The organism is Mycobacterium sp. C31M (assembly GCF_053345865.1).
Genome location: NZ_JBKFAX010000006.1, coordinates 114735 through 170650, shown reverse-complemented (window position 1 = coordinate 170650; position 55916 = coordinate 114735). Strand labels below are relative to the sequence as shown.

At 66.0% G+C, this 55916-nt stretch carries 58 protein-coding genes, 1 other RNA gene, 1 pseudogene and 1 riboswitch (1 of these 61 only partly in view); of the genes and pseudogenes, 34 read left to right on the top strand and 26 right to left on the bottom strand.

The annotated features are described in order from the left end of the window. On the bottom strand, positions 1-1463 hold the 5' portion of the coding sequence (locus ACLBYA_RS11630; RefSeq protein WP_447709554.1) for a DUF6398 domain-containing protein. Its footprint begins 229 nt before the window's first position; 1463 of the gene's 1692 nt are visible here — the first part of the coding sequence; its start codon is at positions 1461-1463; the stop codon falls past the left edge of the window. A gap of 42 nt (positions 1464-1505) precedes the next feature. Further along, on the bottom strand, positions 1506-2306 hold the full coding sequence (locus ACLBYA_RS11625; RefSeq protein ID WP_447709553.1) for a hypothetical protein: 801 nt from the start codon (positions 2304-2306) through the stop codon (positions 1506-1508). Positions 2307-2473: 167 nt separating this feature from the next. Between ACLBYA_RS11625 and ACLBYA_RS11620 the strand changes: the two genes are divergently transcribed. The 3 genes from ACLBYA_RS11620 (at position 2474) to ACLBYA_RS11610 (ending at position 6371) form a co-directional block, all read left to right on the top strand. Next, positions 2474-3328 (top strand): hypothetical protein, encoded by an 855-nt coding sequence (locus tag ACLBYA_RS11620; protein ID WP_447709552.1) that lies wholly within the window; start codon positions 2474-2476, stop codon positions 3326-3328. Positions 3329-3428: 100 nt separating this feature from the next. Next, positions 3429-4394: an HNH endonuclease gene (locus ACLBYA_RS11615; protein WP_447709551.1), complete on the top strand. Its 966-nt coding sequence runs from the start codon at positions 3429-3431 to the stop codon at positions 4392-4394. 393 nt (positions 4395-4787) lie between these two features. After that, a complete protein-coding gene (locus ACLBYA_RS11610) occupies positions 4788-6371 on the top strand; it encodes an outer membrane protein assembly factor BamB family protein (protein WP_447709550.1) in 1584 nt (527 codons plus the stop codon). 2 nt (positions 6372-6373) lie between these two features. Here the strand turns inward: ACLBYA_RS11610 and ACLBYA_RS11605 are convergent, their stop codons facing one another. Next, the gene (locus ACLBYA_RS11605; protein WP_447709549.1) at positions 6374-8095 is read right to left on the bottom strand and encodes a hypothetical protein; all 1722 of its coding nucleotides are present in this window, start codon (positions 8093-8095) and stop codon (positions 6374-6376) included. Between the two features lie 205 nt (positions 8096-8300). Further along, positions 8301-9146, bottom strand: coding sequence for a hypothetical protein (locus ACLBYA_RS11600; RefSeq protein WP_447709548.1), 846 nt, complete (start codon positions 9144-9146; stop codon positions 8301-8303). 196 nt (positions 9147-9342) lie between these two features. Between ACLBYA_RS11600 and ACLBYA_RS11595 the strand changes: the two genes are divergently transcribed. The 3 genes from ACLBYA_RS11595 to ACLBYA_RS11585 are packed head-to-tail and all read left to right on the top strand — an operon-like array spanning position 9343 to position 11147. Next, positions 9343-10044, top strand: coding sequence for an endonuclease/exonuclease/phosphatase family protein (locus tag ACLBYA_RS11595; protein WP_447709547.1), 702 nt, complete (start codon positions 9343-9345; stop codon positions 10042-10044). Between the two features lie 53 nt (positions 10045-10097). Beyond that, a complete protein-coding gene (locus ACLBYA_RS11590; protein ID WP_447709546.1) occupies positions 10098-10478 on the top strand; it encodes a hypothetical protein in 381 nt (126 codons plus the stop codon). 24 nt (positions 10479-10502) lie between these two features. Next, positions 10503-11147, top strand: coding sequence for a VWA domain-containing protein (locus ACLBYA_RS11585; protein WP_447709545.1), 645 nt, complete (start codon positions 10503-10505; stop codon positions 11145-11147). 54 nt (positions 11148-11201) lie between these two features. Here ACLBYA_RS11585 and ACLBYA_RS11580 read toward each other — a convergent pair whose 3' ends face one another. The 4 genes from ACLBYA_RS11580 to ACLBYA_RS11565 all read right to left on the bottom strand — a co-directional run bounded on the left by ACLBYA_RS11580 (position 11202) and on the right by ACLBYA_RS11565 (position 13817). Beyond that, the gene (locus ACLBYA_RS11580) at positions 11202-11864 is read right to left on the bottom strand and encodes a hypothetical protein (protein ID WP_447709544.1); all 663 of its coding nucleotides are present in this window, start codon (positions 11862-11864) and stop codon (positions 11202-11204) included. Between the two features lie 271 nt (positions 11865-12135). Continuing rightward, positions 12136-12813 (bottom strand): hypothetical protein, encoded by a 678-nt coding sequence (locus ACLBYA_RS11575; RefSeq protein ID WP_447709543.1) that lies wholly within the window; start codon positions 12811-12813, stop codon positions 12136-12138. Between the two features lie 124 nt (positions 12814-12937). After that, positions 12938-13138 (bottom strand): type VII secretion target, encoded by a 201-nt coding sequence (locus ACLBYA_RS11570; RefSeq protein WP_447709542.1) that lies wholly within the window; start codon positions 13136-13138, stop codon positions 12938-12940. A gap of 106 nt (positions 13139-13244) precedes the next feature. After that, positions 13245-13817, bottom strand: a complete 573-nt coding sequence (locus ACLBYA_RS11565) for an LppA family lipoprotein (RefSeq protein ID WP_447709541.1) — start codon at positions 13815-13817, stop codon at positions 13245-13247. A gap of 726 nt (positions 13818-14543) precedes the next feature. Here ACLBYA_RS11565 and ACLBYA_RS11560 point away from each other — a divergent pair. Together ACLBYA_RS11560 and ACLBYA_RS11555 are read left to right on the top strand one after the other, a co-directional pair. Then, the gene (locus tag ACLBYA_RS11560; protein ID WP_447709540.1) at positions 14544-15878 is read left to right on the top strand and encodes a hypothetical protein; all 1335 of its coding nucleotides are present in this window, start codon (positions 14544-14546) and stop codon (positions 15876-15878) included. Between the two features lie 164 nt (positions 15879-16042). Beyond that, a complete protein-coding gene (locus ACLBYA_RS11555) occupies positions 16043-16372 on the top strand; it encodes a hypothetical protein (RefSeq protein WP_447709539.1) in 330 nt (109 codons plus the stop codon). A gap of 730 nt (positions 16373-17102) precedes the next feature. Here the strand turns inward: ACLBYA_RS11555 and ACLBYA_RS11550 are convergent. Both ACLBYA_RS11550 and ACLBYA_RS11545 read right to left on the bottom strand, forming a co-directional pair. Then, on the bottom strand, positions 17103-17465 hold the full coding sequence (locus ACLBYA_RS11550) for a hypothetical protein (protein WP_447709538.1): 363 nt from the start codon (positions 17463-17465) through the stop codon (positions 17103-17105). Then, complete coding sequence (locus ACLBYA_RS11545) at positions 17462-17914, bottom strand: DUF3320 domain-containing protein (RefSeq protein WP_447709537.1); 453 nt, start codon at positions 17912-17914, stop codon at positions 17462-17464. Before ACLBYA_RS11545 ends, ACLBYA_RS11550 begins: the two co-directional genes overlap by 4 nt. Before the next feature lie 140 nt (positions 17915-18054). Here ACLBYA_RS11545 and ACLBYA_RS11540 point away from each other — a divergent pair. After that, positions 18055-18326, top strand: a pseudogene (locus ACLBYA_RS11540) (integrase core domain-containing protein); the annotation flags it as partial. A gap of 342 nt (positions 18327-18668) precedes the next feature. On the opposite strand, the gene ACLBYA_RS11535 reads toward ACLBYA_RS11540, so the two are convergent. Next, positions 18669-18959, bottom strand: a complete 291-nt coding sequence (locus ACLBYA_RS11535) for a hypothetical protein (protein WP_447709536.1) — start codon at positions 18957-18959, stop codon at positions 18669-18671. 85 nt (positions 18960-19044) lie between these two features. Here ACLBYA_RS11535 and ACLBYA_RS11530 point away from each other — a divergent pair, with 85 nt between their 5' ends. Genes ACLBYA_RS11530 through ACLBYA_RS11515 form a run of 4 tightly spaced genes read left to right on the top strand, consistent with a single transcriptional unit; the run spans position 19045 to position 21630 of the window. Beyond that, the gene (locus tag ACLBYA_RS11530) at positions 19045-19989 is read left to right on the top strand and encodes an SIR2 family NAD-dependent protein deacylase (RefSeq protein ID WP_447709535.1); all 945 of its coding nucleotides are present in this window, start codon (positions 19045-19047) and stop codon (positions 19987-19989) included. 58 nt (positions 19990-20047) lie between these two features. After that, positions 20048-20278, top strand: a complete 231-nt coding sequence (locus ACLBYA_RS11525) for an antitoxin (RefSeq protein WP_447709534.1) — start codon at positions 20048-20050, stop codon at positions 20276-20278. Further along, a complete protein-coding gene (locus tag ACLBYA_RS11520; RefSeq protein ID WP_447709533.1) occupies positions 20265-20609 on the top strand; it encodes a type II toxin-antitoxin system PemK/MazF family toxin in 345 nt (114 codons plus the stop codon). The genes ACLBYA_RS11525 and ACLBYA_RS11520 overlap by 14 nt, the downstream gene beginning before the upstream one ends. A gap of 49 nt (positions 20610-20658) precedes the next feature. Beyond that, positions 20659-21630: an ERCC4 domain-containing protein gene (locus ACLBYA_RS11515; protein WP_447709532.1), complete on the top strand. Its 972-nt coding sequence runs from the start codon at positions 20659-20661 to the stop codon at positions 21628-21630. Between the two features lie 32 nt (positions 21631-21662). Here the strand turns inward: ACLBYA_RS11515 and ACLBYA_RS11510 are convergent, their stop codons facing one another. Continuing rightward, entirely contained in the window at positions 21663-22826 is a 1164-nt protein-coding gene (locus tag ACLBYA_RS11510; protein WP_447709531.1) for a hypothetical protein, read from the bottom strand. A gap of 128 nt (positions 22827-22954) precedes the next feature. Then, on the bottom strand, positions 22955-23923 hold the full coding sequence (locus tag ACLBYA_RS11505; protein ID WP_447709530.1) for a metallophosphoesterase: 969 nt from the start codon (positions 23921-23923) through the stop codon (positions 22955-22957). A gap of 129 nt (positions 23924-24052) precedes the next feature. Beyond that, a riboswitch (SAM riboswitch) is annotated at positions 24053-24159 on the top strand. A gap of 34 nt (positions 24160-24193) precedes the next feature. Between ACLBYA_RS11505 and ACLBYA_RS11500 the strand changes: the two genes are divergently transcribed. After that, positions 24194-24685 (top strand): hypothetical protein, encoded by a 492-nt coding sequence (locus tag ACLBYA_RS11500; protein ID WP_447709529.1) that lies wholly within the window; start codon positions 24194-24196, stop codon positions 24683-24685. On the opposite strand, the gene ACLBYA_RS11495 is transcribed toward ACLBYA_RS11500, so the two are convergent. Together ACLBYA_RS11495 and ACLBYA_RS11490 are read right to left on the bottom strand one after the other, a co-directional pair. Next, the gene (locus ACLBYA_RS11495) at positions 24682-25758 is read right to left on the bottom strand and encodes a fatty acid desaturase family protein (RefSeq protein ID WP_447709528.1); all 1077 of its coding nucleotides are present in this window, start codon (positions 25756-25758) and stop codon (positions 24682-24684) included. The genes ACLBYA_RS11500 and ACLBYA_RS11495 overlap by 4 nt on opposite strands. Before the next feature lie 215 nt (positions 25759-25973). Next, positions 25974-26243, bottom strand: a complete 270-nt coding sequence (locus ACLBYA_RS11490) for a hypothetical protein (protein WP_447709527.1) — start codon at positions 26241-26243, stop codon at positions 25974-25976. 273 nt (positions 26244-26516) lie between these two features. On the opposite strand from ACLBYA_RS11490, the gene ACLBYA_RS11485 reads away from it, so the two are divergent. Next, positions 26517-26915, top strand: a complete 399-nt coding sequence (locus tag ACLBYA_RS11485) for a TetR/AcrR family transcriptional regulator (protein ID WP_447709526.1) — start codon at positions 26517-26519, stop codon at positions 26913-26915. 111 nt (positions 26916-27026) lie between these two features. On the opposite strand, the gene ACLBYA_RS11480 is transcribed toward ACLBYA_RS11485, so the two are convergent. Next, complete coding sequence (locus ACLBYA_RS11480) at positions 27027-27659, bottom strand: TetR/AcrR family transcriptional regulator (RefSeq protein WP_447709525.1); 633 nt, start codon at positions 27657-27659, stop codon at positions 27027-27029. Positions 27660-28421: 762 nt separating this feature from the next. On the opposite strand from ACLBYA_RS11480, the gene ACLBYA_RS11475 reads away from it, so the two are divergent. After that, positions 28422-28682 (top strand): hypothetical protein, encoded by a 261-nt coding sequence (locus tag ACLBYA_RS11475; RefSeq protein ID WP_447709524.1) that lies wholly within the window; start codon positions 28422-28424, stop codon positions 28680-28682. A gap of 71 nt (positions 28683-28753) precedes the next feature. On the opposite strand, the gene ACLBYA_RS11470 is transcribed toward ACLBYA_RS11475, so the two are convergent. Then, on the bottom strand, positions 28754-30226 hold the full coding sequence (locus tag ACLBYA_RS11470; protein WP_447709523.1) for an APC family permease: 1473 nt from the start codon (positions 30224-30226) through the stop codon (positions 28754-28756). Positions 30227-30377: 151 nt separating this feature from the next. On the opposite strand from ACLBYA_RS11470, the gene ACLBYA_RS11465 reads away from it, so the two are divergent. The 7 genes from ACLBYA_RS11465 (at position 30378) to ACLBYA_RS11435 (ending at position 36720) form a co-directional block, all read left to right on the top strand. Next, positions 30378-31097 (top strand): FadR/GntR family transcriptional regulator, encoded by a 720-nt coding sequence (locus tag ACLBYA_RS11465; RefSeq protein ID WP_447709522.1) that lies wholly within the window; start codon positions 30378-30380, stop codon positions 31095-31097. Beyond that, positions 31094-31783: a cache domain-containing protein gene (locus tag ACLBYA_RS11460; protein WP_447709521.1), complete on the top strand. Its 690-nt coding sequence runs from the start codon at positions 31094-31096 to the stop codon at positions 31781-31783. Before ACLBYA_RS11465 ends, ACLBYA_RS11460 begins: the two co-directional genes overlap by 4 nt. A 112-nt stretch (positions 31784-31895) precedes the next feature. Beyond that, complete coding sequence (locus ACLBYA_RS11455) at positions 31896-33113, top strand: cytochrome P450 (RefSeq protein ID WP_447709520.1); 1218 nt, start codon at positions 31896-31898, stop codon at positions 33111-33113. Between the two features lie 13 nt (positions 33114-33126). Continuing rightward, positions 33127-34512, top strand: a complete 1386-nt coding sequence (locus ACLBYA_RS11450) for a glutamine synthetase family protein (protein ID WP_447709519.1) — start codon at positions 33127-33129, stop codon at positions 34510-34512. Then, on the top strand, positions 34509-35210 hold the full coding sequence (locus ACLBYA_RS11445; protein WP_447709518.1) for an ABC transporter substrate-binding protein: 702 nt from the start codon (positions 34509-34511) through the stop codon (positions 35208-35210). Before ACLBYA_RS11450 ends, ACLBYA_RS11445 begins: the two co-directional genes overlap by 4 nt. Continuing rightward, a complete protein-coding gene (locus tag ACLBYA_RS11440; RefSeq protein ID WP_447709517.1) occupies positions 35207-35914 on the top strand; it encodes a gamma-glutamyl-gamma-aminobutyrate hydrolase family protein in 708 nt (235 codons plus the stop codon). The genes ACLBYA_RS11445 and ACLBYA_RS11440 overlap by 4 nt, the downstream gene beginning before the upstream one ends. Beyond that, the gene (locus ACLBYA_RS11435; protein WP_447709516.1) at positions 35911-36720 is read left to right on the top strand and encodes a gamma-glutamyl-gamma-aminobutyrate hydrolase family protein; all 810 of its coding nucleotides are present in this window, start codon (positions 35911-35913) and stop codon (positions 36718-36720) included. Before ACLBYA_RS11440 ends, ACLBYA_RS11435 begins: the two co-directional genes overlap by 4 nt. On the opposite strand, the gene ACLBYA_RS11430 is transcribed toward ACLBYA_RS11435, so the two are convergent. Both ACLBYA_RS11430 and ACLBYA_RS11425 read right to left on the bottom strand, forming a co-directional pair. Next, positions 36704-37813 (bottom strand): PDR/VanB family oxidoreductase, encoded by a 1110-nt coding sequence (locus tag ACLBYA_RS11430; protein WP_447709515.1) that lies wholly within the window; start codon positions 37811-37813, stop codon positions 36704-36706. The genes ACLBYA_RS11435 and ACLBYA_RS11430 overlap by 17 nt on opposite strands. Beyond that, positions 37810-38715, bottom strand: coding sequence for a metal-dependent hydrolase (locus ACLBYA_RS11425; protein ID WP_447709514.1), 906 nt, complete (start codon positions 38713-38715; stop codon positions 37810-37812). Before ACLBYA_RS11425 ends, ACLBYA_RS11430 begins: the two co-directional genes overlap by 4 nt. A 184-nt stretch (positions 38716-38899) precedes the next feature. Between ACLBYA_RS11425 and ACLBYA_RS11420 the strand changes: the two genes are divergently transcribed. From ACLBYA_RS11420 to ACLBYA_RS11400, 5 genes are all read left to right on the top strand, one after another. Continuing rightward, complete coding sequence (locus ACLBYA_RS11420; RefSeq protein ID WP_447709657.1) at positions 38900-39328, top strand: MarR family winged helix-turn-helix transcriptional regulator; 429 nt, start codon at positions 38900-38902, stop codon at positions 39326-39328. Between the two features lie 36 nt (positions 39329-39364). Beyond that, positions 39365-39736 (top strand): nuclear transport factor 2 family protein, encoded by a 372-nt coding sequence (locus ACLBYA_RS11415; protein WP_447709513.1) that lies wholly within the window; start codon positions 39365-39367, stop codon positions 39734-39736. Positions 39737-39790: 54 nt separating this feature from the next. After that, a complete protein-coding gene (locus tag ACLBYA_RS11410; RefSeq protein ID WP_447709512.1) occupies positions 39791-40540 on the top strand; it encodes an SDR family oxidoreductase in 750 nt (249 codons plus the stop codon). Positions 40541-40631: 91 nt separating this feature from the next. Then, complete coding sequence (locus ACLBYA_RS11405) at positions 40632-41147, top strand: hypothetical protein (protein WP_447709511.1); 516 nt, start codon at positions 40632-40634, stop codon at positions 41145-41147. Next, the gene (locus tag ACLBYA_RS11400) at positions 41144-42307 is read left to right on the top strand and encodes a type III PLP-dependent enzyme (protein ID WP_447709510.1); all 1164 of its coding nucleotides are present in this window, start codon (positions 41144-41146) and stop codon (positions 42305-42307) included. Before ACLBYA_RS11405 ends, ACLBYA_RS11400 begins: the two co-directional genes overlap by 4 nt. Before the next feature lies 1 nt (position 42308). Here the strand turns inward: ACLBYA_RS11400 and ACLBYA_RS11395 are convergent, their stop codons facing one another. The 3 genes from ACLBYA_RS11395 to ACLBYA_RS11385 form a co-directional block, all read right to left on the bottom strand. Next, the gene (locus ACLBYA_RS11395; RefSeq protein ID WP_447709509.1) at positions 42309-43736 is read right to left on the bottom strand and encodes an SDR family NAD(P)-dependent oxidoreductase; all 1428 of its coding nucleotides are present in this window, start codon (positions 43734-43736) and stop codon (positions 42309-42311) included. 41 nt (positions 43737-43777) lie between these two features. Then, entirely contained in the window at positions 43778-46621 is a 2844-nt protein-coding gene (locus ACLBYA_RS11390; protein WP_447709508.1) for an MMPL/RND family transporter, read from the bottom strand. Positions 46622-46724: 103 nt separating this feature from the next. Further along, positions 46725-47423, bottom strand: coding sequence for a proteasome protein (locus tag ACLBYA_RS11385; RefSeq protein ID WP_447709507.1), 699 nt, complete (start codon positions 47421-47423; stop codon positions 46725-46727). Positions 47424-47445: 22 nt separating this feature from the next. On the opposite strand from ACLBYA_RS11385, the gene ACLBYA_RS11380 reads away from it, so the two are divergent. Then, complete coding sequence (locus ACLBYA_RS11380; protein ID WP_447709656.1) at positions 47446-48408, top strand: DNA polymerase domain-containing protein; 963 nt, start codon at positions 47446-47448, stop codon at positions 48406-48408. Here ACLBYA_RS11380 and ACLBYA_RS11375 read toward each other — a convergent pair. Next, positions 48393-49169 (bottom strand): IclR family transcriptional regulator, encoded by a 777-nt coding sequence (locus tag ACLBYA_RS11375; RefSeq protein ID WP_447709506.1) that lies wholly within the window; start codon positions 49167-49169, stop codon positions 48393-48395. The genes ACLBYA_RS11380 and ACLBYA_RS11375 overlap by 16 nt on opposite strands. 24 nt (positions 49170-49193) lie before the next feature. On the opposite strand from ACLBYA_RS11375, the gene ACLBYA_RS11370 reads away from it, so the two are divergent. The 4 genes from ACLBYA_RS11370 to ACLBYA_RS11355 are packed head-to-tail and all read left to right on the top strand — an operon-like array spanning position 49194 to position 53365. Continuing rightward, positions 49194-50222 (top strand): 2-dehydro-3-deoxygalactonokinase, encoded by a 1029-nt coding sequence (locus tag ACLBYA_RS11370; protein ID WP_447709505.1) that lies wholly within the window; start codon positions 49194-49196, stop codon positions 50220-50222. Beyond that, positions 50219-50845 carry a 2-dehydro-3-deoxy-6-phosphogalactonate aldolase gene (locus ACLBYA_RS11365; protein ID WP_447709504.1) on the top strand — a complete coding sequence of 209 codons (627 nt, stop codon included), beginning with the start codon at positions 50219-50221 and terminating at the stop codon, positions 50843-50845. The genes ACLBYA_RS11370 and ACLBYA_RS11365 overlap by 4 nt, the downstream gene beginning before the upstream one ends. 39 nt (positions 50846-50884) lie before the next feature. Beyond that, the gene (dgoD, locus tag ACLBYA_RS11360) at positions 50885-52033 is read left to right on the top strand and encodes a galactonate dehydratase (RefSeq protein ID WP_447709503.1); all 1149 of its coding nucleotides are present in this window, start codon (positions 50885-50887) and stop codon (positions 52031-52033) included. A gap of 6 nt (positions 52034-52039) precedes the next feature. Continuing rightward, complete coding sequence (locus ACLBYA_RS11355; RefSeq protein WP_447709502.1) at positions 52040-53365, top strand: MFS transporter; 1326 nt, start codon at positions 52040-52042, stop codon at positions 53363-53365. Between the two features lie 302 nt (positions 53366-53667). Here ACLBYA_RS11355 and ACLBYA_RS11350 read toward each other — a convergent pair whose 3' ends face one another. Further along, a complete protein-coding gene (locus ACLBYA_RS11350; RefSeq protein ID WP_447709501.1) occupies positions 53668-53925 on the bottom strand; it encodes a hypothetical protein in 258 nt (85 codons plus the stop codon). A 36-nt stretch (positions 53926-53961) separates the two neighbouring features. After that, the gene (locus tag ACLBYA_RS11345) at positions 53962-54870 is read right to left on the bottom strand and encodes an alpha/beta fold hydrolase (RefSeq protein WP_447709500.1); all 909 of its coding nucleotides are present in this window, start codon (positions 54868-54870) and stop codon (positions 53962-53964) included. A 139-nt stretch (positions 54871-55009) separates the two neighbouring features. Here ACLBYA_RS11345 and ACLBYA_RS11340 point away from each other — a divergent pair, with 139 nt between their 5' ends. Beyond that, positions 55010-55408: a hypothetical protein gene (locus ACLBYA_RS11340; RefSeq protein WP_447709499.1), complete on the top strand. Its 399-nt coding sequence runs from the start codon at positions 55010-55012 to the stop codon at positions 55406-55408. A gap of 110 nt (positions 55409-55518) precedes the next feature. Here ACLBYA_RS11340 and ssrA read toward each other — a convergent pair. Beyond that, positions 55519-55887, bottom strand: a transfer-messenger RNA (tmRNA) gene (ssrA, locus tag ACLBYA_RS11335). Positions 55888-55916 lie beyond the last annotated feature (29 nt).

Genomic DNA, 55916 nt, shown 5'->3' with positions numbered 1-55916 from the left:
GCAATCCATACCACCGCCGCCGCGGCAGTGGCCAGACTTCCCTTGCGGCGGAACACTTCCGGGGAGTACGTGGCGACGCGCGCCAACACCCGTCGGCATACCGTGCGGTATTCGACGTCGAGCAGTTCATCGCAGCACCGGTCGGCCAACGCCAGCACCTCGGCGACCCGCGATTCGATGTCGTCGGCGATGCCGGACCAGTCGAAGGGCTCATCCGGCAGCGGCTCGGTGTCGAGTGCGTTCAGCTGCTCGGGGCAGCCGACTTCCTCGGCCAGACTGTCAAGCCGCATCTCCTCGGCCCAGTTCGGCCCCAGCATTGCCGCCTGGAACTCGCCCGGAGCGAGTCGGCCGAGTGGGTTCGGTCCCGGTTCCCGGATCGCCTGCAGGAACACCGGTGACCACGCATCGATCGCATTCAGCGTCTGGTCGGTGAGGTCGGTACGCACCCCGGCCTCGCGATGGGCGAAACCGATGAAGGCCCGCAGCAACTCGGGTGCCAGTTCGAGATACTCGAATGGGGCGATCACCTTGCGGGGCAGCCAATCCGCCAACAGGATCTCGACGCGCACATCGCTCCAGCGCATGGGATCGCCCGGCCCATAATCGGTCGCGAACCGCAGAATGGCGTCCAACAGGTCGCGATGATCGTCGTCGTCGAAGGCTCGGCCCGGAACCGAGCTGAAGAACTGGTCGGCCAGAAACTTGAGCTGCTCGGTGTTCCATTGCGGGCGTTGATAACCACTCCCGCCGGGCGGCAGTGTCCGGGTGATCCACTCGACCAGCGGGCGGCAGGCCGGCCAGGACTCGGATTCCACCGGCGGAAAGGTACGTGCGGCCATATCGATCGCGGGGTCGATCCAGGCGCGGGCGTCGGCCAGACTCAGTTCCTCCCATGTCGAGTCGGGATCGTCGGAGAGGCGCTGGTACTGCTCGACAATGGTCTCGATGGGTTCGGGAATCACGAACGCGTCCTTGACCAGTTGGCCCATGTTGTGGTCGACATAGACCACGCAGGAGGCCTCGAAAGTGCCGGCGAGGCGGACACCCACGATGATGTTGTCGCCGTCGTTGAGGATGTGCGTCATCCGCACCGCTCGATGAGCCGAGGTCTGATTCAGTCGGCCCAGCCAATCCGGGAGTGCGTGTTCCCGGGTCGCGAGTTCCCGTTTGATCCGTGCGCGCAGGATCTCGTCGTCGGTGAGTGCGGCGATGACGGTGAGCAGCGCACTGGTTTCCGTTTCGGCCACGTCGATGAACATCGCCGCGAGCTCCTCGCGGCTGGGCCGGCTCGGGTCGGGCGGGGCGAACGGGTGGTCTCGGCCGCGGGGGTCCAGCGCGGTCCACATCATGCTCACGTAGCTGAGCAGATGCAGCGGATCCGGATCAGCCACCGCCGTCCGCACCTCGCTCATCAGGTCGGGTTCCTCCGAACGCCTGCCGTCGTGTCGCCTCGATTTCGACATGGGATAACCGTACGACGCCGGCCGGCGGTGCCACGGCACCAGTCACTCGCCGAGGGCGCGGGACTTGTCGATCTGCTGCTTGATGTCCCGGTAGGCCTGCACCCGGGCCATCACCGCGTCGGCGGCCGAGTCGGTCGGTGTGGTGTCGGGGGCGGCCTCGATGCCGTAGAGCATGGCGCTGAGCTTGCCGTGCAGTTCGGCGCGCTGTTCGGCGATCCTGGCGTCCTCGCGTTCGGTGCGCAAAGAGGCGTCGATGTGCCGGGCTTCGACGGCGCAACGGCTGATCAGCGCCACCCGTTGCTTGGCGGCGTCCTCCAGTTGCGCGATGGTGGCCTTGGCCTCGGCCAGGATCCGGCGGTCGTCGGCGCTGGGCTTGCTCAGCGCCGACAACTTGCCGGTCACACCCTGCAAAGAGTGGGTCTTGGCGAAAGTGCGGGTGATCCAACCGATGTCGGCGCTGAAGTCGATGTCACCCAGCCAGCCGGCGCGGGCGGCTTCGGAGCCGGCGACCTGGGTGACCGCTTTGAGCGCGTCCTCGACGAGTGAAGCGTTGTTCTTGCCAAGGGTGTCGATCCGCCGTTGCTTCTCCTTGCGCGCCTGCGCCTCTGCTTCGCGTTTGGCCGCCGCGGCTTGCGCGGCCCGTTGCGCCCGTGCCTGCTTCTCAGACTCGACGCGGCCTTCCTGGACGCCCTTGACGATGGCGTAGACCAACCACGTCACCAGGGCGATAGCCGCGGCGACACCGAGGGTGATCCACACCGCCTTCGGGACCATCGCGATCAGCACGACGATGCCGACGAAGATGGCACCGAACACATTCGAGCCGTCGGACGGTTTACTCATCGCCATTCCCCCATCGCCAGTGGCCGCACCGGATGTGCTTGTGGCCAGCCGATCAGGATGACAGGGGGTACCGACAAGTGCGGGCGCCAAGCGCGCCTGGCACATCCGCACATACAAAATGTCTCAAGCAATGCCGGATCCTCTCACCACCGGGATACCGTCACCTTGTGAAGCAAAATGCGCACACCGCCGAGCCCGGTTTCGAGTTGGCCTCCCGGCGTGAGATGTTCAGCCGCTTCGTGCCGATGTTGCGCAAGATGACGGACGCCGAACTCGAGCGGGAGATCGAGAAGCCGAAGCGTCTTCTGTTACTCAGCGAAAGCGTAGGGACTAGAAGGCTGGACATCGCTTACGCTCCGTTCGATGACGCGGACGCCGATGCCCGCCTCGTCCTGATCGGGCTCACGCCCGGCAGACAGCAGATGCGTAACGCCCTGTTAGAGGCACGGCGCTGTCTGCTGGCGGGCCACAGCGAGGCGGAGTCGCTCGCCGCAGCCGAGTCGTACGCAAGCTTCTCAGGACCCATGCGCAACAACCTCGTCGCAATGCTGGACGCGATTGGCGTCAACCGCCTGCTGGGTGTGAAGTCGACTTCCACCCTGTGGGATGGCGATACCAGTCTTGTTCACTTCACGTCGGTCTGTCGCAATCCTGTTTTCATCGACGGAAAGAACTACTCCGGCGCTCCACCCGTGCTCACAACTCCAGCATTGCGCCAACAAGTTGAAAGCGGATTCGTTCCGGAGGTCGACCGCCTTCGGCACAGCATCTTCGTACCGCTCGGTTCCGAGGTAGGCAGTGTCGTCGAATTCGCTGCAGCGCAGACCGGTCTCGATCGGAACCGAGTGCTCGCCGGAATGCCGCACCCCAGTGGCGCCAACGCCGAGCGCGTCGCCTTTTTCTTGGGACGCAAACCACGCGAGATGCTCTCGAACCGGGTTGAACCGGAACGAATCATCGCTGCACGCACGGCTCTGAAGCGGAAGGTCGCCAAGCTCCGCAACTCGGCGAACGCTCAGTGAAGGGCACGCCTGAAGCCGTCGACCCCTGCTACTAGGTCAGCGTGTAGTCGCGATCCTGGAGACCGGGCAGCGGGTGGCGACCTACAAATTGGCCAGCCTGATGGCACTCATCGACCACTGCATCGAGAATCTGCCCCACCAACCTTCCGACCCATTGCCAGTGCCCATTGGCGACCTGGCACATCGGGTGCTCGAACTCTATTGGCGCCAGGTTCGGCCATTCGAAGGGCACGACCTGCGCCAGTCCAGTGGCGAGAAGGAGCGGATCCCGCGCGCGGTCAGGACATTACGATCCGCGTCCGGCGCCGCGTCACTGAGCGTGGCGATGACGTCCGCGCCGGCCGTTTACGAAGCATCAGTCGAAGAGATCGGTCTGTGTCTGGCGCAGCAATCCCTGTATCGATTGCAGCGCTTACCTGGCTCGCACGACCCTTTTCTGTACGAAGACAGCTTCCTGCACTCCAACGTGTCGCGGCGGACGCTGCGGACGCACGGCGACGCGATCGTGCTGAACCCCGGGGTGGCGACGGGCCTGGCTCGTCTGGCCGGACTGCTCAAGCCGGCTCTGGAGATCATGTGGGTCGACGACGTGCGGCGGATGAACAAGTTCCTGACTGCAGAGGTGCCCGACGTCGCCGGGCATCTGTTCGGCCGGGATCGCACGGCGCTGGCAGCGGTACGCGGCCCGTTAAAGGATGTGTTCGGGCCGCGTTGCTTCTATTGCGAAGGGCAGTTGCCGGTCGACAATCCGATCGATCACGTGTTGCCGTGGTCGCTGGTGGGCATCGACGGATTGGCCAACCTCGTGTTGGCGTGCGCGCGGTGCAATTCCGACAAGCGGCACGCGCTACCGGCCCTCGGCCTTGTCGACCGAGTGCTAGGCCGCGACCAGAACAAGCTGCAGGAGATCGCCGCGGCGATCCGCTGGCCCACCGAGTACCCGCGGGTAGTGGCCGCGGCACGCGGCATCTACGGCACCCAGCCGCCAGGGATCGATACGTGGTCGGGATACAAGGCGAGTGTCCGATTGGACATCGGCTTTCCACCCGGATGGATGCGGACGTGACTCTGAGCTATCGCTAAGCACGGCGCGAAATTCGTGCACATCGGCCTCCTGGGGTGCCTTAGCCTGAAAGATGGCTGTTGTTGGCGCGGCCTACTCGGGGGGCGATGTGAAACCGGACGGACGCACAACCTGGCAGAGTTCACTGACGCCGCCGCTGCCGACGACGCCGACTCTGCGATGACGCGGACCGCCTGGCCCCCGTACGTTCCACGAAGCGGGCCTCCGCCTCGCCTGAGCCGCAGGCTCATTGCCGCGAGTATCGGGATGGCAATCGGCGCAGTGGGCTTGGTTGTCTGCGGGTTCGTCGTTCGTACACCTCATGGCGGTCGCGCTGCCGAAACACTGGCGCCCGCCACCTCTGTTTTCCTTTGGCTTCTCGCACTCGCAGGCGTCGTGACTGTCGTTGTCGGCGTCATCGGGGTCGGTGCGCTCAGCGGGCGAAACGTCAGCCGGACCGCCGCTGCTCTGTTGGCGGCCACAGTCGCGCTGACGGCATGGGTCTACTTAGGCTCCGTCGTGGAATCGACCGGCGTGCGTATCTCCGGACTCGGCGCACGTCCCGCGCTCGTAATGGCTCAGATCGCGTGGCCGCTTTTTGCCGTGTCCGCGGCGCTGTTACTCATCGGTGCCGTGTGGGCCGTGAATACACGGTTGTCTGTTCGCCGATCCCTGCTCGCGATCCTGTCACCGTGGGCCGCGGTCGGACTCACCGCCAGTGTCGTTGCGGGGGTCGGTGTGTCAGTGTTCTGGATGCATGGCCAGTCGCGCCCATTGACCGCTGAGCCCACTGCGGCGGCCCCTTTCCCGTCGACCGTAGGAACGGAGATCGCATACTCGATTCAACTCCACGCTCGCGAGCGGGTATTGCCCGCAGGTCCGGGATTTGCGGTGTTCTCCGCAGGCGGCGGCATCACCGCCTATGACGGCGGTTCTGGCGCGCCGAGGTGGAATGTGCCGGCGGAGGTGTTCCCGACTGATTGCCGCCTGCGTGCGATGCGCTCGACTGGAGTGTCCGACGATGCGGTGATCGTCGCCGAGTGCGGTCGACCGCAGTTGCACTCGGTCCGACCTGTGAACCCGGAAGCCGGCGAGCCGGTGCTGATGGGTTTCGACGCGAATACCGGACGCGCGTTGTGGCTCAACGACGACGGGTTCAAGCTCGCCGAGGGAGCCGGCACGTCGGCATCCATGGTGGCGGTGAGTCGGCGCAACGAAGAAGTGGGGCCGCTGGATCCGCGGACCGGCACCGTGGCCTGGGTCAGGCCCGGGGCGGAGCATCCGTGCGGTGGGTCGGCGAGCGTCGTTGGTGAGGCTCTGGTCCTTGTTTCCTGTTTCGACGAAGCACAGGTGCGCGTGCTCGACGGTGCCACGGGTGACGACCGCACCATCGACCTCCCAGTGACGCCCACACAGCCCAACGTTTCCACCCTGGAGATCTCGAGACTGGCAGCTGACGGCACTCTGCTGATACTCCAGACGAAAAGCCAAAAACGATCCAACCCCGGCGAAAGCCAGCCGCTGCTGTTCCAGACCTGGTCTATCGACATCGATACCGGCACTGTCAGCGCCATACCCAGTGTGGCCGCGAGCATTCCCCGCCCTCCACTGCCCGGCCCGTTGATCCAGTTGGGCGCCGAGCACACAGAGGACCAGACGTATCAGGATGTCTACTCGCTGCCGGCCCGAGCACTCATCCGAGCGCGTGGACTCTCCGTCAGCTCGGTGTTCTATGACGCACTGCAGTGGGCGATGATCGGCGGCCGACCGGTCACCGCCGCGGCCCGCGCCGACGACGCGATGTGGGTGGCATCGGTCGGCCCCGACGGTTCGGTGACCCGCACGCCGTCACCGTGTCCAACGGGAGATGCATCAAGGACTCGTGGTGCAAGCATCCTGCCGGTGCCGGGCGCCATCCTGGTGCTATGTCCACACTCCGAACCGAAGATTGATGGACGGGATCTTCTGGGACTGCAGTGATCTCAGCGGATCGCCATCACCCGGTCACCACAGTTGATCACCAGCGCCCCTGGTATTGATGCCATTCGCGGCACCTCGTCGCTCGCACAGGGGCTGGGATGTGTCACCATCGGCGCATCGTGCTGAAATACCTTGAGGGTCTTCGCCGTCTCCCCCGGTGCCGGTATCAGCGTTGCCCACTGATTGCCGATACGTGCCCACGGCTGCCCGAATCCATTGATGAATCGCAGTCCCTCCGTGGATAAGCCGGTGTCGATGGTGACGCCGGACTCGAGGTCCAGAACCGTCTGCCGCGTGTCGGCGTCGGACAGGATCACCGTCTGTGAGTCCAGCACTGAGGCGTCAAGTCCGGGCGGCACGGTATGCACGACCTGCCCGGTGGACGCGTCCAGGATGCGCTCGCCGAGGATCGTTGACGTCTGGTAGTTCTGCACCGAGACAAGGACGAGGTCCGTTGCCGGAATCCCCGTGGCCCATGCACTGTCCCCCGGTTGCAGATCGACGCCGATATCGGCCGCGCGCAGTGTCGTGTGCACAGCGCCGGTCTGGGCATCCCGGACATCGACGATCGCATCGCCCTCGCAGTTCGGGGTGAGCACGTAGCTCTCGGTCACGTACAACTGCTTCGAGCACTCATAGGGAATTTCGGTAGACCATAGTTTCACCCCGGTGCGCAGCGACCAGGCCGTCCACGGCACCGAGTCCTGCGCTGCAATCGCTTCGCCTAGCGTCACCGCGGTCGTCAACACCACCGAGGAGGACACCTCGGGCGTGTTGGAGCGCTCCGTGACCAGGTGGCCGCTGTCGGGTGTCGCCCACAGCGGCGTGCCGGTGTCGGCGTCAAGTCCGATCAGCGCCTGCTCGCCCCAGTACGTCACGGACACCACGACCACGCTGTCTGGTCCGGTTCCACCGACCCCGATCGCGTTGACCCCGAGATCGCGCTGAGAGAAGGACCAGACCGTCTCGCCGGTTGATCCGGAGATCCCCTCCACTCCGCCTGCGCCCTTTCCCTGCATGACCCGGAGCAGCCCGGGCTCGCCTGCAACCACTAACTGGATGCGCGGAGGGATGATTTCCTCGTCCACAGGTACCTCGTAAGCCACTGCGTCACTGACAATTACCAGCTGCGGTGTTTCGCTAGGCACCGCGGTGGCGCTGTCAATCGTCGGTCGGTGCCCTAGAAACACTGCCACGGCGGTCACTGCCAGGAGGGTCACGACAGCCAGCAGTGTTCGCCCGACTTGTCGGCCTCCAGAACCGCCGGACGACGAGCGGGTTGCGGCAGCTACGGCGAGTGCGGCCACCGCCACGCACGCACAGATCCAAGAAACCGATGCGATGTCAACGACGCGCACACCGTCCAACGCAACCTGTTGTCGCTCGGCGCGAGCGAACAACTTGGCGGTCTCGTCGCGCCACCGGAGCCATAAACCCAGTGCGGCCAGCAGACCGAGCGTGGGCGCAAGGTAGCGCAAGAGGGCTGCAGTGCGTGCCGGATATCCGGTCGCTGGACGCCTGGACCGGAGCGCGACGACTGCATACGCCGCCATGAGCACCACCATCACCACCACGACCCCAGCGGTACGCCACAACACACTCGAGACGTCACCGCGGCCTACCAGCAGCGGATAGTCGGGCGTTCGCCGTAATACGGCGTAGGCCAGGCAGAGACACGCCGCGGCGGCCAAACCGTATGCAAGTGTGACCATCAGGCTGGCCAAGTGCGCCCGACTACCCGATGCCCCCACGGACACGCCCCCGCGATCCATACTGGCACCCTAACCCGGCTATACGTATCGGCAACGCACAAAACCGAGCCGTCATGGATGCCTGTGCTGGCGGGGAATGTCGGTGGTCGATGACAGGACAGTACGGAACAATGTCAGGGCTCACGAAACGACTCTGGAACGTGCCGACAAGTGCGGATCACCACTCGTGCTCGCATAGCGTGCAGTGCCACTGCAGATCCTTGGGACAGCAGCCGCCGATGTAGAGCCACGGCGCCCACGCCCACGGGTTGGCCGGCATGCCGTATCGGACCTGCTGGGTACGCAGGTCTCCGCACTGCGGGCATTCGGGGTGCCGGCTGAACTTGAAGTCGATCATCGATCGGAAGTTGCCGTCGCGCATACGGGTGTGGCAGCGACGGCACAGCACGCCCGGCCAGTCGCGCGCCGAGTACCGCAACCAGGCGCGCTGCGGGCGCTGCTGATCCGGCTTGGTGTACGTCCGCAGCGGCGCCGCGGGGTCGGGCCGTGGCACCGGGTCGACGGTGTGGATGTGCAGCCGGTCGCGGGCGTCGTGCTCACTGAGATCGAACTCGTCGTCACAACCCATGCATCGGCGGCCGTGTGCGAGCAGGATGCGTGCCGCGGCCACCGAGGAATGCCCCCACCGGTAGCACTCGTCCCCGTAAACCGGACTCTCGTGTAGCGCCAGGATCACCCGCTCGGCGTCATCGTCGTCGATGCGCCAGTCGTCGAACACGGAGCGCGCTTCCAGCACCATCGCCAGGGTGGTGAGATCGACGAGGTCGGGGGTTCGGCGTCCGAGCACCGCACCGCCGTAGGGCCCCTCATGGTCGATGCGACCGAGCACCGTCAGCACCGAGACCGGGTCGGTGCCGAGCACCAGGAGGGTGTAATCGCCGGGCCGGGACTCGCCGAAGGCGTACCGCCAGGGCCGGTACGGCGAGCGCGGTTCCAGCAGGGTGATGATGCCGTCTTTCCAGTCGGCGGCCTCGAGAATGTGCAGGCGGATTCTTTGCGACATCTGTCCATTATCCCAGTCGGGTCTGACATTTTTCGGCTTGGATCATTTGCTGCGGTGGCTCTCCACCAGCACTTTCGCGATCGCCGGCGGGCCACGCGGAACAGTCCCGGCGCGCGCACGCCCGACTTGTCGGTGGCCGCGCCCATACTGATCGGCTCGCCTGGGTTGGCCGGGACGGGCGAGAGGAAACATCGAGATGACGACGCGGATCGCCACGCTCAACATCCGGCACGGCGGCACCAAGTCTGCCGAGGCGCTGGCCGCCCGCCTGCTCGGCTATGACGCCGACATCCTGGTGGTCACCGAGTTCCGCGCCAACGCGGCCGGCGGACGGCTCATCCGACGGTTGGGCGAGGCCGGGTATGACGCGTCGCACCCCGGCGTCGGGCCGAACCAGAACTCGGTGCTGATCGCGGCCCGCTTCGGGATCGAACGATCGTGGGCGTTCGACGATGCACTGGATCCGCGGCACCTGTGGTGCGCCGAGATCGACGGCGCGTACGTGTGCGGGGTGTACATGCCGCAGAGCGTGGCGAAGCTGCCGTACTGGGAGGCGCTGATCGGTGGCGGCCGCCGCTCTGGCATCGATCTGCTGATCGGCGACTTCAACACCGGCAACAACGATCTCGACAAGGATCCGCGCGGAGCGAAGTTCATCGGGCCGGAGATGCCGGGCAAGCTGATCGCCACCGGCTACACCGACGTGTGGCGATCCCTGCACCCTGAGGTGCGGGAGTACTCGTGGTTCAGCCGGCCGGGTAACAATGGGTTCCGGCTCGACTATGTCTACGCGGCACCGGATCTGGCGGCGCGGATTCGGTTGTGCGAATTCGACCATGCGCCGCGACTGGCAGGCGAGACCGATCATTCGGGGCTTGTCGCGACGGTACGGGATTGACATGATTATCCGCAGTTATTGCGGATACCGCACTTTATGCGGTATCCTGTGTCATGTCCAACCGGTACGACCGCATCCGCACCGACCTCACCCAGGCCGAAACCGCGACCTCCGCCGACGACGCACTGCGCCATCTACGGGCGGTCCTGACGGAGGTCGGCCAGCTGCTCGACGAGCAGTTGGCGCGGGCCGTCGTCGACGACGAGATGTCGATCGCGGCGGCCGGCAAGAGCGCCGGCCTCACCGAGAACGCGGTCGGCCCCCGCCTGGCCAGCACGGCCCGGCTCAACCCGTACGTCACCAGCGGAGATCGCATCACCGCCTCCGACGTCAGACGCGCCCGTAACGACAAGCACGCCAGCACTCCCCTGCCACCGGCTCCTCCGGTAGAACCGATGCGGTTCAAGCCACGACGAAACAGCAAGCCTCGCTAGTCATTTACTGAAAGGGATCAGCTCATGCCGAACCAGAATCTCACCCTGATTGCGTTCCTGCTCGACCGCTCCGGTTCGATGCAGTCGATCAAGTCCGATGTCGTCGGCGGCTTCGACGCCTTCATCACCGAGCAGCGCGCCGGTGACGGCGAATGCCGGGTCACGCTGGCGCAGTTCGACAATGAGTACGAGGTGGTCTACCACGCGGTGCCGGTCACGGATGTTCCGCCGCTGGCGCTTCACCCGCGCAACAGCACTGCACTACTGGATTCGATGGGCAAGCTGATCACCTCGACCGCGGCGGAGATCGCCGCATTGAGCGAGGACGCGAAGCCGGGCACCGTGATCGTGGCGATCATGACCGACGGCCTCGAGAACTCCAGCCAGGAGTGGAGCCGGCCGGCGATCAAGGCGCTCGTCGAGCAGCAGACCAACGAATTCGGTTGGGAGTTCCTCTATATGGGTGCCGACCAGGACGCCGTCGAGGTCGGTCGCGATCTCGGTGTCAGTGCCGATAAGGCGGTCACCTACGGGCGCGGGAAGTCGCGGGAGGCGATGGTAGCGATGTCGGGGAATGTGCGGGGGTATCGCAACGCGAAGCTGGTGGATATGGATGCGCCGATGCCGGGGTTCAGTGACGCGCAGCGGGGGGAGCTGTCGGACGACTGATCCAAACCGATCAGAGCACAATCAGGTTCTCTTCGGTGGCGGCTCAGGTTCCACTCACGGTGTAGGCCCGCCGGAATTGTGCCGAGCACGCGCGGGCCGATCGATGTAATAGGCAATCAAATACGCAACCGTCGGTAGTAGAAAGTTCGGGACCGATGCGATGACAATCAGAATGCATTGCACGCGCTGACCGCGGCCGATCGGAAACCGATCCTTGGCGTCAAGGTAACCGGTGAACGCCAGCAATGTCACCACGAGTGCTGTGCCCGCCAACGCTTCCCGACCCATCCCGCTCGTAATGGTGGTCACGCCGGCAATGGCGCTGAAGACCGTCAATGACCACCAATGGGTGGCGGCGGTGACAACTCCCCGATATGAGCCTGGTGGCGCGATCACCGGTGGTGCAGGACTTCCATCGGCAGGCGGATCGGGTTGGGTGCGGGCGATTGTGTACGAGAAGATGCGGCCGCCAACCTTCAAATAGGGGGTGCGAAGATACGCGATCAATACCCCCAGTCCCGCCGTCACGGCGAACATCAGGACTGCCGTCGCCCACCCTCGCACGGTTACGGCAAGAGCCATGACGGCAGTGCCTACAAACCAACTGGACCAGAAAATTCTCCGCTCGAAGCGGACGTTATTACTGAATACAATGGTGAGACCGCCCGCTGCGACGACAGCGAAACCGACTGCGATCCACTGACCGGACGTCAGCACTGGTGTCCCCTTACCAAATCCCCGAGGTGATCAGCGATCAAGGTTTGAGCCAATCGCTGAACCTGCCATCTTCAGAAACTCGCCACCAAGGAGGCCACCCGTTATCGCTCCGACGAAAGCGCCGCCAGGCCCCAGTGCCCATCCGCCTGCGAAACCGAGGGCCGCCCCTCCACCGACACCACCGCCCAAGCTTCCGATCAAGCCTCCGACAGTCTTTCCGGGCGCAGCACCGTTGACGTAATCGTTGTATGCGAAGCCAATTTCGGTGTACTCATCCATCCCGGTTCGATTCTGCGGAGGCGCGCCATGGCTTATCGATGTAGTACGCGATGAGATACGCAATGGTCGGCAGAAAGAAAACGGGGATCGACGAGATGACGACGACCGCGCCCGGCGTCCATTGCCGGCGGGCTAGGGTAAACCCGTCGTGCGCATCGAGATATCCTGCGCCGGCGAGTAACACGATGGCGAAAAGAGCGAGGCCAATCGTTACAGGCGACATCCGCAACGTGAGGGCGGACACTCCCGCGGCTGCGGCAACAACAGCCGAAAACCACCAATACGTTGTCGCGGTGACCATTCCGCGGTAGGAGTTCGGTGGCGGGATCACCGGTGGCGCAGCACTGCCATCAGGCAACGGGTCGGGTTGGGTTCGTGCGATCCAGAAGGAGAAGATTCGGCCGCCCACCTTGAGATAGGAAGTACGGAAGTAGGAGTAGCAGACCGCCGCCACCACGAGCACCGCGAACGCCAATACGACCATCTGCCAACCATGTTCGACAAGCGCACACGACATCAACACTGCTCCGCACAGCCAGCTCACCCAATAGAACTGACGCTGTCTGCGGATGTCGCCGATGAAGCCGAGCGCGCAGAGGCCCGCCAGTGTCACAGTCCCTCCGGCGCCCAATAGATACTCGGACGGGATGCCTTCCAGTTCAGCGATCAAAGGTTGAGCCAACCTGTGTGCCAACGAATTTGCGACCTCCTCGATTATCAAAGGTATGGATACGATGCAACCGCGCGGTGGCCTCATCGCGACTAGCGTGCAGCCGAGGTGCCGAGGTGCCGACCTACTCGTACCGCACCGCACTGTCGATTGCCCTACCGGCCTCCTGGTCCTGTTGGTCATAAACATCGTCGGCCGCACGTAGCGAATCTCCTAGGGCCGTCAGGTCTGAACGCAATCGCGCCGCCTGCGCTTCCAGCACGTCAATGAACTTCCCGAAGCCGGGTGTGGACTTTTCCTTCCAGCCCGCGCCTTGGGTCGACACACTGTCGGCAACCGCCGCGCGACTGGAGAGGCCTCACCGGCGACCACTGCCATCTGATCAGCGCACAACCGCACCTGAGCCGTCGACACCACGATGTCCCCGTGACTCATGGCGCGCCACTCCCCTCGGCTGACAGCCGGCAGGCGATCGTGCCCGTGATCAGGGATACCTCGATCGACCCGAACCTCAGCTCACGACCGTCATCGCTGGTGATCCGAACGTCATGGGCGCCTGAGGAGTTCTGCATCGCGGAACCATTCGCCAATCCCGCCTCAGCGGCCAGGCGCTCGACGGCAGGCAGCACAAGGGCCCACTCCTGGTCGGTGAATGAATGATCTGAGGTGAGGTTCGCGAAGTACAGAGTCACTCCCTGGTGCCCATTGTTCTGGCAACTGCCCGACATCTCCTCGCGTCGCCACTGCCACGGCGCGCTGTCGGGAACAATTTCGCTGACCTCGGTGCGTACCGCCTCAAAGAGGTACAGCATCTGCGCGCGGGTGGTCCCGATGTCAGGCAGGTTCTTGATATCCATCTTTGGAACGTCCTCGTTGATGATGGGCGAGTCGTAACTCTCGCCAGAGCCTGGTCGGTCAGCGTCGCTACTGCATCCCGCCAAGGCCAGTAATCCGACGGAAATGGTGGCCGCCAACCATCGGCCCACGATCCACGTCACTGTCATCGGATCAACCTCTCCCCACCATCGTCGTCCAACGGTACGTCCCCGAGTCCCCCTGCGATGATTGCAAGGTTGTACCCGGTCGCGCGCAAGCGGTTGTTGTCGTCAGAGCGCGCGTAGTCCGCATGGCTTTCGGCACCGGTGCGCGGCAGACTGTCAGTTGGGCTTACCGCGGCGTTTGACGACAGCTGTTCCAGTGGCAGCGTCGTCGGGTTTGGCCCGAACTGACCGAGGTCGCTTGCAGACGGTAGCTCTAACAGCCCCGGGCTGAGATCGCCTGATAACCAACCACCGGGTGCGGTCATGACATAGACATGGCCAAGAAACCCGTGCAACCACCGGAATCCGACAGGCGTTAAAATGGCGTCTGCTCACGGGGGAATTTTCAACGAGCACATCTGGGGCACCTCCCTGAGCCTCGTCAGACATGCAGGTCAACATTGAGGGGGGATCGGTGTCAGATCCATTGCGCGTCAGCCCCGAGGGGCTGCACTCGGCGTCGGTTGAACTCGGGCTCGACGCGACGCGGTTATCCGATGCCACGACCACTAGCGGCCCATCGAGTGGAAAACCGTCTGGCGAGGGAATTCGCAGGGCTGCGGCAGCGGTCGCCGCGCTGGGGACGGCGTATCAAACCAGGATGGACAGTCACGCTCAATCGGCACTGGCGGCCGCCGCGACCTACACGCGCACCGACGCCAGCGAGTCGGACGCTGTCGCGAGAACGATGTGAGCATCAAGACTGGACAACTCGGCCTGCAACGAGTTCCCGCGGCTGCGCCCAACGCAGTCGCACCGGAGGGGTTGCCCACAAGGGCGGATATCGACCAGTGGACCGATGCGATCACCGACCTGTCCACTGCCGCCTCGGAGTATCGCCAATGCGCGCAGGGCGTCGACGCCATCGCCGATGCTCACTGTCAATCGCTGTCGACCCCAGGCGGAACCGAATGGGACGGTGACAGTGCCGATGCAGCGATAGAAGCAGCCTACGGCGATCGAGGCGTTATCTGGCAGGCGACCGACCACATGCGAAACGGCCTGGCAAGGGCGGCTGACGCCGGTGCGCAAGACATCCATGCCGCACGAAGTCGGGTGCAGGACGCGATCGAACTTGCGGAGCGCGACGGATACACGGTCGGTAACGACCTTTCGGTCGTCGACAACAACACATACACCGTGGCTTCGGATTACGACGACCGGCAGGCCAAGGCGTTAGAACATCGAGAAGAAATAACCCGGCTTGCCGTCGCACTCGTCGCCGAGGACTCTCAAGTCGGTGAGAAACTCAGCACGGAAGCCGCTGCTCTGGACGCCATCATTCCAGCAAGCTGGGGCTTCGGAAGGCCCCCTGCCGAAGCGCCACGGTTCGACGCGGTGGATAACGAAGTCGACGAGCCGCACGCGCAGTTTGGCAGCGAAGTGCAGCAGGAGGTGCCGCCGAATCGGTTTATCGGCGACCAGCGGTTTGGGCACTGGGAAAGTGTCGTCGCACCGCCTTACGTCGGGGACCGACCGCCACCGCTGAGTTCCCAATACCGACCACTTCCTGTCGGTGATGATCGGACGAAGTTGGGCGGTACGACGGGCATGTACACGCCGGGAAAACACTGGATCCAGGATGCATCCGCACCGCACGCTGAGTTCCGAGAGGAATACAAGTTTCGTATCGTCGGCCAAGAAGCGACAACCCACACTCGGATGGTCAACGATAACGGCGTGTGGAAGCAGGAACGCTGGGTACAGAATGTGTTCGAATATCAACGTAATACTCAAGTGACATTCAATGGTGACGTGAGCAGAAACGGCGTGAAGGGCAGCTTGGACGGCTTGCCTGATCTCACGAATTTTGACAACGATTGGAAGCCCATTATTCCGCAGGAAATCGTATCCCTATCTGCTCGGAATCCTACTGTTGACTACTATCTTCCTGACGGGTGCGGCGGTCAGTTCACTATTCAGGAGGGCGTCCCCGTCGGCGGCTACAGCGGCCTCCCGCCCGTATCCATGACACCGACTCCCGGTACAGGCGAAGTGCCTCCGAGTATGCATCGGCCGCGGTAATGGCTCACCTCAACACGACACCGACACCGACACCGACACCGACACCGACACGATCTAAGTGGCTTCTGGTCACCGGGATCGGCTCAGTCGCGGTCATAGCTATGGCCGTTGTTGGGTGCGAAACGTCAACTCGTCCAACCTCAGATTGCGGAACCGCGCGGCTGATGATCGACTACAACAACGAATTCAACGAAGACGTTCGTGAGCGAACTCAAGAGCAGGTCGATACCAGCGTCGATGACTACAAAGAGTGGTCATCGCGGCTTCAACAACTTGCTGACCAAATCAAGGACGATGCTGCGCTAGCGGAGCGAGCCGACGAACTGGCCGACCTCGCCGGCCAGACGTCCGCCCTAATCCCGCGGTATCGAGCCGAATCGTCTGCGATGTCTCCGCTGAACCCCTCGCCTCCTGCATCTGTAGGTGAATACTCCCGAATTGGTCAGGAATTTCAGGAAAGCTTGGTTGCACTCGACCACGCATGCCCTATCTAGGAGGCGACCCGCGATTCGCGTCGTCATCGTCAACATCAGCCCAATACGCCCACTCCGGGAGTGGAGTGGGCGGAACTCCGATGGTCGACAGCGATCCTAGGTTCGGGTCCGGTTCAGCGCGAAATTTCACTTTCGGGCTCCTCCGAACGTAAGCGATCAACAGAACCGCAACGCCGACCGCAATGAATGCCACCAGACCGCACTTAAAAACTGTCAACCACATGCGTGCCCTCCAACTGCAATGAATTCACGTTAATTCTCGCAGGTCACCATTCGGCGAGCCTGCCTTTTGCATCCGTGGCTGCACATCCGACGCTCCGACTGGTCCAAGGCGGCAAGCCTCATCAGCACGACCGCACATCAGCGCCGGATCCTCGACTGTTGTCCCAGGTCGTCGAGCGCCCGCCGTTGCCACGGACGGAGCCCAATTTCATGTCCTTCATCATCGCATGACCCGGGGCGTCGCCGCGGACAGCCGCCGTACTGTCCACCTCTGCATTCCTCCAACCTTGCAGCGGCCAAAGCGTTGCCGTCGCTCCTGGACGCGCAGCACAGAATTTGTCGATGAGCGCCACCATCTACCGGCTGCACGCAGTCGAAGTCGAGGCCGCCGAATCGCGCCGCCAGGCTGGCCGGCTGGATGTTCGCGGTGCACTACTGCTCGCCGACGATGTCTCAGTCGCACCAATCGCCGCGCTGCTCGCTCCAGAGAAGATGTTGACCGCGAACGTCAATTCTGAACCAACTCAAGCGCTGTGGGCCTCGTGGCCCGAATCTGCACCTCCGAAAACTTGGCCAACAACGCGCACACGAACGCCGACCGCTTGACGTTCAGCTCGTTGAGCAGCTCCTGCTGGCTCAGCTCACCCTTGTCGCACAGGCGCTCCCACGCCGTGGCGATCATCCAGGCCGGCACCAGCTGCGGTCCGGTTCCGAGCTTCATCGACCGCTCGGTCTCGACGAACACGCCTTTGCGCGTCACCGAGCTGATCCTGGTGAGATTCTTGGTCGACAGCGTGAGGATCGCAGTGCCGGGGCCGGCAGCATCGGTCACCCGAGCGAACAGGTGGTCGTCGAACTCGGCGGCGCTCATGCCGATCCGACCACCACGATCCGCGACGGCAGCTGCGTCAGAATACCCACAGCGAGCGCTCGTTCCAGCGCCTCATCCAGCCGCGCTCCGATGTCCTTGGTGACGCGAATACCGCCGAACAACGCCAGCGCCTCGCGCTTCAGATCATCGACCCCGCTTCCGCCGGTCTTCTCAGCGACAACCCGCGTCGCATTGCCGATCTCCACGAGGCTGACCTCGCCGAGCGGGCGGCCCTCCCCTCGCTTCGAGGTCCGGACCGTGCGCCAGGTGGCAGGGTCCATGCCGTTGTGCCAGTAGAACTCCCGGTCGTCACCGCGCAGGTAGTCGGCGGGCACGACCTGCTGAATCGACCGCAGACGGCCCTCGCTCACCCTGCCGAGCCCGAAAGCGCCGGCTACCAGTTTGGCCAATCGATCTCGGTGTACCGGGCCCTCGGCGCTCCAACCCACGGTGGTGACCGGGATGCCCGGCGACCGCAACGGTCTACGCCCGGTAACCTCGCGAACCCAATCTGACGGACGTCCCACAGCACCCTCCTGACCTCGGGTGTTGCGTCCACCGGTTGAGCCCGATCAATACACCGCCGTTGCGTTCACCGAGCACCTGGCCGCCGAGGGAATCGTGCCGTCAATCGGCACCGTTGGGGACAGTTTCGACAATGCACTGGCCGAATCGGTGAACAACAGCTACAAGACCGAGCTCGTCGACCGTCAACCGTTCTACCCCGGCGCCACTGAGCTGTCCCTGGCTACTGCCGAATGGGTGGCCTTCTACAACCGCCAGCGTCGCCACTCCGCCCTCGGCATGCGCACTCCGATAGAGTTCGAACTGCTACACCAATCCGCCCAACCCGTGGCCTGAAACCAAGTATGGCGACACCATCGAACCCAGGGCACAATCAAAGCCTCCCGACACACCGGGGTGGATCAATCGAGCCACGCCGACCGAGGCTGATCTCACCGTGTCGCAACGGAAACTCGCCGTGGGCCCACACATAATGGCGCCGTGGCGGGACACCTCTTCGTACTACGCGGCGACCTGAAGCGACTCGTGTGCGACGCGCTCCTCGTCCCGTGCGACACCCACTGGAACGTGGTCACCAAGCAGTGGGGCGAGCTGTTGGACCTCGATCAGTTCGACAGGTCGCTGTACGGCCACACCCTCAGGGTGCAGCCCGAGAACCCGCGGTGGGCGGACGTTGCGTCACACAACGATACTCGAGTCCGGTTGGTGGCTACGGCGAGCGACCAGAAACTCGATGCGCAGTGGGTGGCAGACGGCGTCGTCGCGGCGATCTCGGACTTCGCCAACGGTCTGTGTACGTCCGCGGGGCGTATCAAGCCGCTCGTGGCCTTGCCGATCGTCGGCGCGGGCGCCGGTGGCTTCCGGCACCGGCGCGGTGCTCTGCTCAAGGCGCTGCTGCCGGCGCTGCGAACCGTTGCGCGCGATGCCGATATCGACGTCGCCCTGGTGCTGTTCCACGAACGCGACCACGCCGCCGTCCAGAACCTGCGCTCGGACACGGATTGGGGCGAGTTCACTCCCGAAGAACTGGATATCGCGGACGAGCTCGGGCAGCGTGCCTCCAACCGCGAGCTGTCGCTCTTCCTTGGGTCAGGAGTCAGCGTGCCGCTGGGCCTTCCGGACTGGAGGCCTACTCACCGAACTCAACGGTGGGAAGCTGAAGGACTACTCTACCGCCGATGCCCCCTCGATCGTCCAACGGATCGCCGACAGGCTCGGCGCGGACCACCTTCACGATCGAGTCGCCGTACTGACTCATGTCTCCGACGTCTCTCCTACCCACCTGCTCCTGTCCGGCCTTGGCGTCCGACAGAACGTCACCACGAATTACGACCTGGCCTACGAAACCGCGCTGGAAGGCAGACTCACCGCCGACGGCTTCCGGACCCTGTCACGGGAACTGGCCACAGAATCGCGGCCGTGGCTGCTGAAGATGCACGGCGATGCGGGCAAACCGACGACCATCGTGCTGACCACCGACGACTATGCGCGCCTGGATTCCGACTATCGCTCGGTGCTTTCCGTCGTCGAAACACTCATGCTGACAAGTCATCTGATGTTCGTCGGCTACAGCCTCGAAGACGACGACTTCACCGCAGCGGGTGAGCGGGTCCGGCAGGTCCGCGCACTGTCCGACACCGGTGCCGACGCCGAGTTCGCCACCGTACTGGCCCTGCACCCGGATGCGGTGAAACAGCAGTCAGGCTTCCGAACGGTGCCCATGCTCACCGAACCAGATACGCGCACCGCCGCAAGACGGCTGGAGATCTTCCTCGACCGCGTCTCCTGGGCTGCAGCCCGCGCGGTTCAGCGCTCGCACGCCCACCTTCTCGATGACCACTACGACGACCTCTTCACCGACGATGCGGCAGCCACGCGATTGCGCGAGCTGCTGGCTCCGCCGGCCAATCTCGACCCCGGTGATCCCGCCCGGAAGTGCGGTGCGTGGGAGCGGGTCGAATCACTGCTGACGGATCTCGGCGCCGACCTACCGCCCTGAGTCGCCGTTCATCTCCCGGGCCGTGGCCACCACGGTAATACTCGGGTAGCATCACAGCATGAAGCTCAGCGTCAGCTTGTCCGACGACGACGTGGCGATTCTCGACGCCTATGTCAAGAACGCGCAGCTCCCGTCGCGCTCCGCGGGACTACAGCGAGCGGTCCAGCTACTGCGCTACCCCGATCTAGAGGACGACTACGCCCAGGCATGGCACGAATGGACGACAGCTGAGGAGCACGAAGCCTGGGGCAGTACCGCAGCCGACGGCACCGCCGATGCGACGCGGTGAGATATGGCAGGTGGACCTGGATCCGGCGCTCGGGAGCGAGGCGAACAAACGCAGGCCGGCGGTGATCGTCAGCAATGATCGCGCGAACGCGACTGCGGTGCGGTTGGGTCGCGGGGTCATCACCGTCGTGCCGGTCACCAGCAACACAAGCACGCTATATCCATTTCAGGCATTGTTGTCGGCCGCCAGCGGACTGGAGATCGACTCGAAGGCTCAGGCCGAGCAGATCAGATCCATTGCAGTGCAACGGCTACTGAAGCGGGTCGGACGGTGCTCCTCTGCCGAGCTTGCTGCTCTCGACGATGCGCTCAGGCTCCACCTGGATCTGTGATCCGAGTGCAGAGCAGCAGCCATGTCCGCCCACCAGGCACACTGACCGCATGCCCGACCTGCTGATCGCCCGCAACCCGGCCGCGGACTCCAAGCTGGGCTACCTGCTGCGCATCCCGCAACCCGGCGGCGACCTGCTGTTCCGCACCTCGGACACCTGGCCGCGGGTCAAGGCTCTGTACTGCCACCCGGTCAGCGTCACCGAATGGCCCGACGACGCGGACATAGTCGAGCGCCTTCCGCTGCGGTCCTGTCAGCGCCGCGGCGGCGCCATCGACGTCATCCTGGATCGGGCCCGCGAGAACCGCTCGCAGGTGGTGTTCACCAAAGCCCGCGGCCGTGACATGGTGTTCTGGCAGTCACCGCGCACCCGCAAGCAGGCCCGCCCCAATGTGCGCACCCCGACCGCCCGCGCCCAGGGCATCGAGCAACTGCGCATCGTCGTCGACGCCCACGAGCGCTACGCCTACCGGTTCACCGGCCAGCAGGTGAGCACCGAGACACGCGGGTTGCCTTGCGGCGACTACGGAGTGGAGCTCGACGGACAGCTGATCGCCAGCGTCGAGCGCAAATCACTGGCCGATCTGGTGAGCAGCCTGATCAATAGCCGGCTGCGGTTCCAGGTCGCCGACCTGGCGGCGCTGCCGCGGGCGGCGGTCGTCGTCGAGGATCGCTATTCCCAGGTATTCAAGCTGGATCGGGTACGGCCTGCGGTGATCGCCGACGGACTTGCCGAGCTTCAGGTCCGCTGGCCGACCGTGCCGATCGTGTTTTGTGAGACCCGCCCACTCGCCGAGGAATGGACCTATCGCTTCCTGGCCGCGGCACACACCTGGGCCAGTGACGAAAGTGCCGCGTTGCAACGCATCTCGGAGGCTCGCGTGGACATCGCGACACCAGAGCCGAGCACCGCCGAGGTGCGACTCTGGGCGCGCACCGCCGGGCTCGCGGTGCCCGACCGCGGCCGACTGCGACCCGAGGTGTGGCAGGCCTGGCGCGACGCCCACCCGAGCCTCCCCTAACCTGCTGCCTACCGATCGTTCACCCGCACCGGTCATCCGGCGATATCCCAGTACTCCCGAAAACTACCTCGCACCCGGTCCTCGATGCTCTTCTGCACGTCGTCGATCGCCGAGAGCGTCTGCGCCGTCAGATCATCACCAATGCCACTACGCGAGTGGGCAACCGGAACAAAGGCGCGCAGCAGGGCGGGAATCCGCAACTGTGCTTCCAGCTCGCGCTCCTGGTCATAACCGACAAAGATGCCGTCGCTCAAACTGTACTTGATGCGACGAGCACTCCAGCGCAACGGATCTCCGGTACCCGTCTCGATCAATTCATCCAACACGTCGCCGAACTCGCCGCGGTCGAATCGCGTCCCGGCGGGCGAAGCGAAGAACGCGTCAACCACCTCGGCACTAACCCGCCAATCGTGCTCGCCGCGCTGGAAGTGCTCCCCACCTTCGGGCAGTCTCGACGTCAGCCACTCCACAAGCGGGCGAATTCCGGGTTCCCCATCACGGCCGAAAGGCAGGTATCGCTCGAACCCCTTCTCGATCCATGCCCGCGCATCAGCCAGGCTCATATCCACCACATCGACATTGCCACCGCAACCGTCACGCCGCTCCAGAATCTCGTCCAACGCTGTCGGGGCCACTGCAAGTTCATCCACCGTCGACAGCCCCATGTGATCGATCACCACGCTGCATGTCAGTTCGTGACCGTCGGATAGGCGGACACCGAACAGCACCTGGTTCCAGTCGCCATGTACCTCGGGTACGCGGACGGCGCGGTATGGCTGCAACTTCGGTAGGTCGATAATCCACTGCGGCGGCGCATCGGACCGCGCGGCGAGCGCCTCGCGGCAACGCGCTTGGATATTCGGGTCACCCACGGCGATCTCGGCAAGAACCGCCAGGAGCGCCGTGTGTTCGGGAATCGGGAGACCTGCAAGGGTATCGATTGCATACTCCGGATCGATCCGTTCTTCGTCCTTGGGGTACGAAAACTCTTGCGGGAGAAGCGTCTCAATCATCATGCCACCCAGGTAGAGCAGGTTGAGTGGATGCTCCGCGTCCAGCGCAATACGCAAAATGTCGACCAAGGTGGGTAACGCTGCGGGCTCGCCCACGTCGGCCACCGGTTCTGGGCGCTGCGCCCGCCGTCGCGTGTCTCGCCGGGCCTGCTTGGCCTGCCGCCGCTTCCGTCCTTCGTTCATGTGGCGGAAGCTACGCCTGCGCCCCGACAACCGAGGAGTTCAACGGGCTCGACTGACAAGGGCCTGTGTATAGATTCGTATACTTCTGGACGATCTATACCGAACTGGATAACGCTATGCCGGATGCGTCAGCCGGCGCTGTTACCAACCTGCACGTAGTGCGCGGGGTCGATCCGCCGCTCCCCCGACCACCGGTACGCCGTCAACGCCCCGCCCTTGACCGCACTGAAGTCCACACACGCGGAGTACTCGGTCCAGTCGTGCAGATGCCGCGGCGAACCCTGCCGCCAGTAGTGGCCGTAGAACACCGGCACCGGATCGCCGTACACGTGCGACTGCGTCACCTCGACGGCCGGCAGGGCCGGATACGGCGCCCCGTCCGCGGTGGTGAAGGTGCTGCTGATCTCGGCCAGGTCGGCCAGCGTCGTCGCCGCCCCGTTCCACCACCGCAGCCGGGCCCGCTCGCGGGAATGCCCGTCCTTGTCCAGATACGGCGGCTGGCCATGCGCGACCAGGCTGATCTCGGGGCCCTTGAGCAGCGTCTCCACCGCCTCGTACACCGGGTCGCCCTTGGTCGACATCCGCGCCAGCTGCTCATCGTCGGCGATCCGGTCACCGCCCAGCACCGCCATCGAGGGCTCATGCCAGCAGGCGTGCACCACCCGGATGTCACCGAGGTCCAGCCACAGCGGCTGAGTCCGGAACCATGCCAGGTACTCGGCCCGCGCATCGCCGGTCACCTGCCGCAGGAACTCGGCGTGCTGCTTCTCGTTCTTCGCCGACCACGGATGATCGGGATCGCCGTGCGGGCGCAGATACTTGCCCGACTCGGCCGGCCACTCGGTGGCATACGCCAACGCGTTGAACTCGTGATTTCCCAACACCATTCGTGCGCTGCCCGCATCGACCATCGCCTTGACGATCTGCAGCACACGCAGCTGGTCGGGTCCACGGTCGATCAGGTCGCCGACGAACACCGCCGTGCGCTCGGGATGCCGATACGCACCGTCGCGCACGCGGTAGCCCATCTGTGCCAGCAGGGCTTCGAGATCGTCGGCGCAGCCGTGGATATCGCCGATCACGTCATAACCGGACATGGTTACCTCCTCTGTAGGGACGGCATGCCGACCGCCGCGCACCGGAGAAGCCGGCGGGCAGGTCTGGAATCTGATCTCAGGATATCGCGGGCCTCCGACATGTCGGACCAGATCCGTATCCTGGACTCAGCTCACGAGCGGACGACTGTTCGGGTACCTGGCCCGTCGTCCCGGCAACCGCGCCCACCGCACGGTGCCCCAGGGGAAGAGCCGGCACGACAGTGCAAGCGGTGGGCGTCCGACCGTGGCGCCGCCAGAGACGGCGTGACGATGACCGACGTTCCGACCCAACCCGACGAAGCGCTACGCGCACGCATCACCGAACTCTCGGTGCACATCCCGTGCGGCACTCTGCGCGGGCCGATCAGCCACACCCTGTGGCAGTCCTGCCGACACGAGGACACTCCGGCCCGGTGGGGTGTGGACGTATCGCGGCTGCACGACCTGTGCATCGTCTGCTTCCGCGGCACCGCCGGTGGCACCTCACGGTGGTCCTGGCTGGCCTGCGAGCACTGCCGTGCGGTCAACGATCAGCACGGTCGGCCGCTGCCGCTGGGCCGGCACAGCCTGATGAACCGGCAGTCCGTCGCCGACGCGATCGGCGGCGATTGGCGCCTCAATGCGTGGAGGGAGCACGAATACCGGCTGCTGGCAATGCGATTCGACCCCGACGCCGACGTACCACTGCGCGAGTGGCAGCAGGCCTGGCCACCGAGCGTCACCGCCTCGCAGGAGGCGTTCGCGCGGCTGACCGATTCTTAATCCCGAAAGCGGTCCGGCACTGCCAACTCGTGCACGATCCGCTGCGTCCGGAACAGCTGCAGGGCAAGCGGTCCCGTGTTGTAAGGCAGGTCGTACTTGTCGCAGAGTTGGCGCACCCGGACACTGACCTCGGGCAGCCGGTTACTCGGCAGGTCCGGGAACAGATGGTGCTCGATCTGATAGCACAGGTGCCCACCCGAGATCTCGCCGAGCCGGTTGACCTCGAAGTTGGCGGTGCCGAGCATCTGGCGCAGGTACCACTCCCCGCGCGTCTCGCCCTCGACCACGGCGGGATCGAAGGTCTCGGCCCCGCCCGGGATGTGCCCGCAGATGATGTTCACGTACACCCACAGGTTGCGGATGATGTTGGCGGTGAAGTTGGCCGCCAGGGTGCGCCGCCACCGGCGCAGGCTCAGGGCGGGGAAGAACAGATAGTCCTTGCCCATCTGGCGGGCGATCTTGTTGCGCAGCTTGCGCTTCTGCTCGGCGACCGCCTCCGGACTGGCATCGTTGTTCTGCTCGGCGCGGATGCCGTGCACGGCGATGCCCCACTCGAAGGTCGCCGCCAGCACCAGGTTTCGCAGCGGGGTGAGCAGATGCGCCCGACGCCACGGCTGATCGGTGGTGACCCGCAGCCACCGGTACCCGATATCGTCGTCCATGCCGAGCACGTTGTTGTAGACGTGATGCCGGTAGTTGTGCGAGTGCCGCCACTGCGCGGAGTACCCGACCATGTCCCACTCCCAGGTGTTGGAGTGGATCTCGGGGTCGTTCATCCAGTCCCACTGACCGTGGGAGATGTTGTGGCCGAGCTCCATGTTCTCCAGCGACTTGGCATAGGCCAGCGCGGCGGTCCCCAGCAGCCAGCCCTTCCGGGACCGGGTGCCGGCGATCACCAAACGTGCCGTGACGTCGAGGGCGCGCTGGACGTGGATCACCCGCCGGATGTAGGCGGCGTCCTTGGCTCCGAGCGAGTCCTCGATGTCCTGGCGGATGACGTCGAGTTCGTAGGCGATCTCTTCGACGTCCTCCCTACTCAGATGCAGGTAGGCAGGCACGTCGGCAATCGCCATTCGGAGGTCCTCGTGGTGCGGCGTCGGAGCGGCGCAATCGACCGCGAGATCAGACCGCAGCGTAGAGGCTCGGGCTGAACGGTGGGTAATCGACGCGCTGTGTCCCGGCGAACACCGGAGCATTCGAGCCCCGATGCCGCGGGTGAACCCGACCGCCACCAGCAGGAACGCCGTGGCACGGCGGTGCGGGTCCGCCGCTGAGAAGCTCTCAGGGACTACGGGCACTCCTCGGAGTCGATCCGCACCACCCCGAAGTCGATGGACGTGCCGGCGGTGAACGTCGCGCCGGGCGCCGGCGTCGAGCTGCACACCTGCCAGTTGCGGTCGCTGAGCTGTGCGCGCCCCTGCCCGGTCAGGTCGGTGGAGCTGCTGAACCACACCTGGCCGCCGCTGACGGACTGGATGGCGTCCTGGGCGCCCTGGAGGTCCATCCCGATCAGGTTGGGCATGGTCCACGACGGCTCCGCCGACGCCGGCGGGCTCATCGCGATCGCCTACCCGACCAGCGCCGCGATCAATACGAACTTCTTCATGACATTCTCCTTGGCTCGAAGTAGCCGCACAGCATCGCATCCGCCACCGACACGTCGCTCGATTGTCGCTCGAAGGCGGGCAACAAGGGGCCCAAATTTCAGGCCCACGCAGTGACTCTGCACCCACGGCGCGGTTCACTCGCACAACTGCGTCTGTGTTCGTCGCCGACCCGCTCGCCGACGCGGTGGTCGCGGCGTTCGCCTCGTTGCCCCGCGGGGGCGGGCATGGAGATGTTCCGGACAGGGGTCAGTGCCGCGATGGATCGCGCCATCCCTGAGGCCGCCCGCGTGGTGGTCGATACCCTGACCACCGCCTACGAAATGCACGCCCCGATCCTGCAGGCGGCGCTGACCTCCTCATCTTTCGACATCCCCGCGTACCTGAATCACACCGCGATGGACGAGATCGAACGCAGCCTGCTGCCGCTGGGCAGCGCCATCCCCGGCCGCGCCCGACCGGACCTCGACCCCGCTCAGCTACAGGATCTGGTGTTCGTGACGATGGGCGTCACCTCGAGCGCCTGCCTGCGTATCGCGCTGCAGCGTCCGCCCGGATCGGATCGCGACGCGATGATTACCCTGATCGCGAAAATGCTGGCGGCAGCGCTCACCCCGGATACCTGACACAGCAATGGTTTTCGGTGCGACCCGCGAGGCCCTCCCCCTGGGAACCTCGCGGATCGCGACCGGGTCGATGCGCATACCCCTCGAACGCGACCGACCGTCCTACTGGAACTAGGGAGCCTCCGGAACGAATTGCCCCTCGCGGATCAGTGATGTCACCGCCGCATCCCAGCGCTGCAATTGGCTCGGCGAGTAAAACGGTTCGGGGATGTGCCGCTCGATGTGGTTGCGCAGCATCATCGCCCCGACCCGCAGAATCAACGGGTTGATGGTCCCCCAGAGAAGGTCGAGGTCGGGCCGCACCAGCCCATGTTCGGAGTACTTTTCTCCCTGCTCGACGCTGATGCGAAGCAGCCCGTCGAAGATGACGGTGCCGATCTCATCTCCCTGACACAACGCATGCGCGACGTAGTCGGTGACTTCGGGGTATTTGTGGAACAGTCGCGCGAACCGGCCGCGGAGCTCCACCCCATGATCCTCCGGCGGTTCCGGTAGCGGTGCCGACTCCAGCACCTCGCTGAAAACCTGCAGGACGTATTCGTCGACTGCGGCGGTCAGGCCGGCCTTGTTACCGAAATAGTGCTGCACCAGCCCGATACTGACACCGGCTTCATCTGCAACGGCTCGGAGCGGAGTACTCGAAACACCCTGACGGGCAAAAGATTTGAGAGCAGAACCGACAATCCGCTCCCGCGTGGTGGGCTCCACCGGAGCGGGTTGACGCAAAAAGACAGAGGCTGCCACGGCCCGACAGTACCGGAATACCGCATAACCATACAAGTGGCCGGGTTTGCCATATCAGCGTAGGGTAATGCAATATGCAAATATGGTTTGCGGCTGCGGGGGCGGCTCGACCGCGACGGGTTTCCACCTGACGCGCCGAGCGTCGGGAATGACATCGTGAGGGGGTCGCTGCAACAGCAGATTCAATCTGCCTGTGACGCCCTGTACCGGGATCCCAACGACTCAGGCGCCTTCAGCAGACTCAGCCGACTCCTGGGCGCCCCCACCGAGGGAGACCCGGACACGGTCGCCGGCGTTGTTTCACAACACAGTTGGCGCCGACTGGTCCGGGTGGCAGCCAATCAGCTCTATGACGATCCCGACAACACAGACGCCGGCAACGTACTACTGCTCTTGGTGGCTGCCGCGAAGCGCTGAAACTCTCACCCTTTCCAACACCCCATACACCCGGCACACACCACGGCAGCATGCGAAAAAATCTGGAACACCTTGTTCGGCACACGATTTGATAGTCGGATGCGCGATCCGGCCCGAGCGCTCGACACCCCCGGCGCACACTCACGCTATCGGCCAACACGGCGGCAAGGCACCCCCGCACGGCGACCCGTACAGGCGTTCGGCAAATCAATATGAGTATGGTGTAATACAATATGCACGTATTGCCTCGACCCCGTCTCGGACAGTTCCTCAACCCGGGTTCGTCACCCCGGAGTGATCGTCGACCGACCAGCAGGTGAGTCGGTGGGAATTTGGGGGGAATACATGGAATCGATGCTGCGCCAGCAGATTCAGGCGGCCTGCGACGAGCTTTATCACGACCCCCGTGACGAAAATGCGTTCGCGAGACTACACCGACTGCTCGGTGCGGCATCGGGGGCTTCAGCAGACACGATTGGTGGCGTGGTCCCTGAACTGAGCTGGCGCGCGATGGTAAAAAACGCGTGCGACAACCTCTACGACGATCCCGATGACGGTGAGGCACGGACCCGTCTGCTGCTCTTGTTGGCCGCCGCGAGGCAATAGCCGAGAACTGTCGCTCGATTGTCGCTCATAGCCGGGCAGCGGCTTAGTCGCTTTTCAGAGGCGCAAGCGCGTCACTTAGGAATCGCGTCGCTGTACGGCGCGGTGCTCCGATCGTGCAACGGGTGAACGGCCATGTACACCAGCCCGATTCCGATCACCACCACCGCCGACAGCGCGACGATCCAGTTGTCATACCAGGCGGCATCCGGGGTTCGCGGCCACGCCATGTTCACCATGGCGATCACCCCGTACACCAGCGCCGCGATGTTCACCGGCAGACCCCACTTACCGAGTGTGTACTTGCCGGACGGCACCCAGCCCTTCAACCGGGCCCGCAGCGCCGCCAGCACCACCATCTGGAACGCGATGTAGATGCCCAGCGCCGCGAAGCTGATGATCTTGGTAATGGCATCGGTGGAAAACATCGATCCGATCACGATCACGGCCGGCACCACCGCGGCCAGCACCAGCGCGTACGGCGGCACGTGCCGCGTCGGCGAGAACTTGCTCAAAAGCGCCGAGCCCATGATCATTCCGTCTCGGCCGTACGAGTAGGCCAGCCGGCTCGCCGCGGCCTGCAGGCTCATCGCACAGGACAGGAACGAGATGAGCACGATCACCAGGATCACCTTCGAGCCGAACGGCCCGAACGCCTCGGTGAGCACCGTGCTGACCGGGTCGACATCCTCACCGGCGATCACCGCCGGGATATCGGCCACCGCCAGCACCAGCGCCAGACACACGAAAGTGGCTGCGGCACCGCCGATGTAGATGGTGCGGCGCATCGCCTTCGGGATCAGCCGGCCCGGGTCGGGCACCTCTTCGGCGACATCACCGCACGCCTCGAACCCGTAGTACTGGTAAACACCGATCAGCGCGGCGGCCGCGAACGCCCACATGTAGTTGCCGTCGCCACCGGTGCCGAAGCTGTCGAACAGCACCCCGAGGTTGTGTTCGCGGTGCGCGATCAGCAGCCAGCCGCCCACCACCAGCGCGCCGATGATCTCGGCGGTGAACCCGAGGATCGCGGCCTTGGCAAGGACTTTGGTACCCATGAAGTTGATCGCCGTCGCCAGCGCCAACAGACACAACGCGAACAGGATCGTGTTGCCGACAGTCGGCTCGAACCCGAACGTCGCCGCGACAAACGGCCCACCGCCGTAGGTGACCGACGCGATGGTCACCAGCAGCGCCACCAGATACACCCAGCCGGTCATCCAGGCATATCGTCGGCCCCACAATCGCCGCGCCCACGGGTACACCCCGCCGGCGACCGGGAACTGGGCCACGATCTCACTGAAGATCAGCGCCACCAACAACTGGCCGACACCGACGATCAGGAAGCTCCAGATCATCGGCGGCCCACCGGTGGCCAACGCGAACGCGAACAGCGTGTAGACGCCGACAACCGGCGACAGATAGGTGAAGCCGAGGCTGAAGTTGGCCCACGGGCTCATATCCCGCTTGAACTCCGATTTGTAGCCGAGGGCGTCCAGATGGGCGGCATCATCCGTGCCACCGAGATCGCGCGAAGTAGTCGTCACTGGCCTGCTCTCCTTTGGGCAAGTATCCAAGTGAGCGAAAAACTACATTCCTATTGTTTAAGCCGTCTCCGAAACGGCAGAATTCGTCTCCGATCCGGTACATTGCGACGTCAGGCCAACGGGTAGGGAGGCACGAACAGTGGTTTCGTCGTTGTCCCCCTTGGTTGCTCCCGAAGCCCCGGTCGGTCGCGCCGACGAGATCGTGCAGCGCATCTCCGAGGCCATCCAGCTGGGCCTGCTCGACGACGGCGAGCGCCTACCCGTCGAGGTCGACCTGGCCGCCCAGTTCGGCGTCGCCCCGATGACCGTCCGCGACGCCCTGGCCACCCTGCGCGAACAGGGTCTGGTGCAGACACGGCGCGGACGCAGCGGCGGCTCCTTCGTCAAACGCCCCGACGGCCCGCCGATCGCGCAGCTCACCGCGAAGCTGGCCGCCATGAGCGCCTCTGACCTGCGTGATCTGTTCGACGAGCACACCGCCATCGCCGGGCAGGCCGCCAAGCTGGCCGCCGAACGCGCCGCCCCCTACGCGGTTCGGCGACTGTTCGCACTCACCGATCAGCTCGGCGCCGCGGCCACCCTGGGCGACCGGATCCGCGCCGACAGCCGCTTCCACATCCAGGTCGCCGTCGCCTCCCAGTCGGCCCGGCTCGCCCGGCGCGAGGCCAACCTGCAGGCCGAGGTCGCCGGACTGGTCTGGCTGCCCGTCGGCCCGCCCGTCGACCTGGCCACCCACGTCGAGCAGCAGCACGCCATCGCCGCCGCCGTCGCCTCCGAAAACCCCACGCAGGCACGCCAACTGGCCGAGGATCATGTGATGGCCCAACTGGCGCGGCTGACCAAGGCCAACCTGGATCTGAGCGACTCATGACCGCCCAGGAACTGGCCGCCGAGGCCTCGCGCGCCGTCGAGCCCGTCTACGACCTGCTCGGCCGGGTTGCGCAGGAGGTGCTGCGCAGCCGCCCACCGCGGGCCGCCCTCACCGAGGCGCACTTCTCCGGGCTGCAACGCCTGCTGGCCGATCTGCTCGCCGAAGAACACGGCGTCTGGGGCATGGGATTTGTCGCCGCACCGTTCGTGGTCGACGGCCGCGAACGCTATATGGCCTGGTGGCAGCGACACAGCGAACGGGTCGCCCGGCTGCGCCTGAACTTCGACCCGAACAGCATCGACGTCTACGACTACCTGCAGATGGACTGGTATCAGCTGGCCCAGCGCGGGCAGCTGCGCGTCGCCTACGGACCGTACGTCGACTACAGCGGATCGGACATGTACACCATCACCGCGACCATCCCGGTGATCGCCGACGGCACCTTCCTCGGCGTCGCGGGCGCGGACCTGGTGGTCGGCGATATCGAACGCCGGCTCATCGAGGTGTTGCGGCACACCGATAGTGATGCCGTCGTGGTCAACAGCGAACGCCGCGTCATCGCTGCCAACACCCCACGCTGGCTGGTCGGTTCCCGGCTCAAAGCGGTCCCGGCCACCGATGACACCTTCGCACAGGTCGCCGACCTGCCGCTGGGCCTGGGCTGGGCCCTGGCGATCGCCCGCTGAACGCACCGGATGACGGAGTTACGCGGTTTTAACCGATAACGCATCGGCGATAACAATCTAGTTCTAGAGTCTTTATTGCCCACATCGCCGAGCGCCCCCGGAGGTGACCCCGATGCCGCCCGTCCCGACCGACCAGGTCCCCCATTTCGACCCTCCGCATTTTGACGTGAGCGATCCGTCCTTTTCCCTCACCAGCACCGAAGTGCACGAGGCCCGCGAACGCAGCTGGTACGCCACCACCCCGTACGGCATCGCCGTGCTGCGCTACCACGAGATGAACAAGCTGCTCAAGAGCCGGCAGATGCGCCAGGGCAGCATCATGTGGCCCGCCCACAACGGTGTCACCGAAGGCCCGTTCGCGCGGTGGTGGGCCAGCTGGCTGCTCAACAAGGAGGGCGAGGAGCACCGTCGGCTGCGCAAGCTGATGACCCCGGCCTTCACCCAGAAGCTCATCGTCGGACAGGTTCCGCGATTCCAGTCGCTGGCAGGCGAACTCGTCGACGGCTTCGCCGAGCCGGACCGCTGCGAGTTCATGACCGAGTTCTCCGAGCCCTACTCGGCGCGGGTCACCGCGATCATGCTCGGCACCCCCGAGGAGGACTGGCGCATCCTGGCCAAGGAGTCCACCACACTGGGTTTGGCGATGGCCGTGACCCTGCAGGACGACCTGCCCGAGATCGAGGCCGCGCTGGCCCGGCTGTATGACTACTGCGACGCCCAGATCGCCGACCGCCGCGCCCACCCGCGCGAGGACTTCGTCACCGCGTTCGTCAATGCCGCCGACCCGGAGGACGGCCGGCTGTCCGACACCGAACTGCGCGACGGCCTGACCATGCTGATCTTCGCCGCGTTCGACACCACCCGCAATCAGCTCGGCCTGGCCATGCAGACCTTCCTGGCCAACCCCGAACAGTGGCGCCTGCTCGGGCAACGCCCCGACCTCGGTGGCAAGGCAGTCGAAGAAGTGATGCGGCTGAACCCCACCACCCGCTGGGTCACCCGCGAGGTCATCGAGGACTTCGAGTTCGAGGGCCTGGAACTGCGGGCCGGCACCACCGTGCACCTGTACGCCGAAGCGGCAGGCACCGACCCTCGCGTCTACACCCCCGGCGTCGACATCACCGCGGAACGCAAGCCGCACTTCGGATTCGGTGGTGGTCTGCACTACTGCCTGGGCCACTTCGTCGCCCGCGCCGACATGAGCGAGGCGCTGCCGCTGCTGGCCCGGCGCATGGTCGACCCACACGAACTGCCCGGCGCCAGCTGGCTGCCCGATTCCGGCAACACCGGACCCATCCGCCTGCCCATCGGCTTCACCCCAGCCCCCTGACCAAGGAGATCCGATGACCACCACCCCGCTCGACGCGCATCGGCAGACCAACGCCTCCAGCCCCCATCTCGCCGCGGCGCTGGAGACCATCACCGAACGCGGTGTGGAATTCGTCTATTTCCAGGCCGTCACCATCACCGGCCGGGTGGTCGGAAAGGTGGCCCCTGCCAAACACTTCCAGCGCCTGGCCGTCAAGGGGGTGCAACAGCACCAGACCGCCATCGCCAACCTGCAGGGCACCCGAGAGGGCACCCTGCTGGCCGGCGGGGTCAACGCCCCCGAGTACACCGCGATCCCGGACCTGGAGACGTTCGCGGTGCTGCCCTGGGACACCAGCTTCGCCCGCGTGTTCTGCCGACTGTACGAACCCGACCACCTGGCCGTCGACGCCGGCATCGAATTGGCGTGTGATTCCCGGAGCCTGCTGCGCCGCGTACACGACGGGTTCACCGACCGCACCGGGCTGGTGATGCGCACCGGCTGCGAACCCGAGATGACCTGGCAGGGTGAGGATCTGCAAGCGCAGTTCCGACCCGGCTCCAGCCCGGCGTATCACATCGAGCACCTGGAGCGGAACCGCCCGATCGTCAAGAAGGTCATCGAATACGCGCAGGCACTCGGCCTGGACATGATCGAGGGCGATTACGAGGACGAGTTCCAGGTCGAACTGAACTTCATGTACGACCACGCCAACCTGACCGCCGACCGGCTGACCACCTACCGACAGATCTGCAAACAGGTCGCCCGCGAACTCGGAATCCAGGCCAGCTTCATGCCCAAACCGGCCACCGGGATGATGGGCAACGGCTGCCACCACAACTTCAGCTTCTGGCGCGACGACGTCAACGTCCTCGTCGATCCCGGTGTCACCGAACTGCACCTGTCCGAGGTCGGCAAGCATGCCCTCGGCGGCCTGCTGTCGCATTCCGCGGGCGCCATGCTGGTCAACGGATCGACCGTCAATTCCTACAAACGGTACTGGGACGCCGGTCAATTCGCGCCGTCTCGGATCAACTGGGGCCTGGACAACAAGACCTGCACGGTCCGGTTGTCGGCCAACGGCCGCCTGGAGTACAAGCTGCCCGACGCCGCGGTCAACCCGTATCTGTCGCACGCCATCCTGCTGGCGGCGTGCGAGGACGGCATGAAGAACGCCACCGACCCGGGTACGCCGTGCCAGGGCTCGTCCTATGACACCCCGGCCGACCCGCGGTTCCCGGCGTTGCCGCTGACCCTGGGCGACGCCATCACCGCCTTCGCCAAGGACACCGTCATCACCGAAACCTTCGGACCCAAGCTGTCCGAGCTGCTCATCGACTACCACACCGATGAATGGGCGCGATTCTGTGGATACGTCACCGATTGGGAGCGCGAAATGTATTGGAATGATTGCCCGTGAGCGTGTTGAGACTGGCCTGCCTCGACGCCGAGGCCCCGCCGCTGTTCAGCCTGTGGACCCCCGAAAACGGCCGCCAGGGTTACGAACCCGGCGTCGCCGAGGCACTCGGCGCCGAACTTGGTCGCGACATCGAGTGGGTGCGGGTGCCGTGGGTGGACATGATCCCGGCGGTGCAGCGCGGTGACGCCGACGCCGTGCTGTGCGGGCAGGGCATCACCGCCGAACGCCAAGCCCAGGTCGACTTCACCCGGCCCTACGCCATCTTCCACGAGGGGGTGCTGATCCGCCGCGGCGACGATATCCACGCCCCCGAGGATCTGGTCGGCCGCAAGGTCGCCGCCATCGAGAACAGCACCAATATGACACTGGCCCAGACCTTCACCGGCGCCGAGCCGGTCGCGTTCGGCGCCGGCTCCGAGGATGTCTACGCCGATATGCTCGCCGCGTTGCTGGCCAAGGATGTCGATGCCGTGGTCGACGACGATGTGGTGTTCGTCCCGCTGGGCGCCACCCACCCCGACTACGAGCTGGCGTTCACGGTGCAGACCGCCAACAAGTGGGGTATCGCCGTGTCCAAGGACCGGCCCGACACGTTGGCCGAGATCGACGGTGCTCTCGGCCGACTCATCGAATCCGGCCGACTGCAGCAGGTGTGGACGCAGCACCTGCCGACCCTGGACTACCCGTTCGGGGCATGACGCGTCCGCTGGTGGCGGTCATCGGCCGTCGGGCCGCGCAGGTGTCGATCCTGCGCTTCTCGGCGACCCTGGCCGCCGAGGCGATCTGCGAGGCGGTGTGGGCGGCCGGCGGTGAGCCGGTAGTCCTGCACGGGCCGGCCGCCGACCCGCTGGCCGAGATGCCGCAGCGGCTGCACAGTTTCGACGGGATGCTGCTGCCCGGCGGTGCCGATATGGAACCCGGCCGGTACGGCGCCGAGCCGGCCCCGGAGACCACCGACACCGTGGCCTTCCAGGACGACCTGGAACTCGGCGCCGCGCTGGCCGCGATCGTCACCGGCATCCCGACGCTGGCCATCTGCCGCGGCATGCAGGTACTCAACGTCGCGCTCGGCGGCACCCTGATCCAGCACCTCGACAATCCGATACACCACAACAGCATTCACCCCGTGCACGTCGCCGAAGGCTCTCGGCTGCACAGCGTCGTCGGCGATCAGGACATCGAGGTGTCCTCCTACCACCACCAGGCGGTCGGGCTGCTCGGCACCGAACTGACCGTCACCGCGATCGCCGCCGACGGTGTCGTCGAGGCCGTCGAACATGACACCGCCGACATCATCGCGGTGCAATGGCATCCCGAAGACCGGCACGCCGACTCCGCCACCGACGCCGCCCTGTTCGCCGATCTGGTGGACCGGGCCCGCAAACGAAGGGAAACACGATGACCACCCGGGTGCTCCGCGAGGACGTCCTGCCCGACCTGCCGATGCCGGAGGCGCCGCGCGCCCACGTCTGCGTGCTGGCTTCGCTGAACTTCCCCGACATGTCCGCAGCCGACAGCGCCCTGATCCGGCGGTTCACCAAGGTCGCGTTGACCACACTGGTGGAACTGGGCGCGAGCTTCGAGCTGCTGGACACCACCGAGCCACTCGACAGTCCCTCGGCGGCAGCGTATTTCGACGGACTGCTGCTGCTCGGCGGTGGCGATATCGACAACGCCTGCTACGGCGTGCCCACGCGGCACCCGAAATCCTATGGTGTGGACGGCCGCGCCGACCGGGACGCGTTCGCCGCCACCGCCGCCGCGCAGGCCGCCGCACGGCCCATCTTCGGGATCTGCCGCGGCTCACAGCTGCTCAACGTCGCCCGCGGCGGCACCATCATCGGCGATATCGAGGACTACGCCCTACACCACGGCGCCCCAGGGGAACCCGAGTTCGTCGACGAGCCCATCGACATCACTCCGGGCACCCGGTTGTCGAGCATCCTGGGCACCGACCGGGTGACCGGACGGTCCGGGCACCATCAGGCCGTCGACAAGCTGGGCAGCGGGCTGGTGGTCGCGGCGCGCGCGCTGGACGGCATCACCGAGGGCATCGAGGACCCGACCCGCTACTACCTGGGTGTGCAGTGGCATCCCGAGGACGATGACGGTCCTGCCGCCGACCGGCTGGCACTGTTCGGGGCGTTCGTCGATGCGGCCGAACAGGTCCGCACCAGCACGCTGGCCGCGGCTACAGATCGAGCGTGATCCGCTCCCCCGGGAAACGGGCCCGCGACACACACACCAGCATGTCCCCGTCCGCGCGTTGCCGGTCGGTCAGTCGCACGTCGCGGTGCTCCACATCCCCGGCCACCACCCGCTGCACGCAGGTAGCGCAAAAGCCTTGCTGACACGAGTAACTGATATCGGGTCGCACCTCACGTAGCGCCGCCAAGGTACTCTGATCCGCCGAGACCGCAACGATCTGTCCGTCACCGAGTTGCAGCTCGAACGGTGCACCGTCGACCACCGGCAGCGGAGAGAACCGCTCGATGTGCAGCTCGGTACCGGCCGGCACCGCCCGCGCGATCATCTCCATCATCGGTGGCGGCCCGCAGGCGAAGACCGCGGTGTCGGCGTCCACCCCGTCGAGAAGATCTGCGGCGGTGGGCAATCCGCCGTCATCGGTGAGCACAGTGGCGCGCGGGCCGAGCGCCTCCAGCTCGGCCAGGAACGCCATGCTGGCACGATGACGCCCGGTGTAGCGCAGCGTCCACGGCACCCCAACCTGCTCGGCGAGGCGGACCATTGCCACGATCGGGGTGATGCCGATGCCACCGGCGATGAACCGGATGCCGGTGGTGCGCGAGCCTGAACCGGGCAGCGGCATCAGGAACCCGTTACGTGGATCGCTGACCTCGATGCTCCGACTGACCCGCATGCCATGTATCTCGCGGGATCCACCCAGACCTTCTACACTGTGCCGCACCGCGATTCGGTACTCGTCCCGCCGGGATGGATCACCGCACAGCGAGTACTGTCGGGCCCGGCCCGAGGGCAGGTACACGTCGACGTGCGCGCCCGGATTCCAGCGCGGCAACTCCGACCCGTCGGACAAGGTCAGTGCTACCACGTCAGGATCGCGCGCGACGATCTCGCGGTCGATGATCCGCAGCGTCCGCCGATTGCTCACCCGCGGCAGCTCGGGCAGTTCGGCGTCACCGCCCAGGCGCATCACCACCGACAGGAAATGCGGTAACGCGGTGCCCGCGATCCGGATCAGCCGATCCGGTGTGCGCCGGTACAGACCGGGCGGTGGGTCCCCTTCGTAGGGTCGTAGCAGCCGGGACAACCGGCTCATGAAAAGGCCCGCGCGGCCGGGGAGCTGGCCAGGTAGGCGACCGCTTGCGCGGTGCTCCCCTCGTCGGCAGGGTTGTAGTCACGCTTGAGCAGTGCCAGCGGGGCGCGTACCCAGAATCCGAGGCCGGGCACGGCGCCGGAGCGGGCCGACTTGCGAAGCTTCCCGATGATGCGCAGGTAGCCGAGGTTCGGCAGTGCCGGGTCGGCGCGCACGATGTATTTGAGTCCGCGCAGCAACACCACCGGTAGCACCACGCTGACCATCAAGCCGGCCGCGGCCTGGGCGAAGTAGTCCATGCCGAAGTATTTGGCGACGTTGTAGGAGACGTGTCGGTGCTCGACCTCCTCGGCGCCGTGCCACCGGTAGAGGTCGGCCAGGGTGGGATCGACGTTGAGTTCGTCCCAGTTGTTGTTCAGCGCCCAGGAGCCGAGGACTCCGGTGAAGTGTTCGGCGGCGCTGAGCGCATGCGTGCCCGAGGCGAGGGCCTTGCGCCGGTCGGTGGCACTCGCCCGAGCCAACCGGTTCTGGTACTGCGCCACCACCCATTCGAGCTGGCGCAGGAACGGCGCCGGGTCGATACCGTGCCGGTGCAGGTATTCGACCAGCACGTCGTCGTGGGTTTTGGCGTGCACCGCCTCCTGCCCGATGAACCCGATGATCTCCTCGCGCAGGTGATCGTCGCGCACATATTCCAGGGCATCACTGAGCAAGTCGCTGAACCATCGCTCTGCGGTGGGCAGCAGCAGGTTGAGTGCCGTCGCCGAATGCGAGGCGTACGGATCGCCGGGAATCCAGTGCAGCGGCGCGTCTGACCAGTCGAAATGGACGTCGCGGGGGCGCAGGGCGATCTCGTCGGGGGCGAACACGTCGGCCGCACCCAACGTCGCGCGGTCTTCAGGCATCACACCAGCATGCCCGAAAGCCCGGTTGCCGAAACAGCCGTGAGCAAAACACTGCGCGCTACGTCCCACCAGTCAGCCGTACCGGACCGGCATACTCACCTGCGTGGCAAAGAAGCGGGACACATCACGCACCGAGAAGAGCGTGTGGCTGACACCGGAACAGCAGCGTGGCTGGCTCGCCTACATGCGGGTCCAGCTGCGGATGAACTATGAGATGAACCGCCAGCTGCAGGCCGACTCGGGGCTCTCGCTGTCCGACTATGACGTGCTGGTGGCGCTGTCCGCCCGTGACGACACCGGGATGCGGGTCGGTGACCTGGCCGCCCAGATCGGCTGGGAGCGCAGCCGGGTATCCCACCAGCTACGACGCATGGAACAACGCGGGCTGACCCGGCGCGAATCCGGGACCGAGGACGGTCGCACGACCAATGTGGTGCTCACCGTCGCCGGGCGCCGGGCCATCGAGGAGGCCGCGCCCGCCCATGTCGACCTGGTGCGTCGGCTGTTCTTCGACGCGCTGCCGGACAACCTGCTGGCCCCGTTCACCACCGCGATGGAACACATTCACGTCAATCTCAATCTGAACAGCTCGCTGCCGCCTGCACCGAATTAGGATTGAGTGATCTATCACCCATCTGAGAGGGTCATCATGAGCGATATCGTCACCACCCTGATGGAGGCGAACCTGCTCGCCGTATTCAACGAGCGCGACCCGCATCGGCGCGCCGAGGCGATCGCCACCACCTACGCCGACGGGATCCGCTGGACCGACGACGAGGGCGTGGTCACCGGGCATACCGACCTGAACACCAAGGCAGAGCATCTGCAGGCCGGGCTCGCGGGCATGCATTTTGCCGCGGCCGGCCCGGTGCGCCAGACCCGCGGTTTTGGTTTCCTGGCCTGGGAGGTGCGCCGCGACGAGGACGATCTGGCGGTCATGACGGGTTTTGACGTCGCCCTGATCAGCGAGGACCGGATCACCGACCTGTGGACGGTATTGACCGGGCCTCCCTCGGAATAGGTGATATGTCACCTTCGTTCTGGTGGCCGTACACCTGACACGAAGGGACACATCATGGGACAGCTCGACGGCAAGACCGCACTGGTGACCGGCGGTACCTCCGGGATCGGCCTGGCCACGGCGAAGCGCTTCGCCGAGGAAGGCGCCTACGTCATCGTCACCGGACGCGACCGCAAGCGCCTCGACGAGATCGCCACCGCCCTGGGCGAGCGGGGCCGTGCGGTCCGCGCCGATATCAGCAGCATCGACGATCTGGACGCGCTCGCCGGTGAGATCGCCACGCGCGGAAGCGGACTGGACATCGTGTTCGCCAACGCCGGCGGTGGGGACTTCGCCAACCTGGCCGATGTCACCGAGAAGCACTACCGCGACAACTTCGACCGCAACGTGGCCGGCACGGTGTTCACCGTGCAGAAGACGCTGCCGCTGCTCAACGACGGCGCCTCGGTCGTCCTGACCGGCTCGTCCGCCGCCTCCGAGGGCACCCCGGCATTCGGCCTGTACGCCGCGTCCAAGGCCGCCATCCGGTCGCTGGCCCGCACCTGGGCCGCCGAACTGGCCGACCGCAAGGTCCGGGTCAACACCGTGGTACCGGGCCCGGTCGAGACCCCCGGGCTGACCGAACTGGCCACCAGCGAACACGAGCGCCAGGCCCTGCTCGCCGAACTGGCCGCCAGTGTGCCGATGAAACGGCTCGGGCACGTCGACGAGATCGCCGCGGCCGTGCTGTTCCTGGCCTCGGACCAGAGCAGCTATATGACCGGCGCCGAACTCCCCGTCGACGGAGGCCAACTGCAGGTCTGAGCGCCCCCACCAACATCGCGTAGGCCACTACTCTGGTCGGGCCCCGCGCGAGACGACAGTCTCAGAGCCGAACCGGCAATGAGGAGATCCGATGGGGCTGTCAGGGGTGACATCGCCGAGATCACTGCGCACCAAAGCCATCGAATGGCTCAGGCGTTATCTCCCCTTGGAGATCGGCGGTTGGGTCGGCGAACTCGGGTCGGCGGCGGTCGCGTATGCGGCCACCGGGTCGCTGGCCGTCGCCGCGATCGCCGCCACCCTCGGTTCCTCGGTCGGCTATTACCTGCCCGCCTACGTCAACGCGGTGCGCTGGATCTGGCCGTCGAGCCGACGGCCGGTACTTACCAATCTGTTGGCGCTGCGCAGCCTCACCGTGGAATTCGGCATCGCCGAGGTCGTCGACACCGCACTGGTCCGCCCGGCGCTGATCTTCGCCGCACCGATCCTGCTGGACCACGTTCTGCTCGGCTGGATCGTCGGCGGTGTCCTCGCCGACATCGTCTTCTACACCTGCACCATCTTCAGCTACGAGAAGTTCGGCCGCTGGCTGGCCCGGCGCCCGCAACCGTCCCCCACCGCCCTCGACCCGGAGCCCGCGCTGCCATGACCTCACTGCTTGCCCCCACCGACGAGTCGACCGTCGAACGCATCCAGCGCTACCTCAACGAAACCCGGCCCGCCACCCCGTGCCTGGTCGTCGATGTCGATGCGGTGCGCCGGCGCTACCAGGAGATGCGGCACGCCATGCCCGGTGTCGCGATCCACTACGCGGTCAAGGCCAACCCGGCCCCGGAGATCGTGGAAGCCCTTGTCGCACAGGGATCATCCTTCGACGTTGCCAGCACCGCCGAGATCGAACTGTGTCTGCGCAGCGGGGCCGACCCGGCGATGCTGTCCTACGGCAACACCATCAAGAAGGCCCGCGATATCGCCTACGCGTACCGGGTCGGGGTCCGCACGTTCGTCACCGATTCCGAACCCGACCTGCACGCGATCGCCGACCGGGCGCCGTCGTCGAAGGTGCTGGTGCGCATCGCCAATGACGGGCACGGCTCGGCGCTGCCGTTCGGGCCCAAGTTCGGTTGCCGACCCGAACGCGCAGTCGAACTGCTGCGCCAGGCCCGCCGGCTCGGGCTCAATCCGATCGGCCTGGCGTTTCACCCCGGCTCCCAGCAGCTCAACACCGCCGCCTGGGGTGAATCCATCGCCATAGCCTCGCGGATCACGACCACGCTGGCGGCCGAGGGAATCGATTTGACCACACTGGATCTCGGTGGCGGCTTCCCGGCGACCTACCGGCAGAACACCCCGCGGCTGGTCGACTACGGCGCGGCGATCGCCACCTCGGTCGCCCGCTATTTCGGCAGGCACGCACCGAAACTGATGATCGAACCGGGCCGGGCGATGGTGGCCGAGGCCGGGATGATCCGCTCCGAGGTCGTGCTCGTCACCGCACGTGATACCGACCACGGCCGCCGCTGGGTGTACCTGGACATCGGCAAGTTCGGTGGCCTGGCCGAAACCCAGGGTGAGGCAATCACTTACGCCATACAGACCAGTGCCGACGGCGACCGGCTCGGCCCGGTGGCGATCGCCGGCCCGACGTGTGACAGCGAGGACGTGCTGTATCAGCACACCGACTACCGGCTGCCGAACTCTTTGGCGGCCGGGGATTTTGTCGACCTGCTGTCCGCCGGCGCGTACACCGCCAGCTATGCGGCGGTCGAGTTCAACGGCTTTGCGCCGCTGCGCACCCACTGCATCTGAACTACCAGTCGGCCTTGACGTAATCCTTGAGGAAGCAGCCGTACACGTCTTCGCCGGCCTCGCCTCGCACGATCGGGTCGTACACCCGGGCGGCGCCGTCGACCAGGTCCAGCGGGGCGTGGAAACCCTCCTCGGCCAGCCGCAGCTTGGTCGGGTGCGGGCGTTCATCGGTGATCCACCCGGTGTCGACGGCGGTCATCAGGATGCCGTCGGTCTCCAGCATCTCACCGGAGCTGGTGCGGGTCAGCATGTTCAGCGCGGCCTTGGCCATATTGGTGTGCGGGTGGCCAGGGCCCTTGTACTTGCGCCCGAACTGACCTTCCATCGCCGAGACGTTGACGACGTACTTGCGCCGGGCCGCCGCGGCGGCCATCGCCGGGCGTAGCCGGCTGATCAGGATGAAGGGCGCGGTCTGGTTGCACAGCTGCACCTCGAGCAGTTCCATCGCGTCGACCTCGTCGACATGCTGGGTCCAGCTGTTCACCGATGCGGTGTCGGGCAGCAGGCCACCGGCATCGATGGCGGTGCCCGCCGCGATCCGGTCCGGGGAGGCACTGCGGGCGATGAGCGCCAGCTCGGTCACCTGGTGGGTGTGCTGCTCGGCGAGGCTGCCGACCAAAGCGGCCGGGTGGGCATCGCTGACCCGGTCGAAGGAGATCACCCCGGCGGTCTTGGCGACCAGCTCCGGGGAGGCGGTGCGCTCGGCCTCGACCAACGCGGTGTAGGACCCGGGTGAGCGGCGCACCGTCTGGGCGGCGTTGTTGATCAAGATGTCCAGCGGCCCCTGCGCGGCGACGGTATCGGCCAACGCGACAACCTGGGCCGGGTCGCGCAGGTCGATGCCGACCACGCTGAGCCGGTGCAGCCAGTCCGCGCTGTCGGGCATGGCCGCGAACCGGCGCACCGCGTCGTTGGGGAACCGGGTGGTGATGGTGGTATGCGCCCCGTCGCGCAGCAGCCGCAGCGCGATGTACATGCCGATCTTGGCGCGCCCGCCCGTGAGCAGGGCGCGGCGGCCGGTCAGGTCGGTGCGGGCGTCGCGCTTGGCATGGCTGAAGGCCGCGCAGTCCGGGCAGAGCTGGTGGTAGAACGCGTCGACGACGGTGTGGTGCTGCTTGCAGATATAGCAGGCGCGGGACTTGATCAAGGTGCCCGCGGAGGCACCCTTGGCCGCGGAGACCAGCGGCAGGCCGGCGGTCTCGTCGTCGATGCGGCCCGGTGCCCCGGTGGCGGTGGCGGCGATGACGGCGCGGTCGGCCTCGGCGATGGCGTCGCGCTTGGCGTGCCGGCGGGCCTTGCGCACCGACTTGAAGATGCCCGCGGTGGCCCGGCGCACCGCGACGGCGTCCGGGTGCTCCGGTGGGAGTCCCTCAACGTCGGCCAGCACCTGCAGGCAGGTGCGCAGCTTGTCCGGGTCGATCGCATTCACCCAGGTAGCGTACGTGCCGACCCCATGATCAGCCGAATCGTTCAGCGCGCGGCGACGATCCCGCTCCTGGCCAGCCGACGCCGTGACGCCTCGGTCTGGATGACCTTCGGCCACCAGAACCACTTGCCGAGCAGCGCGGCCACCGCCGGCGTCATGAACGAGCGCACCACCAGCGTGTCGAACAGCAGGCCGAGCGCGATCGTCGTACCGACCTGGGCCATCACCTTCAGGTCGCTGAACGCGAAGGAAGCCATGGTGAACGCGAACACCAACCCGGCGGAGGTGACCACCGACCCGGTGCCGGCCATCGCGCGGATGATGCCGGTCTTCAGCCCGCCGTGCAGTTCCTCCTTGAACCGGCTTACCAGCAACAGGTTGTAGTCCGAGCCGACCGCCAGCAGCAGGATCACCGACATCGGCAGCACCATCCAGTGCAACTCCAGACCCAGCAGGTGCTGCCACAACAGCACCGACATGCCGAAGGAGGCGCCGAGGGACAGCAACACCGTCCCGACGATGACGGCGGCCGCCACCAGGCTGCGGGTGATGAGCAACATGATGACAAAAATCAGTGCCGACGCCGCGATCCCGGCGATCACCAGATCCCACTGCGCGCCGTCGTGCATGTCCTTGTAGGTGGCCGCGGTCCCGGCCAGGAACACCTTCGAGCCCTCCAGCGGGGTGCCCTTAATCGCCTCGCGTGCCGCCTGTTTGATCGGGTCGACGTGCGCGATGCCCTCGGGGGTGGCCGGGTCCCCGTCGTGACTGATGATGAACCGCACCGACTTTCCGTCCGGTGAGATGAAATTCTCCATCCCGCGTTTGAAGTCCTCGTTCTCGAAGGCCTCCGGCGGCAGGTAGAACGAATCGTCGTTGCGGGCGTCGTCGAAGGCCTCCCCCATCGCCGTTGAATTCTCCTGCATGGCCGAGCCCTGGTCCTGTATACCCTTCTGGGTCTGATACATGAGCAGAATCGTCTGCCTGGTGCTTTTCAGCGTCTCGATGTTCTGCGGCATGATCGCGACCAGCTGCGGCATGAGGGTGTCCAGGCGTTGCAGGTCCGGGACGACGGATTCGATATCGGTGGTCAGCACGTCGATCCCGTCGAGGGTGTCGAACACCGACCGGATCGCCCAGCAGCCCGGGATGTCGTAGCAGTGCGGTTCCCAGTAGAAGTAGTTGCGCAGCGGCCGCATGAAATCGTCGAAATTGGCGATGTAGTCCCGCAGTTCGGCGGTGTCGACGGTCAGATTGGTGGTCTTGAGCACCATCTGGTGGGTGGTGGCGGCCATCTGCTCGGTGATGGCCGACATCTGTTCCATGGTCTCGATATTGGTCTGCATATCGTCGGCCTGGCGCAGCATGTCGGCGAACTGGTCTTGGCGGTACTTCTCGTTCATGGTCTGGGTGGCGCCCTGCTGGCTGAGCATGAACGGAATCGTGGTGTGCTCGATGGGTTTTCCGTTGGGCCGGGTGATGGTCTGCACCCGCGCCACCCCGCGCACGGCCAAGATGGCCTTGGCGATCTTGTTGATGACCAGGAAGTCGGCCGGGTTGCGCAGATCTCGATCGCTTTCCACCATCAGCAGTTCCGGATTCATCCGGGCCGCACCGAAATGCCGTTCGGCGGCCTCGTATCCGACGTTGGCCGGCAAGTCGGCGGGCAGATAGCGCCGCGCGTCGTAATTGGTCTTGTAGCCCGGCAGGGTGACCAGACCGATCAGCGCCAGCGCCAACGTCGCCACCAGCACCGGGCCCGGCCAGCGCACCACCGTCACCCCGATGCGCCGCCAGCCTCGAGATCGGATGGCGCGCTTGGGTTCGAAGCGGCCGAACCGGCTGCCGATGGTGATGACGGCCGGCCCCAGCGTCAGCGCGGCGAGCACCGCGACCAGGGTGCCGATGGCACACGGCACACCCATCGTCTGGAAGTACGGCAGCCGGGTGAACGACAGACACAGCATCGCCCCGGCGATGGTCAGCCCGGAGCCGAGCACCACGTGCGCGGTGCCCCCGAACATGCTGTGGTACGCGGTTTCTCGGCCCTCACCGGCGCCGCGGGCCTCCTGATAGCGGCCGACGGCGAAGATGGCGTAGTCGGTGCCGGCCGCGATCACCATCAGCGTCAGTAGGTTCACCGCAAAGGTGGACAGCCCGATGACTCCGGAGTTCGCCAGGAAGGCAACCACGCCGCGGGCGGCGCCGAGTTCGACGAACACCGTCAGCAGGATCAGCACCGTGGTGCCGATGGACCGGTAGACGATCAGCAGCATGGCCAGGATGACGCCGAGCGTGATCAAGGTGACCAAGGCGATGCTCTTGTCGCCGGCGTGGTGCTGATCAGAAATGAGCGGGGCGCCGCCGGTGACGAAGACGTGCAGCCCGGGTGGCGGTGGGGTCTGCGCGACGATCTCGCGGACCGCTTCGGCGGATTCGTTGGCGCGCGTCTCGCCCTGGTTGCCGTGCAGGTAGAGCTGCACGTAGGCGGATCTGCCGTCGGCGCTCTGGGCGCCGGCCGCGGTCAGGGTGTCACCCCAGAAGTCGGCGACGTGCTGGATGTGGACGGGGTCGGATTCGAACTTGTCGATCAGGCCGTCGTAGTAGTGGTGGGCCTCGTCGCCGACGGGCTGGTCACCCTCCAGCACCACCATGGCGTTGGAGTCGGAGTCGAACTCGTCGAAGTTGGCGCCGATGCGCTTCATCGAGATCATCGACGGCGCGTCGTTGGCGGACAGCCCGACGGTGTTGGCCTCCCCGACCTTCTCCAGCGACGGGACGAGCACGTTGGTGGCCACCGCCAGGGCGATCCAGGCCAGCACGATGGGGACCGCGAGGATGCGGATCAGGTGGGCGATCCTGGATCGCCGGCCATTGCTGGCGTTCATGAAGGTCGCCCGTCGGTATTACAGAATCACTGTCGGGCGTAACTTACCTAGCTTATTTAATCACCGGCGCTCCGCGCGCGGTTTTGACAGGAACCTCACAGGCTTAGTCGAACAGGCCGTCCAGCGCGCTCTGCTCCAGCTTGACCCACCGTCCCACGTCCTTGCGGACCGCCTCGACCTGCTTGGGCGTCAGATGCTGTGCGCCGCCCTCGGGGGTGATGCGGCACAGGTCCATCGGGCCACCGACGCTCGGGGAGGACGCGTCCAGCGCGTCGAGCACCCGCAGCGCGGCCACCACGCCGTAGTCCACGTCGCGATCGGCCACCTGGAACTGGGTCAACAGCGCGTGCGCCTGCTGCGCCATCGCCGCGCCGCTGCCGATCGCCTGGAACCCTGTCTCCTCGTGGTGGCCGAGCAGTGCATTGGGGTCGAGGTCGATGATGAACGGCTCATCACCGACGTAGCCGGCTGCCAGCACGTAGGTGGCCGGCGTGCCGGCCTTCTCCTGTCCCGGCACGTCGGGGATGAAGTTCTCGTAGTGATGCTCCAGGATCGGCCGCACCCGGGACTGGATGGCGTGCCCGATGTCCTTGGCCTCGACGACGGCGTCGGCCTCCTCGTTGAACAGCTGCTCGACGTCGTAGAGCACCGCGCGCGACCCGCTGCCACCCCAAGCGGCGTTATCGCCCAGCGGATGCAGCTTCTGGGCGGGATAGGTCAGCCCCCGACCCGGATCGGTGATCTGGGAATCCGATGCCATCACGATTCCGTTGGCGCACCGCAGAGCGAGGACGACGGTCATGATCCGAGCCTACGGTGGGGTGATGACCGCGGACGAGCAGCGAGCCGGTGTCGAGCTGACCAACCTGGACCAACCGCTCGGCCCGGACGCCGGGGCCACCAAACGCGACCTGGTGGATTATCTGGACGCCGTCGCCGACCGGATCCTGCCGTGCCTGGCCGACCGCCCGCTGACGGTGTTGCGGGTGCTGCGCGGGCGCGCGCCGTTCATGCAGAAGAACGTGCCCAAGTACACGCCGGACTGGGTTGCGACGGTGCCGATCTGGGCCGAGGCGTCACACCGGGAGATCCACTACGCGCTGTGTGATGACCGGCGCACCCTGCTATGGCTGGCCAATCAGCGCGCCGTCGAATACCACCCGGCGCTCGGGTTCGCCGCCGACATCTACCGGCCCACCCATCTGATCCTGGACCTCGACCCACCCGATGGCGCGGATTTCGCCACGGTGGTGGCGGTAGCACTGCTGGTCCGGCAGGCCCTGGCCGACTGCGGGCTGGCCGGCGCGGTGAAGACCAGCGGATCACGCGGGGTACACATCTTTGTGCCGGTTGATGCCCCGGGTGAGGATGTCGCCGCCGCGACTCGGGCCCTGGCCGCCCGTGCCGCGGCGCTCGATCCGTCCATCGCGACAACGGCTTTCATCGTCGAGGACCGCGGCGGCAAGGTATTCGTCGACGCCACCCGGTCCGGTGGCGCGACGGTGGCCGCGGCCTACAGCCCGCGCCTGCGCGCCGGGACCCCGGTGTCGTTCCCGCTGGCCTGGTCGGAACTCGCCGACGTGCACCCGTCGGATTTCACCGTGCACACCGCACTGGACCGCCTCGGCGACCGCGACCCGTGGGCCACCGAAATGCCTGCACCGCAACGATTGCCCGCAGACCTCGTCGCGCAGGGCCACACCATCCCGGTGGCCCGGGTGGCGGCCATGCATGAGGGCAAGCGGCGGGCAAAGGCACGACGCGAACAGGATCAGGACTCCCGATAGCCCAGCGCGGCCGAGATCCTGCCGGCCGCGCGGATCACCACCGGCACCAGTCCACGCATGCGGGCCGCCGGCATGTACGGGCGCGTCGCCGAGACACTGATGGCCCCGACAATGGCCCCGGAGGCGTCCCGCACCGGGGCGGAGACGCACCGGATTCCGGGCTCATTGTCCTCCAGGTCCATCGCTGCGCCAGCCTGTTTGTAACTGCGCATCCGTGCGCAGAACTGTTCGGCGTCAGTCTTTTTGGCCTCCGGTGACAGCTGAGGGTGCCCGGCGTCGGCTTCGAAGGCCGTCCGCCACCGATCGGGCGAGTCGAGCAGCAACGCCTTGCCCACACCGGCGCGTGTGAGCGGCATCCGGTACCCGATGCGGGAGCGCATCTCCGCGCCACGCGACCCGGGCAGCTTGTCCAGATAGAGGACCGAGCCGCCGTCCTCCACGGCCAGATGCACCGTGTCGCTGACCTGGTCCGACAGGGCCTCCAGAACGGGCCGTGCCACCACCGGCAACGGATTGCCGTGCAGCGCCTTGAAACCGAGGTCGATGAGCGCCGGACCCAGCGAGTACCCCTTGGCCTGCAGTCGCAGGTAGCCCTGCTGCAGCAGCAACTGGATGAGACGGTGCGCGGTGCTGCGGCCCAGCCCGGTCCGATCGGCGACCGACTTGAGATCGTCGGCTCCGTCGGCGACAGCCTGAATCACCGACAGCCCCCGAGCCAGGGTCTGCGTACCTGCGGGAATCTCGGCATTGGGTTCGGACACGGCTACATCTTTCCATATATAGGGATGACGTTTGCATATCTGGAACGCCGGGTCGACTGTGTGTTTGTGATGCAGACCACCTCGACCGCCCGGGTCGTCGCCGTCGACTGGGGCACGACCTCGCTACGTGCCTGGCTGATGGGCGACGACGGACAGATCCTGGCCGCGCACCGCCGGGCCAAGGGACTGTTGAGCATCACCGACCTTCCACCCGCCGAACGCGGTGCCGAGTACGAAGCGATCTTCACCGAACTGTGCGCGGACTGGTTTCGGGCTCACCCCGGGCTGCCGGCCATCGCGTGCGGCATGGTCGGCAGCAGCGAGGGCTGGACCGACGCCGGATACCTGACCGTCCCCACCGAGCTGTCGATCGGCTTGAACGACCTCACCGAGATCCGGCACAACCACGGCGTGCTGCACCTCGTCCCCGGCCTGCGGGTCGCCTCCGGCGCCGAACACCCCGGCGACCTGCTACGCGGCGAGGAGAGTCAACTCGCCGGCGCCCTGGATCTGATCGGACCCGACCACGGCGGGCTCACCTTCGTCCTGCCCGGAACGCACACCAAATGGGTACGGGTGGACGACGGCGCCGTGACCGCCTTCACCACCGTGATGACCGGCGAGATCTACGGCCTGCTGCTCGAACACGGCCTGCTGGCCCGCACCGCGGCACCCCGGATCCACGACGACCACGCCTTCGCGCGCGGTCTGGGCACCACCGGCGAACGCGGGCTACCGGCGGAACTGTTCGCGACACGGGCGCTGGTGCTGGACGGCCTGCTGGCGCCGAGCTCGGTGTCGGACTACATCTCCGGTGTCCTCATCGCCGACGAGATCCGCCACCAGCTGCCACGCCACGGGGGCACGGACGGCTATGTCCTGTGCGGGGCGCCCGACCTGTGCGAGCGCTACGCACGCGCCCTGGAGCTGCACGGCGCCGCCCCCCGGATCCTCGCCGAGGACACCACGGCACGCGGCCTGTGGACGATCGCCGCGCGCGCCGGACTCATCGACGACGAATGCACCGCTGCAGCAGGAGGTTTCCCGACGTGACAACACCGACACCGGCCACCGGGCTGGTCGCCATTCTGCGCGGCGTCACCCCGAGCGAGGTCGTGCAGATCGGGACGGCGCTGCTGGAAGAGGGAATCTCGGCGATCGAGGTGCCGATGAACTCCCCGGACCCCCTGCGGTCGATCGAGTTGCTGGCCGACGCGGTGGGTGCACACTGCGCGGTGGGGGCGGGCACCGTCACCACCATGGACGACCTGATCCGCACCGAATCCGCCGGCGCCCGAATCATTGTGGCACCCAACACCGATGCCGAGATCATCGCCGAGGCGGTCTCGCGCGGGCTGCTCCCCTACCCCGGGGTGGCCACGCCAACCGAGGCGTTCACCGCCTTGAAGGCCGGAGCGCGCAACCTGAAGTTGTTCCCGTCCGACGTGCTCGGAATCGGCGGCATGAAGGCCATCGCGGCGGTCCTGCCGGCGGGCACCGAGATGCTGCCGGTGGGCGGTGTCGACGAAACGAACCTCGCGGCCTGGCTCACCGCCGGTGCCGGCGGTGCAGGCATCGGCAGCTGCCTCTACCGACCCGGCGATACCGCGAACGCCGTCCGGGCCCGAGCCCGCACCCTCGCCCAGATCTGGTCGTCCCGGCACACGCCGGCCTGACCGCGCCCTCCTTCGACAATCACACGAGAAAGCGATGCCATGAAGATCGTCTCCCTGACCACCTATGCCGTCCCCCCGCGGTGGCTGTTCCTCAAGATCGAGACCGACGACGGCATGGTCGGCTGGGGCGAACCGGTACTGGAAGGCCGCGCCGCGACGGTTGCCGCCGCCGTCGAAGAGCTGTCGGACTACCTCATCGGCCAGGACCCCACCCAGATCGAGGACCTCTGGAATGTGTTGTACCGCGGCGGTTTCTACCGCGGCGGCGGCATCCACATGAGCGCGCTGGCCGGGATCGACCAGGCGTTGTGGGACATCAAGGGCAAGGTCCACGGCGTCCCTGCCTACGAGCTGCTCGGCGGCAGGGTCCGCGATCGTATGAAGGTCTACTCCTGGGTGGGTGGTGACCGGCCCGCCGACACCGCCGGACACGCCCGCGAAGTGGTGGACCGCGGGTTCACAGCCCTCAAGATGAACGGCACCCAGGAGATGCAGTACATCGACGGGTGGGACAAGGTGGAGGCCGCCGTCAACAACATCGGCGCCGTCCGCGACGCCGTCGGCACCGAAACCGGTATCGCCGTCGACTTCCACGGCCGCGTGCACAAGCCGATGGCGAAGGTGCTGCTCCGCGAACTCGAGCCGTTCCACCTGATGTTCGTCGAGGAACCCGTGCTCTCCGAGCATGTGGACAGCTGCCTGGATGTGCTGCGCAACTCCCCGATACCCATCGCTCTGGGCGAACGGCTCTACTCCCGTTGGGATTTCAAGGACGTCATCAGCAGCGGCGCGGTGGACATCATCCAGCCCGATCCGTCACACTGCGGTGGGATCACCGAGTCCCGCAAGATCGCGCACTTCGCCGAGTCCTACGACGTCGCCGTCGCGCTGCACTGCCCGCTGGGCCCGATCGCGTTGGCGGCGTGCCTGCAGATCGACGCCGGCTGCTACAACGCGGTCATCCAGGAACAGAGCCTGGGCATCCAGTACAACACGACCAACGACCTCCTCGACTACCTGGTCGATGCAACCGTTTTCGACTACGCCGACGGGTTCGTGAAGATTCCCTCCGGCCCCGGCCTGGGCATCGAGATCAACGAGGACTACGTCGTCGAACGCGCCAAAGAGGGGCACCGATGGCGTAACCCGTTGTGGCGGCATGCCGACGGCTCCGTAGCGGAATGGTGACGACCGATGACCACAAATAACACCGCACTGCGCGCGACGGCGTCGAAGGCGCGCATCGGAATCGGCATCATGTTGTTCATCACCGTGGTGATCAACTACATGGACCGATCCAACCTGTCGATCGCCATGCCGGCCATCTCCGAGGAATTGGATCTCTCCAAAGCCCAGCAGGGCCTACTGCTTTCCGCCTTCGGCTGGACCTACGCGGCCCTGCAGATCCCCGGCGGCTGGTTGGTGGACCGTGTCCCACCACGGGTGCTGTACCCGTTCTGCCTCATCATGTGGTCGCTCGCAACGGTGTTCATGGGGATCTTCGGCGGGTTCGTCGCGCTGATCATCCTCCGCTTGCTGGTCGGCACGTTCGAGGCACCCGCCTACCCGATCAACAATCGCGTTGCGACGGCGTGGTTCCCGGAGCGCGAACGGGCCACCGCCATCGGCTTCTACACCTCGGGTCAGTTCATCGGCCTGGCGCTGCTGACCCCGGTGCTGTCCTGGCTGCAGGCCGTCACCTCGTGGCACTGGGTGTTCGTCGCCACCGGCGCCATCGGCATCGCCTGGGGCATCGTGTGGTACCTGGTCTACCGCGAGCCCAGGCAGTCGCGCGCCAATGAGGCCGAGATCGCCCTGATCGAAGAGGGCGGCGGACTTGTCGACCTCGCCGAACGCCGGACCGAACGTGCGGCCATCACCCGCGCCGACCTCGCCACGGTGCTGGGCAGCCGCAAACTGTGGGGTATCTACCTCGGTCAGTTCTGCCTGACCTCGACCCTGTGGTTCTTCCTGACGTGGTTCCCGACCTACCTCGTCGAGTACCGCGACATGGATTACATCAAGTCCGGGTTCCTCGCCTCGCTACCGTTCATCGCCGCGCTCATCGGTGTGCTGTTCTCCGGGATGTTCTCCGATTTCCTGCTGCGCCGCGGCCGGAGCCTGAGCGTCGCCCGCAAGGGCCCGATCATCACCGGCCTGCTGTTGACGACGGCCATGCTGGGCGCGAACTTCACCGATTCGACCACCTGGGTCATCGTGTTCCTGTCCATTGCCTTCTTCGGCAACGGTCTGGCGTCCATCACCTGGTCATTGGTCTCGGCGCTGGCGCCCACCAGGCTGATCGGGCTCACCGGCGGAATGTTCAACTTCATCGGGAACCTGTCGTCGATCGCGACGCCGATCATCATCGGTCTGATCGTCACTGATGCCAGTTTCGCGCCGGGCTTCCTGTACATGACCGTCATCACCGCGCTCGGGATTGCCTCCTACGTGCTGCTGGTCGGCAGAGTGGAGCGGGTGGCCGACCCGACCGACTTCATCGGGGCGACAGCAAGGTAATCCGTTGCCCGAGGGGAGGTCCATGCCGATTCGTCGGCATGGGCCTTCGCCGCATCACGCTTGGCCGTCGGTTTGATCACGGGCATTGAACGGTCGCGCGCGGCACTGGTTTCATCGTCATGGTGGGCACACTTGCGCTGATCGTGGTGGTCGCCGTGGTTGCCGCGCTGAGCGGGTACGCGGTCGGGCGGGCCAAACCGCGACGGGCCCGCCAGGTGTTCCTCGCCGGCTTCCTGTGCGGCTCGGTCACCGGATCGGTGGTGCGTCGCAGACTGGCGAATCATGTGTTCCGGCGGGTCATTTCAGATCGTCGGCAGCGGGGTCGCGGCCGGGCCCAGCAGATCCGCCTCGCTGTTCGATGAGGTGCGCCGCCACCGTCCGTACAACGGCAACTGCTGCAACGACTCCGGCCCCGACGGTCGCCGGGCCAGGAATCTAATGACGGTCCGCACGTAGCGGGAGAACACCAACGCGCTGCCGACGATGAGGAAGCGGCGCACCATGACCAGCACGGTGAACGTCGCGACGGTCACCGCGACCACGGCCCACATCAGATCCACCCGCACAGCGTGGCAGAGCGGACCCCGAGGCGGGTGTTATCCGGCGGCGCCGATGAAGTCGACCCCGGCGTTGATCGCCGCGCGGTGCCGCAGGATGCGGTAGTGGGCCAGCCGGCCGAGGCCGCGGGTGGTCACCAGCTCCGAACCCGGCCATTTGCCGATGAGCTCCTGGCTGTAGTGATACGGCGCGTCCGGATCGTCGGGGTCGTGGATGACCAGCAGCGGGGTCGCGGCCGCCAGGTTGGACCCGATGACGCCGAGGTCGGTGTCGAACAGCGGCATCTCGATACGCTTGCTGAGCCGGCGGTGCAGGCCGTCGCGGATCCGCGGGCCGAAGCCGTGCCGCTCGGCGAACAGGTCGAGATAGAAACCGAAGTCCCCCATCGGCGCCAGGAAGACGAGGCGTTCGATCTCGCTGCCACGGGCCAGGGCCAGCGCGGCGGCCTTGGCACCCAGCGAGTGCGCGACGACGGCGCGGGCCGGGCCGTGGGTGTCTATGACCGCGCGGAAGGCTTCGGTGCACTCGACGAGGTGGGTGCGGCCTTCTGCGAGAGAGCCGGTGTCGGAGTCGTTGTGGGCGGGCAGGTCGAAGGCGATGACGCGGTGCCCGGACGCGACGAGAGGTTTGACGAAGACGCCGAGATGCGCGCGGCAGCCGCCCCAGCCGTGCACCAGGTACACCGGCGGGCCCTCGCCCCAGGCCTCGCCCGCGACCCGGTAGCCGGACCAGTGCGCCTCGACGGGCTCACTCGGCGGGACCCCGGGCGGCATGCGCAGGCTGGCGTCGACCGCCGGCGGGGTGCACCACAGCTCGGTGGCCCAGCGGGCGCCGATACCCGGTGCGATGCGTTCCATCACGCCCAGCGCGCGCCGGATCCGCGGCTCCACGGGCGGCTCGATGCCCGAGCCGGCCTGATCCGGCGCCCGTGTGCTGTCGCCGACCATCAGAGTGCCCCCATGCGGCCGATCCTAATTGGGCGTGCAGATCGGCCGACAAGCTGTGCGCCGCGGAAACCTGACTTCGGGTGGGCCGGCTGGCGATACTCGAAGCGCCACCGAGGTTTCTTCCGAGTGAGGAGTATCAATGCAAATCAGCACCGCGGTCCGCGCCATCGGGATCGCCCGCACGTTCGGCGGGCTGACGGCCTATCTCTGGCCGGATCAGTTCGCCAAGTACGGGCAGCTTCCGGAGGCCGGTGGTAACGCCGATGCCCGCTACATCGCGCGACTGTTCGGTGCGCGCGATATCGTCGTCGGCCTCGCCACGGTGGCGGGCCCGTCCCAACGTGCGGGGCTCTGGATGGGCGTGGCGTTCGACGCCTTCGACACCGCGTCGAACCTGCTGGCGGCCCGCGACGGCAAGGACGTCGAATGGGCGGGGGCGGCCAGCGTGCTGACGACGGGGTTCGCCCTCGGCGGTGCCGCGGTCGGACGACGCTGGGCGGCCGAAGATGCGTCGAACGTCGGCAAGTTGTCGACATAAGCCACGAATCTCGACCACAAGCCAACACTCGGCGCGTCGAGTTCGAATGAGGTGCGTCGGCGCGCACCCGCCAACGAAAAAGGCCCGGACCTCATCGGTCCGGGCCTTTCTTGTGGAGCTGCCGGGAATTGAACCCGGGTCCTACGGCATTCCCTCAAGACTTCTCCGTGCGCAGTCCGCTATGCCTCTACTCGGATCTCCCGGTCACGCAGACAAGCCGAGATGACGATCCCAGTCGCTGTTTGATGTCCCCACGGGTCCCGCGACCGAACCCCTGGGTGGGTCCCTCTAGCTGATGCCAGGGTCCGGGCCGAGGGCGCTCCCGGTCTGACAGACACGCAGTCGCTTAGGCAGCGAGGGCGTAGTCGCGCTGATTGGAATCGGCGCTTAATTGGTTGCAACGACGCTTACGGTGGTCTCTTGCCTGCACCGGCACGCTTCCCTTGATTCGATGCGCGAAGTCGAAACCGTTCAGCCCCTCGCATCCCCACCGACTTTCGGCAGGAGA

Coding starts and splice junctions, on each gene's coding strand:
- ACLBYA_RS11625 (WP_447709553.1), bottom strand. CDS start 2,306: ATGAGTAAACCGTCCGACGGCTCGAATGTGTTCGGTGCCATCTTCGTC.
- ACLBYA_RS11615 (WP_447709551.1), top strand. CDS start 3,429: ATGGCACTCATCGACCACTGCATCGAGAATCTGCCCCACCAACCTTCC.
- ACLBYA_RS11600 (WP_447709548.1), bottom strand. CDS start 9,146: ATGTCGCAAAGAATCCGCCTGCACATTCTCGAGGCCGCCGACTGGAAA.
- ACLBYA_RS11595 (WP_447709547.1), top strand. CDS start 9,343: ATGACGACGCGGATCGCCACGCTCAACATCCGGCACGGCGGCACCAAG.
- ACLBYA_RS11590 (WP_447709546.1), top strand. CDS start 10,098: ATGTCCAACCGGTACGACCGCATCCGCACCGACCTCACCCAGGCCGAA.
- ACLBYA_RS11585 (WP_447709545.1), top strand. CDS start 10,503: ATGCCGAACCAGAATCTCACCCTGATTGCGTTCCTGCTCGACCGCTCC.
- ACLBYA_RS11565 (WP_447709541.1), bottom strand. CDS start 13,817: ATGACAGTGACGTGGATCGTGGGCCGATGGTTGGCGGCCACCATTTCC.
- ACLBYA_RS11555 (WP_447709539.1), top strand. CDS start 16,043: ATGATCGACTACAACAACGAATTCAACGAAGACGTTCGTGAGCGAACT.
- ACLBYA_RS11550 (WP_447709538.1), bottom strand. CDS start 17,465: ATGAGCGCCGCCGAGTTCGACGACCACCTGTTCGCTCGGGTGACCGAT.
- ACLBYA_RS11525 (WP_447709534.1), top strand. CDS start 20,048: ATGAAGCTCAGCGTCAGCTTGTCCGACGACGACGTGGCGATTCTCGAC.
- ACLBYA_RS11520 (WP_447709533.1), top strand. CDS start 20,265: ATGCGACGCGGTGAGATATGGCAGGTGGACCTGGATCCGGCGCTCGGG.
- ACLBYA_RS11515 (WP_447709532.1), top strand. CDS start 20,659: ATGCCCGACCTGCTGATCGCCCGCAACCCGGCCGCGGACTCCAAGCTG.
- ACLBYA_RS11510 (WP_447709531.1), bottom strand. CDS start 22,826: ATGAACGAAGGACGGAAGCGGCGGCAGGCCAAGCAGGCCCGGCGAGAC.
- ACLBYA_RS11505 (WP_447709530.1), bottom strand. CDS start 23,923: ATGTCCGGTTATGACGTGATCGGCGATATCCACGGCTGCGCCGACGAT.
- ACLBYA_RS11500 (WP_447709529.1), top strand. CDS start 24,194: ATGACCGACGTTCCGACCCAACCCGACGAAGCGCTACGCGCACGCATC.
- ACLBYA_RS11495 (WP_447709528.1), bottom strand. CDS start 25,758: ATGGCGATTGCCGACGTGCCTGCCTACCTGCATCTGAGTAGGGAGGAC.
- ACLBYA_RS11490 (WP_447709527.1), bottom strand. CDS start 26,243: ATGAGCCCGCCGGCGTCGGCGGAGCCGTCGTGGACCATGCCCAACCTG.
- ACLBYA_RS11485 (WP_447709526.1), top strand. CDS start 26,517: ATGGAGATGTTCCGGACAGGGGTCAGTGCCGCGATGGATCGCGCCATC.
- ACLBYA_RS11475 (WP_447709524.1), top strand. CDS start 28,422: ATGGAATCGATGCTGCGCCAGCAGATTCAGGCGGCCTGCGACGAGCTT.
- ACLBYA_RS11460 (WP_447709521.1), top strand. CDS start 31,094: ATGACCGCCCAGGAACTGGCCGCCGAGGCCTCGCGCGCCGTCGAGCCC.
- ACLBYA_RS11455 (WP_447709520.1), top strand. CDS start 31,896: ATGCCGCCCGTCCCGACCGACCAGGTCCCCCATTTCGACCCTCCGCAT.
- ACLBYA_RS11450 (WP_447709519.1), top strand. CDS start 33,127: ATGACCACCACCCCGCTCGACGCGCATCGGCAGACCAACGCCTCCAGC.
- ACLBYA_RS11440 (WP_447709517.1), top strand. CDS start 35,207: ATGACGCGTCCGCTGGTGGCGGTCATCGGCCGTCGGGCCGCGCAGGTG.
- ACLBYA_RS11435 (WP_447709516.1), top strand. CDS start 35,911: ATGACCACCCGGGTGCTCCGCGAGGACGTCCTGCCCGACCTGCCGATG.
- ACLBYA_RS11430 (WP_447709515.1), bottom strand. CDS start 37,813: ATGAGCCGGTTGTCCCGGCTGCTACGACCCTACGAAGGGGACCCACCG.
- ACLBYA_RS11425 (WP_447709514.1), bottom strand. CDS start 38,715: ATGCCTGAAGACCGCGCGACGTTGGGTGCGGCCGACGTGTTCGCCCCC.
- ACLBYA_RS11420 (WP_447709657.1), top strand. CDS start 38,900: ATGCGGGTCCAGCTGCGGATGAACTATGAGATGAACCGCCAGCTGCAG.
- ACLBYA_RS11415 (WP_447709513.1), top strand. CDS start 39,365: ATGAGCGATATCGTCACCACCCTGATGGAGGCGAACCTGCTCGCCGTA.
- ACLBYA_RS11410 (WP_447709512.1), top strand. CDS start 39,791: ATGGGACAGCTCGACGGCAAGACCGCACTGGTGACCGGCGGTACCTCC.
- ACLBYA_RS11405 (WP_447709511.1), top strand. CDS start 40,632: ATGGGGCTGTCAGGGGTGACATCGCCGAGATCACTGCGCACCAAAGCC.
- ACLBYA_RS11400 (WP_447709510.1), top strand. CDS start 41,144: ATGACCTCACTGCTTGCCCCCACCGACGAGTCGACCGTCGAACGCATC.
- ACLBYA_RS11390 (WP_447709508.1), bottom strand. CDS start 46,621: ATGAACGCCAGCAATGGCCGGCGATCCAGGATCGCCCACCTGATCCGC.
- ACLBYA_RS11385 (WP_447709507.1), bottom strand. CDS start 47,423: ATGACCGTCGTCCTCGCTCTGCGGTGCGCCAACGGAATCGTGATGGCA.
- ACLBYA_RS11380 (WP_447709656.1), top strand. CDS start 47,446: ATGACCGCGGACGAGCAGCGAGCCGGTGTCGAGCTGACCAACCTGGAC.
- ACLBYA_RS11370 (WP_447709505.1), top strand. CDS start 49,194: ATGACGTTTGCATATCTGGAACGCCGGGTCGACTGTGTGTTTGTGATG.
- dgoD (WP_447709503.1), top strand. CDS start 50,885: ATGAAGATCGTCTCCCTGACCACCTATGCCGTCCCCCCGCGGTGGCTG.
- ACLBYA_RS11355 (WP_447709502.1), top strand. CDS start 52,040: ATGACCACAAATAACACCGCACTGCGCGCGACGGCGTCGAAGGCGCGC.
- ACLBYA_RS11345 (WP_447709500.1), bottom strand. CDS start 54,870: ATGGTCGGCGACAGCACACGGGCGCCGGATCAGGCCGGCTCGGGCATC.
- ACLBYA_RS11340 (WP_447709499.1), top strand. CDS start 55,010: ATGCAAATCAGCACCGCGGTCCGCGCCATCGGGATCGCCCGCACGTTC.